Raw genomic sequence first — 55,721 nt, forward strand, 5'->3', positions numbered from 1 at the left:
CAGAACTCTTAGCAGGGATGCGGCTTGCAGCGCCTGCTCGGCGAGGTTGTCGCGGTTGTTGAGGTCCAGCCCCAGGCGCTGGCAGATCTGTTCGGCCAGTGGGTCGTCTTCAGGCGGCCTGTAGTCTGACAATATTGCCCGCCGCGGCAAGCGGACATGCTCCGACTCTATGCGGTGGTGATCGTCCTCGGTTGCCAGTGGGGCGGGCGCGACGATACTGGACTTTGGCTCGTTGGCGGGTAACAGCGCGTCGAGCAGGTCGTCGGTGTGGCAGTCGGCGTCGCTGCCGCCCAGTTCGAGAAAGGCGTCGTCCGGAATAAGGCCCTGCGGAGCCACGGGGACGGCCTGCAGTCTGGCTCTGACCTCAAGTTCACCCATGCGATAGATGTGGCCGTGCTCGATGTCTACCGGCGTACCGTGCGGCAGCTTTTGGCTGTCGTGCTTGCGGGTAATGCCGTTGCTGCTCAGATCGACCAACTGGTAGCGTTGCTGGTCAAAGCGGATCTCGGCATGCTGGCCGGACAGTATGCGAGACGGGTCGTCCAGCACCCAGTCACAGTGGCTGGCCCGGCCGATGATGCCGCCGGCTGCTCTGAAGGTACGGCAGCGCGCGGGCTCATCCTCGCGGCGTGGCGGATGAATCACATCCAGCGTCAATTCCATGCGCCACGCTCCATGGGTCGCGGCTCTATTGGCGTGTCGAGTGGGCGGTATTGCTCATCGTCAAAGCGCAGATTTCCGCTGCAGCCGCCGAGCAGGCAGAGCAGCAGCAGGGTAGCAAGATGGTACTGTGGTGGTGTTCTGGGCATGGCAAATCCGTTGCGGGTCCGGCGCGAATCGTCCTGAATCGCGCTTGGGGTCACTTCAGCAATCTCTGTTCCTGAATTATATAAATCAGTTAAATCAACAGCTTGGGTTCTGTTTGTGACTCACGATGGATGCCGTTGTGACGGGGTTGTCACCATGGTGCGCAAAGGCCTGCGCAGTAGCGGTAAAAACTGGCGCAGGACCGCCGGCAGGCTCAAGGTATCTGGCGGGCCAGGGCATAGGTGCCGGTGGCATGCGCCACCAGATTGTGTTCGTCGCCCGCGCTGTACAGATCAACTGCGCAGACCGCCTGGCGTTCGCCGCGCTTCATCCAGGTTGCTCTGGCGTAGAGGTCAAGTGGCGCGGGGCGTGCCAGAAAGTGGATGTTCAGGTTGCTGGTGAAAGCCATCTCCTGGCGACCCGGCCCGGCAAGAATCAGCGCATACATGGCGGCGTCTGCCAGTGCCATCATGGTTGGTCCGGATAGTGTGCCGCCGGGGCGGATCAGCCGGGTGTTGAACGGGACGCAGGCGACCGCCGTTGTGCTATCGCTGCTGATGACCTGCAAGTCGAGGTCGTCGGCATGTGGCACGCCTTCCCGGATCAGGGTTTGAATATCGCTGGATGACAGCATCAGGATTGGAGCCTCACCTGGGGGAGGCTCTATGGTCATCGACAGACCGGGATCGTACAAGCGGCGTCAGCGCCAACATGTATGCCGTTTTGCGAATGGTTTGCGGCGCAGGCACGAACCTGTTCTGCGGCCTCTGTGCAGCCCAGTTCTTCCATGCCGGTTGCCAGATTGTTCCAGCCTGCCTGGTAGTCGGGGAAACGCCGCACCAGTTCGCTGAAGTGCTCCAGCGCTTCGCTATGGCGCCCGCTGCTCCAGGCGATATTGCCGAGGCCGAGCAGTGGCGCCGGCTGATCGCTCCAGCGCTCGCTGGCCTGCCGATAGGCTGCCTCGGCACTGGTGGTCTGACCAACCTGTTCGAGGTCCGCTGCAGCTTTCAGGTAGGGCAAAGGCTCGGCTGTCGCCGGTATCCTTTCTGCCGGAACTGCGACGACGGCCCAACTGTTCGCGCGTTGCCAGGTGCGCAGGAATAGTGCAAAGGATTCGCGCTGGCGCGCGTTCAGGCCGGAGTGAAGGATTAGATCCCGGGTGTTGAGATCATAGCCAACCACCACTGCGTAGTGCCATTGCGGGTACCAGTCGAAGGCCAGATTCTGCATGACCAGCACTGCATTGCCGGCATCGATTTCGCGCAGAATGGCGCCCAGTTCAGGCGCGAGCGGATAGACCAGCAGACCCTGTTCTCGGGCGGCCGCAATCATTTCTACTTGCAGGCTGCCCTGGCGCTCGGGCAAGTAGACACGGTCGGTGAGCTGCTCCGGTGCAATGTCGATGTTACGCTGACCAAGCAGCATCGACAGCGCTGCAGGGCCGCACTGATACTCATCTTGGGCATGAAACGGCAGATTGGTCAGCAGCCGATTGGCCAGGAGGTTGTCCGGGAGGGTTTGCTGTGGGGTAGGGGTTAGCCCGGCACAGGCTGACAGCAGTGCTGTCAGCCCAAGTGCCAGGGCCAGGCGAATAGCCCTGGTCATGATGTCAGTTTACGCAGTTGACGAAGCTGTAGACGTTGGTTGCGCAGAGCATGTCGGTGATGATGAAGATGACCAGAAACAGCACGATGATGCCAACAACACCGGCACCTGCGGGTGCTTCATCCAGCTGGCTGTTGAACTGGGCAAGCTCGGCGGCGGTCAGGCTGTCGATGCGCTTTTCAACCTGGTCGGGTGTTACACCCATGCTGGCCAGCTTGTCCTGAACGGCCTGATCATCGAGCATGCTTTTGAGTTCGGCACGGTCCACGGTCAGTTGCTGCTGGGCAATGGCCTCACCAGTGCCGACCATCGCGGCCTGGGCCTGAATGCTGGCCAGTGACGTCAGCATGAACAGGGCGGTGAGCATGATGGACAGGTAACGCTTTGTTGTTCGCATGAAAGTCATCGGACATACCTCGATTTGTTGTGGCTTCCCTGCTTGGAAGCTGTTAACCACGATAGGTGGCTTCTGCTGGTGCGCAAGACGCGCTCCCTATAATCGACCCATGCAATGCCTGCGGGTTCCACTATGCCATTGCAGCTGTGACCTGGTTCACGACTTATCAGATGCCCAGCTTGTCGCGCATCTGGTAGTACCAGGCACCAATCGCGGTGAACGGAATGCGGAACAGTCTGCCGCCCGGGAAGGGGTAATGCGGCAGCGCGGCAAAGGCGTCGAAGCGCTCTGCCTGGCCGCGCAGGACCTCTGCGAGCACCCGCCCGGCAACGTGGGTAAAGGTAACTCCGTGGCCACTGCAGCCTTGCGAGTAGTAGATGTTGTTGCCAATGCGACCCATCTGCGGCAGGCGTGACAGGGTCAGCAGGAAGTTGCCGGTCCAGGCATAGTCGATCTTCACGTCCTTGAGCTGCGGGAAGGTCTTGATCAGGTTGGGACGAATCAGCGCCTCGATGTTGCTCGGGTCACGGGCACCGTAGACAACCCCGCCGCCAAAGATGAGGCGCTTGTCGCCGGAGAGACGGTAGTAGTCGAGCAGATAGGCACAATCCTCTACACAATAGTCCTGCGGCAGCAGCGATGCGGCCAGCTCGTCCGACAGCGGCTCTGTGGTAACCACCTGGGTACCGCAAGGCATGGACTTGGCCGCCAGTTGCGGCAGCAGGTCGCCCAGATAAGCGTTGCCGGCGACGATCACATAACGGGCTTTTACCTGCCCCTGCGCGGTATGCACGACGGGATGCTCGCCCTGGTCGATACGGGTCACCGGCGACAGCTCGTGAATGACGCCGCCCAGTGATTCGAAGGCGGCTGCCTCGCCCAGCACCAGGTTCAACGGGTGAATGTGGCCGCCGCTCATATCGAGCATGCCGCCGACATAGATATCGGTATTGACTACCTCGCGGATGCGCTTGCTGTCCAGCATCTCGAGCTGGGTGTGGCCGTAGCGCTCCCAAAGCTGCTTTTGAGCCTCAAGGTGCTTCATGTGCTTGCTGTTGAACGCGGCAAAGACGCCGCCGTCTTTCAGGTCACACTGGATGTTGTACTGGGCTACGCGCTCGCGAATGATGCGTCCGCCTTCAAAGGCCATATCGCCTAGCAATCGTGCCTGCTGAGCGCCCAGGGTGCGCTCGATAACGTCGATGTCGCGGCTGTAGCTGTTGACGATCTGGCCACCGTTACGACCGGATGCGCCAAAGCCGACCTTGACTGCTTCCAGTACGGTGACCTTGAAGCCCTGTTCCGCCAGGTGCAGGGCGGCAGAGATACCGGTGAAACCGGCACCGACGATGCAGACGTCGGTTTCATGGCTGCCTTGCAGGGCGGGGCGCTCGGGCGCGGGGTTGGCTGAGGCTGCGTAGTAGGAAGTGGTGTGTCGGGTCTCGGCCATGGGGGCACCTGTGCAAATGTTTGTTGAAAATATTTGACAATATGCGCCGATCCTAACGCTTGGGATGCTCTATTGCTATAGGGTGATCAAAAAAAACGACAGTCAGGGGTGTGCGGGTTCGGTCTCTGCCGCGCCACCTTGTGGTGGCGCTTTTGGCAATGGTTTGCACAGTAATACGAAGATCATCGAGCAGCCGAGCATCAGGGCAATCAGATGGAAGGCATCGTTGTAGGCCATGATGGCGGCCTGCTGATGCACCTGGTTGTTCAGCAGTTGCAGTGCGCTCTGCTCATTGCCCAGCTGGCCGGTGAGCAGGTGCATGCGTTCTTCGAATGCCGGATTGCCCGGGGTTATATGCTCACGCAGGAAGTCGAAATAGTATTTGGCGCGGCTGTCGAGAATGGTCGCCAGCGCGGCGATGCCGATAGCGCCGCCAAGGTTGCGCAGAATATTGTACAGACTGGAGGCAGAGCCGGCCTGCGAAGGCGCAATCATGGCGGTAGCGATGATCGACATGGGCACCAGGACCATGGGCTGTCCGAAGGCGCGGAAGATCTGGATGGCGATAAACTGATCGCCGGCAAAATCCAGGCTCAGGCTGCCGCTGTAGAAGCTGGCAAAGGCGAACAGAAAGAACCCGGTCGCGCAGATCAGCCGCGCATCGATAAAGCGCATGAGGATCGGTACCAGCGGAATGATCAGCAACTGGGGGATACCCATCCACATGATGACCTGACCGATCTGCAGCGCGTTGTACTGCTGAATCTGGGCCAGGTAGACCGGCAATACGAATACGGTGCCGTACAGGCCGACCCCCAGACCGATATTGGCCAGGCTGCCGAACAGAAAGTTGCGATCCTTTAGCAGGCGCAGATTGACCAGAGGGTTTTCTCTGGTGAGCTGAATGATGACGAAGCTGATCAGACTGACAAAGCTGATGACCGCCAGTGCCAGCATCAGATTGGACTCCAGCCAGTCCTTGCGATGGCCTTCTTCCAGAAACACCTGCAGGCAACCCAGGCCGACCGCCATGGTAACAATGCCCATGTAATCGCCCTGGCGCAGCAGATCCCAGCGTGGTTGCGACTTGTCCAGCCCGTACATCAGCCCGGCGGCCATCAGAATGCCGGGGACGATGTTGATGTAGAAAATGTATTCCCAGCCAAAATGTTCGGTCAGCCAGCCACCGATGGTGGGGCCGATTGATGGAGCAAAGGTGGCGGTAATGGCAAACAGTGCCATGCCCTTGGGGCGCGAGGAGGGCGGCAGCTTGATCAGAATCAGGGTAAAGGCAAACGGGATCAGCGCGCCGCCGGCAAGGCCTTGCAGCGCACGAAACACGATCATGCTTTCCAGGCTCCAGGCCATCGAACACAGCAGCGACGCGATGACGAAGATGGCCGAGATGGTTACCGCAAAGCGGCGTGGTGAAAAAATGGTAGTCAACCAGGCCGCGAGAGGGATGATGATGATCTCTGCCACCAGGTAGGAGGTAGAAATCCAGGAGCCTTCTTCGATGGTGGCCGACAGCGCGCCCTGAATATCCTTCAGCGACGAGTTGATGATCTGAATGTCCAGAATCGCCATGAAGGCGCCGAGAATGGCGCTGAGCAGGGCGATCCAGTCGCGCCTGCCCGGTGGTGGTATGTCGTGGGCGGAGCCGGCGTTAGTCACGCAGATCGACCTTCACGTGCACCGACATGCCGGGTCGGATCAGGCCAGCCAGCGGATTGTCTTCATCGACCACCAGCTTGACCGGGATGCGCTGAACCACCTTGGTGAAGTTGCCGGTAGCGTTGTCCGGCGGGAGCAGACTGAATTGGGCGCCCGAGGCGGGGAAAAGGCTCTGTAAGGTGCCGGTCACTGGCTGATCGGGAAAGGTGTCGAATACCAGTTCGGCCCTCAGCCCTTCGTGCATACGGCTGATCTGGGTTTCCTTGAAATTGGCCTTGATCCACAGTTCGGTATCCGGAACCACTGCAAGCAAATTGCTGCCGGGAGAGACGTTCTGGCCGATGCGCACATTACGCTGACCGATTCGGCCGGCGACCGGGGCGTGAATTTCGGTACGTTCAAGGTCCAGGCGGGCCTGCCCGACTGCCGCCTCGGCTGCCTGAATCTGGGCGTCCAGGCGGGCGATGTCGGCGGCAAGGGTATCCTTGGCCAGTGTTTGTGTCTGCAGCTCTGCCCGTGCCTTGCTGACCTGCGCTCGAGCCACTTCCAGCTGCGCCCGGTAGTTGCTGAGCTGTTCTTCGGAGGCATAGCCCGACTGGCGCAGTGGTGTGATGCGCTTGATATCGAGCTCAACGCGCCGCTGCTCGGCTTGAGAGGCTTCAACGTTGGCCTCGGCTGCCGCTATCAAGCTGTCCTGCTGTCGTAGCCGTGATTGCGCCTGTTGCTTCTCGGCGCTGCGGGTCGCCAGGTTGGCGGTCGCTTGCGCCAGGGCAATTTCGAAGTCGCGGGGATCAAGCCGGACCAGCAGGTCGCCCGGTACAACGGCCTGGTTGTCATCCACCAGTACCTCTGTCACCTGTGCAGAGAGGCGACTGGATACCAGGGTGATATCGCCCTGAACGTAGGCGTTGTCGGTTTCTTCGTAGAAACGGCCTACCAGCCACCAGTGTCCGACGGCGACCAGACCGGCGATTGCGCAGAGGAGAAGGAAAACGAACAGGCGTGCTCTAACTCGGGCTGACATACAATTTCTCGATTATTTTTCTGCCTGCACTCTAACACTGTTCCGCAGGGTGCCGGAGGCGCTAGAATCTGGAAACTTTGTTGCAGCGAGGGAACAGTAAGCATGGGTTTGGATGATGCGTTGATCTTCACGCGGGTTGTGGAGTGCCACAGTTTTACCAGCGCTGCGACGACCTTGGGTATGCAGAAATCAACGGTCAGCCGCCGTATTGCCCAGCTTGAAGAGCGCCTGGGCGTGCGCCTGCTCAACCGTACGACGCGCAAGTTGCGGCTCACCGAAGTAGGGCAGGCCTACTACGAACGTTGTCGCCAGATCATGCAGGAGTTCTCCGAAGCCGAGCAGGCCATCATGCAACTGCAGCGCGAGCCCACGGGCCTGTTGCGCGTCAGCTCGCCCATCGAATTCGGGCAGCTGTTTCTCGGAGGTGTCGTCGGTGAGTTCATGCGCTGCTATCCGGCCATTCAGGTTGAGGTCGAGCTGACCACGCGTGCTGTCGACCCGGTCGAGGAGGGCGTTGATGTGGTGATCCACCTCGGGCGGCCACAGGACTCCAGCCTGGTCGCCCGGCGACTGATGACCAGCCCCCGGCAGTTGTACGCCAGCCCGGACTACATCAAGCGTTGCGGCATGCCGGCCGAGGCGTCCGAACTGACTCATCATCGCTGCATTCACGCGTTGGCCGATGGTGCGCGCAAGTGGCGGTTCGATCAGCCGGCGATTAGCGTGCCCATCTCGCCGGTACTGGTAGTCAACAACATTACTTTCGCGCGCGAGGCGGCGCTGGCCGGGGTCGGTATCATCAACGTGCCGGCGTTTATTGCCGAGTCCTGTGTCGAGGAAGGTACCCTGGTGCGTGTGCTGGAGCAGGCCGAACTGCCCTCCGGGGAATTGTACGCGCTCTATCCATCGCGTCGCTTCCAGGCCATGAAGGTGAAGGCGTTTATCGACTTTGTGGTTGAGCGACTGCAATTGCGATCGTCTAGTTATATAGAGGTTGAGGGCTGAGCCCTGATAAAATTCGCCCCATTGTGTAGTTCGTCCCGGATTGTCCGGGTCACCTGATCGAGAGAGTTCATGACTGTTCGTACCCGCATCGCACCTTCCCCTACCGGTGATCCTCACGTTGGCACCGCTTACATTGCCCTGTTCAACCAGTGTTTTGCCCGCCAGCACGGTGGTCAGTTCATCCTGCGTATCGAGGATACCGACCAGGTCCGATCCAGCGCCGCCTCCGAGAAGCAGATTCTCGATTCGCTGCGCTGGCTGGGACTTGAGTGGGATGAGGGGCCTGATGTTGGCGGCCCGCACGGCCCCTATCGTCAGAGCGAGCGCAGCGCGATCTATCACGAGCATAGTGAAGCGCTGATCGAGAAGGGCCATGCCTTCCGCTGCTTCTGCTCCAGCGAGCGTCTCGATGCGCTACGGGCCGAGCAGATGGCGAACAAGCAGACGCCCGGCTATGACGGCCACTGCCTCAGCCTGAGCACCGAAGAAGTCAGTGCGCGGGTTGCTGCCGGTGAGTCGCACGTTGTGCGCATGAAGGTCCCGGCCGATGGCATCTGCAAGGTGCAGGACATGTTGCGCGGCGAGATCGATATCCCGTGGGAACAGGTGGACATGCAGGTGCTGATGAAGGCCGATGGGCTGCCGACCTACCACCTGGCCAACGTGGTAGACGATCACCTGATGGGTATTACCCACGTCCTGCGCGGCGAGGAGTGGATCAACTCGGCGCCAAAGCACATCCTGTTGTACCAGTATTTTGGCTGGGAGATGCCACAGTTGTGCCACATGCCGCTGCTGCGCAACCCGGACAAGAGCAAGTTGTCCAAACGCAAGAACCCGACCAGTATCACCTTCTACGAGCGCATGGGTTATCTGCCCGAGGCGCTGCTGAACTACCTCGGCCGCATGGGCTGGTCGATGCCGGATGAGCGGGAGAAATTCACCCTCGCTGAAATGGTCGAGCACTTCAACATTCAGCGTGTCTCGCTGGGTGGGCCGATTTTTGATATCGACAAGCTGTCGTGGTTGAACGGGCAGTGGATTCGTGAGTTGTCGCAAGACCAGTTTGCCGCAGCAGTGCAGCAGTGGGCGCTGAATCCGGCGTACCTCAAGCCGATGATCTCGCTGGCGCAGACCCGGGTGGAAACCTTCAGTGATCTGCCGAACCTGCTGGGCTTCTTTATGGCCGGCAAGGTTGATCCCTCACCTGAGCTGTTTGTGCACAAAAAGCTGGACGCCGACGGCGTGCGCAAGGCGCTGCAGTTGTTGCTCTGGAAGCTTGAAGCGCTGCGCGACTGGGACAAGGACAACATCACCGGTGTCATTCAGGCTGTCGCAGCCTATATGGCACTGAAGCTGCGCGATCTGATGCCGCTGCTGTTCCCGGCGATCACCGGCCAGGCCAGCTCGGTCTCGGTACTGGACGCCATGGCACATCTGGGCCCGGACCTTACCCGTTACCGTCTGCGTCAAACCGTCGAACTGCTGGGCGGCACCTCGAAGAAAGAGAACAAGGCGTGGCAGAAGGAGCTGGAGGCTATCTAGCCTCCAGCTGCAAGCTGCAAGCTGCAAGCTGCAAGCTGCAAGCTAGAAGCTGAAAGCAAAAGCAAAAGCAAAAGCAAAAGCAAAAGCGGCGCGGGGTTCGAGCCTCGCGCCGCGATTCGCCGCCACCCCAATCAGCTTGCGGCTTACAGCTTCCAGCTTGAGGCTTTGTTTTAGATAAGTTGCTGTTTTGCGTAAATTTCTGTTGACACCCTTGGGCTTCGCTCTTAATATTCGCCCCGTCCTTGAGACGGGGCTATAGCTCAGCTGGGAGAGCGCCTGCATGGCATGCAGGAGGTCAGCGGTTCGATCCCGCTTAGCTCCACCAAGTTTTTTTGGTCAACGTTCGCGTTGACCTGTTTTATACACTGCTGAACAGATTCCAGCCTGTTCAGAGAAGGGATTGCGTCCCCTTCGTCTAGTGGCCTAGGACACCGCCCTTTCACGGCGGTAACAGGGGTTCGAGTCCCCTAGGGGACGCCATTTTTACCGGCACACGTGAGTGTGTCAGGGTCGCAAGACCTGGGGCTATAGCTCAGCTGGGAGAGCGCCTGCATGGCATGCAGGAGGTCAGCGGTTCGATCCCGCTTAGCTCCACCATTTAGAAGGGCCGGCGAATTCGCCGGCCTTTTTTTTATCTGTTATTCCTCGACCAGGCAATCTACCCGCCAGTAGCGTTCGCCTTCTATCAGGTCCTGACGCAGGCCGTGAATGTCGTTGCCAAAGCCGGGGAAGCGGGTTTCCAGGTCGATTGCAGCGGCCAGGTAGGCGGCGATGGTGTTATCCGTCGGAAAGCGTTCTCCCGGCATGATGACGGGGATTCCGGGCGGGTAAGGCACCAGCATCACGGCGCTGAGCCGGCCACTGAGGGCGCTTACCGGGACGGCTTCAGCCTTGCCTCTGACCATTTGCTGATAGGCATCTGCCGGGCGCAGTGTCATCTCGGGCAGTTCGGTGTACATCGCGCGCTGCAGGTGCACCAGAGCATGCTGTTTGTAGCATTGATGCAACTGCTGACACAGGTCGCGCAGGCCAAGCCCTGCGTATTGTGGCTGCCGGGCGATCTCGGGCAGTGTGCTTTCCAGCGGTGCGTTCTGATCGTACAGGCGCTTGAATTCGCGCAGTTCCGACAGCAGCGTGCTCCATTTGCCCTTGGTTATCCCCAGCGAAAACAGAATGAGAAAGGAATATAGACCGGTCTTCTCCACGACCAGGCCGCGACCGGCAAGGAAGCGGGTGACAATCGCTGCCGGGATGCCGCTTTTGCCAAGCCGTCCCTTCTCTTCGATGCCTGGAGTGAGCAGGGTGACCTTGATTGGGTCGAGCAGCGCATAGTCCTCGGCCATGGCGCCAAAGCCATGCCAGTCGGAATTGTTGCCGAGTGTCCAGTTCTCCGCTTGCAGCTGTTCTGCGCCCAGTGCCTCCTCTGGTTCCCAGACATCGAACCACCATTCCTCATCGGTCAGCTGTTCGGCGGTCTGCTGCATGGCGCGACGGAAGGAGAGTGCCTCGTCCAGGGTTTCCTGAACCAGCGACTCGCCGGCCGGGCCGGCCATCATGCCGGTGGCAACGTCGATCGACGCAATCATGCCGTAATGGGGTGAGGTCGAGGTGTGCATCATGTAGGCCTCATTGAAGCGCTCGTGGTCGAGCTGCTGATCTGCGCTGTCGCGTGCCAGGATGATGGACGCCTGGGACAGTGCGGCCAGTACCTTGTGTGGCGACTGGGTGGCGAACACAAGGGGGTGGCCGGTTCGGCTCGGCTGGCTATGGCTCATGCCGTGCCGGCCCTGATAGAAGGGGTGGAAGGCTGCGTAGCCGTACCACGCCTCATCGAAGTGCAGCACGTCAACGCGCTCGCGCAGTTGCTCGGCGACCATGTCGGTGTTGTAGCACAGGCCGTCGTAGGTCGAGTTGGTCAGGACTGCAAGGCGAATGCGGGCGCTGTCTGTGCGGTTCTGCAGCAGGGGATGGTTGCTGATCAGGTGAGACAGGTGCTCGCTGCTGAAACTCTGGCGGGCTATCGGGCCGATGATGCCGTAGTCGTTACGCGAGCCGGTCAGATAGATGGGGATGGCGCCAGTCATGATGATCGCGTGCAGAATCGACTTGTGGCAGTTGCGGTCAACCAGTACCAGGTCGTCACGGGTAACGTAGGCGTGCCAGATGATCTTGTTCGATGTGGAGGTGCCGTTGACCACATAGAAGGCATGATCTGCGCCGAAGACGCGGGCGGTGTTGTGTTCGGCGTCGGCAACCGGGCCGGTATGGTCAAGCAGTGAACCGAGCCCCGGTACCGAGACCGAGAGATCCGAACGCAGAGTGTTTTCGCCGAAGAAGTCATGGAAGGCACGGCCGACCGGGCTCTTGCGAAAGGCGACGCCACCGCCGTGGCCGGGTGAGTGCCAGGAGTAGCTGGCACGGCTGCTGTACTCGAGCAGGGCCTTGAAAAAGGGTGGAAGAAGCTGAGCCAGATAGCTGCGGGCGGTGCGCGCAATTTGCCCGGCAATAAAGGGCAGAGTGTCTTCAAACAGATAAATGATTCCGCGTATCTGGTGCAGTTCGCGCAGGGCGCCGAGTTGCTCGGGGTCGATGGTCTGGCGGGTGGTAATTGCCATGATCGGCAGCTCGGGAGAGCGGCTGTGCGCAGCATCAAACAGCGCCTCAACGTCGTTTATTTTGCTGAGTGCCTCGGGCGTGAAGAGGATGCAGGCGAGCCCGCGATGTGCCTCGGCAATCAGTCGGCCTTCTTCCAGCTGCTCTGCACCCAGTACCTCAAAGCCTTCATTGCCCAGAGCCTCGAGCAGCGCGGCCAGTTGGCGGCCTGCAACGTTGTTCTGTCCGATGGCGGGATGGATGACGAGGATCGGGAAGTTGAGCTGTTTGAACATGGTGCGTCCCTGATGTTGGCAGTGCCTCCAGACTAATCCAGGTTGGCGTGCTTTGCATGCAGGTGTGCGGCTTGGCTGGTGTCTTTGTAGTACCATCGCTCATTCAGCCAGCAACCACGTCGCAAGGAGATGCATGTCAGTGAATTGGGATCTGCCAACCCCTTTTGTTCAGCCTATCAAGGTCGTGTCCGAGGATATCGACGAGCTTGGGCACGCCAATAATGCAGTGTATGTGCGCTGGCTTGAGCGCTGTGCCTGGGAGCATTCCAAGTCGTTGGGGCTGGGGCTGGCGGAGTATCGTGAGCTGGATCGGGCGATGGCGGTACTGCGCCACGAGATCGATTACCTGGCGTCGGCATACGAGGGTGACGAGCTGGAGATGGCGACCTGGATCTTTACCTGGGATCGCAAGCTGCGAATGACGCGGCACTTTCAGTTGGTGCGCAAAAGTGACGGGGTCACCTTGCTCCGTGCGCGTACCACATTTGTCTGTATCGAGTTGTCTTCCGGTCGCCCAAAGCGTATGCCCGAGGCCTTTATCGAGGGTTATCGCAAAGGTATGACGCAGGCCCCGGAAGGGTTCTGAGAAGGCCCGGCGCAGGGCGCCGGGCAGGCGCTCAGCGGTACTCGCACAGGTAGGCGGTATCGCGCTCGACCTTCAGGTTGAAGCGACTGTTGGTCGGCACAGTGAACTGATCGCCAGCGTTGTAGGTGGTCCATTCGTCGCTGCCGGGCAGCTTGACGGTCAGCGCGCCGTTGATGACGTGCATGATTTCCAGTTGGCTGGTGCCGAACTCGTACTCGCCTGGAGCCATTACGCCGACAGTGGCTGCGCCTTCGGGTTGCTTGAAGGCGATAGAGGCAACCTGACCATCGAAATACTGATTTACCTGGAACACGCGCAATACTCCTGCAGATGAAAGGGCGCTCATTATGCCGAGGGCTGATCTGGCGGGCAATTGGGGTTATGCAGGTTCGACTGTAGGGCTGGGCGGTCGTTGGCGTCTGACAACAAAGAGGTGTGCTATGGCAAATGTTGCATTTATCGGTCTGGGTGTCATGGGCTACCCCATGGCGGGGCATCTGCAGCGCGCGGGGCATCAGGTTACGGTTTATAACCGTACTGCCGAGAAGGCGGCGCGCTGGGTGCAGGAGTATGGTGGCCGTTTTGCCGACACGCCTGCCTCTGCCGCGCGAGGGCAGGATTTTGTGCTGCTGTGCGTTGGCAACGATGATGATCTGCGAGCTGTTGTGTGTGGCGAGCTGGGTGTATTTGCCGGCTCGCACAAGGGGCAGGTGGTAGTGGATCACACCACGGCATCGGCCGGCGTGGCCCGCGAGCTGGCGCAGGCCGCTGCGCAACTCGGTGTAGGCTTTCTGGATGCGCCTGTTTCCGGTGGCCAGGCGGGGGCGGAGAAGGGGCAGCTGACGATCATGGCTGGTGGTGATGAATCGGTATTCGACCTGGCGAGACCGATTCTGCATTGTTATTCGAAGATGCTCCGGCATATGGGTGAGGCGGGCAGTGGTCAGTTGACCAAGATGGTGAACCAGATATGCATCGGTGGCTTGCTCCAGGGGTTGGCCGAAGCAATGCATTTCGCTCAGCGTGCCGGGCTGGATGGCGATGCCGTGGTGTCGGTGATCAGCAAGGGCGCTGCGCAGTCCTGGCAGATGGAGAATCGCTACCGAACCATGCTTGATGGCGAATTTGATTTCGGATTTGCGGTTGACTGGATGCGCAAGGACTTCGCCATCGTGTTGGATGAGGCCCGGCGCAACGGTGCGCAGCTGCCGGTTACGGCGCTGGTTGACCAGTTCTATGCTGATGTCCAGGCGATGGGCGGCGGGCGCTGGGATACATCCAGTCTGATCGCCCGTCTGCAGAAGGGTGATTGATGGACTGTCGTGCAGAGTGCGGCGCCTGTTGTACGGCGCCGTCCATTACCTCGCCGATTCCCGGCATGCCTGGCGGCAAGCCCGCTGGCGTGCCCTGTGTGCAACTGCTGTCTGATATGCGCTGTGCGATCTTCGGCTCGCCTGAGCGCCCTGCGGTCTGTGCGGGATTCTTGCCGGAAGAAAGTGTTTGCGGCAGCACGCGGGCTGACGCTCTGCGGATTATTGGTTGGCTGGAGTCCGAGACAGGCGCAGCCTAGCCTTGCTGCAGCGGCCTGCCGCGACGACGTAGAGCGCCACCGAATACGTTCACTGCGAGTCCCAGCATGATCAGTAGCGCGCCCAGAATCTGCATCTCATTGAGCTTTTCGCCGAGAATCAGGCTTGATGAGCTGAGGCCTACCACCGGAACGAGCATCGAGAAGGGCGCAACCCGGCCCGCCGGGTAACGGGACAGCAGTCGGCTCCAGAGGCCGTAGCCAATCAGCGTGGCTCCGAATGCCAGATAAAACAGGGCAAAAATGGCGGTCCCGCTGACCTCTGACAACGCCTGGTGAATCTGTCGCGGACCTTCGAGCCAGAATGACATTGCCATGAACGGTATTGGCGGGATAAGGCTGCCCCATACCACCAGACTGGTCAGGTTAACCTGTCCAACCTGCTTGGTAATGATGTTGCCGCAGGCCCACATCAGGGCTGCACACAGCGTCAGGATCAGGCCCAGCGTTGTCATGCTCGAGCCGCTTTGCAGGCCGATCAGCAGCAGTCCGGTCGCGGCGACCAGAAGGCCGGCCAGGTTGTGGATACGGGCCTTTTCGCCTAGTAGCGCTGCTGCCAGCATCAGGGTGAAAAATGCTTGCGACTGCAGCACCAGAGAGGCCATGCCTGCCGGCATGCCGCTGGTCATGGCGCTGAACAGGAATGCGAACTGCCCGAAGGAAATGGTCATCCCGTAGGCTATTAGCCAGCGCAGGGGGATGCGTGGTCGGGGTATGAAAAATACGGCCGGAATGGCTGCAAGCGTGAAGCGCATGGCGCCAAGTAGCATCGGCGGCAGGCTGTCGAGCCCTAGCTTGATAACAACGAAGTTAAGGCCCCACAACAGGATCACGGCGAGCGCGCGGAGCAGGTCACTCAGGGGCATTGGCAGGTATCTCGTGTGTTTGGGTAGCGGTCTATCCAATCACGAAAGCCCGCCGGGCAAGCCATACAGTCAGGTGCCATGTGAGCTGAACAGTTTGATGCGTGCAAAAAAATCCCCGCACATGGCGGGGATTTTTTCACTCTCGGCGCAATTACTTGGAAGGGTAGTCGCGCTGGGTTGAGCCGGTGTACAGCTGGCGCGGCCGGCCAATCTTGTACGGACCGCTGATCATCTCGTTCCAGTGCGCAATCCAGCCCGGCGTGCGGCCGGTGGCAAAGATAACGGTGAACATTTCGGTCGGAATGCCGATCGCTTTCAGGATGATGCCTGAGTAGAAATCGACGTTCGGGTACAGGTTGCGCTCCTTGAAGTACGGATCGTTGCGCGCAATCTCTTCCAGCTTCATCGCCAGTTCCAGCTGCGGATCGTTGATGCCCAGTTCGGCCAGAACTTCGTCGCAGGTCTGCTTCATGACCTTGGCGCGCGGGTCGAAGTTCTTGTAGACGCGGTGACCGAAGCCCATCAGCTTGAAAGGGTCGTCCTTGTCTTTGGCCTTGGCGACGAATTTTTCGATGTTCGATACATCACCGATCTCGTCCAGCATGCGCAGTACCGCTTCGTTTGCGCCACCGTGTGCAGGCCCCCAGAGGGCAGCGATACCGGCTGCAATGCAGGCGAACGGGTTGGCTCCGGACGAGCCGGCCAGGCGTACGGTTGAGGTGGAGGCGTTCTGCTCGTGGTCGGCGTGCAGGACGAATATACGGTCCATTGCCTTGGCCAGTACCGGGCTGATCTTCTTCTCTTCACATGGGGTATTGAACATCATGTGCAGGAAGTTTTCGGAGTAGCTCAGGTCATTGCGCGGGTACATCATGGGCTGCCCCATGGAGTACTTGTAGACCATGGCGGCCAGGGTCGGCATCTTGGCGATCAGACGAATCGCGGAAATTTCGCGATGATGCGGATCGTTGATATCCAGTGAGTCGTGGTAGAAGGCAGAGAGGGCGCCGACAACGCCGCACATGATGGCCATCGGGTGCGCATCGCGGCGGAAGCCGTTGAAGAAATTCTTCAATTGCTCGTGAACCATGGTGTGGTTCTTGATGGTGTTGTCGAACTTGGCCTTCTCTTCTGCGCTGGGCAGTTCGCCCTTGAGCAGCAGGAAGCAGGTCTCCAGGAAGTCGGATTTCTCGGCCAACTGATCGATCGGGTAGCCGCGGTGCAGGAGTACACCCTTGTCGCCGTCGATGTAGGTGATCTTGGATTCACAGGACGAAGTGGCCATAAAGCCAGGGTCGAAGGTGAATACGCCTTGGGCGGTCAAGCCGCGTACGTCCACAACGTCGGGGCCCATGGTCCCGGAATAGACTGGCAGCTCGATGGGGGCCGCGCCCTCGATGATCAACTGCGCCTTTTTGTCAGCCATTGATGGCCTCCTGTTTTGCTGTATCGAAAAGGTGACCCCCCACGCAGGGCCCGCATCACTATAAGGTGATAAATCGGTTTGTCAATTGTGCGGATAGTGAAAGGAAATGAGGTCAATTAAAAGGTTTAATTGCAAGCTTTTCTTGTTGCCTGGCTAGACTTGGCACCGCGGAAACAGAGCGTTTCCCGCCGGTCGTTCCGTTGTAATCAACGGTCTAAGTCACTATACTCCTTGACCGGCAAAGTGACCCGCAGGGCTTCGCCAGAGGCTGCTGGGGCGGGTCATTAAAGGTGTCACAGTGCATCTTCCTATAATCCAGCCCTGTCCACAGGGCCCTGAGTGTGAATATAGCCGTGAATAGCAAACGACCCGTCAACCTCGACCTCAGGACTATCAAGCTTCCTGTAACCGCATACACGTCAATTCTGCATCGCATTTCTGGCGTGATCCTGTTTGTCGCCATCGCTGGGCTTCTCTGGATGCTCGACACCTCTCTCACCTCCGAGAGCGGCTTTGAGCAGATCAAGAGCTGCCTGCAGAACCCACTGGCCAAGCTGGTCATCTGGGGCATTCTGTCCGCGCTTCTCTACCACCTCATTGCCGGTGTGCGTCATCTGGTAATGGATGCGGGGATTGGTGAAGGGCTGGAAAGCGGCAAGCTTGGTTCGCAGGTAGTAATCGTGGTTTCTGCCATCGTGATTGTTCTTCTGGGGGTGTGGATATGGTAACGAATGTCACCAACCTGTCTCGCAGCGGTCTCTATGACTGGATGGCGCAGCGCGTCTCCGCTGTAGTGCTGGCTGCTTATGTGCTGTTTTTGCTTGGCTACCTGATTTGCAATCCGGGGCTGACCTTTGCTGATTGGCATGGTCTGTTTTCCCAGAGCTGGATGCGCATCTTCAGCCTGCTGACACTGGTTTCGCTGAGTGTGCATGCGTGGGTTGGGATGTGGACCATCTCGACCGACTACCTGACTCCCATGGCCCTTGGCAAATCTGCCACCGTTGTCCGCTTCCTGTTCCAGGCGGTCTGCGGTCTGGTCATGTTCGTGATTTTCGTCTGGGGCGTGCAGATTCTCTGGGGTAACTAAATGTCTAACATTCGCACACTGACTTTTGATGCCATCATCGTGGGTGGTGGTGGTGCCGGCATGCGCGCTGCACTGCAGCTGGCTCAGGGTGGTCACAAGACCGCTGTTGTAACCAAGGTATTCCCGACTCGCTCGCACACCGTTTCGGCCCAGGGTGGCATCACCTGCGCCATCGCCTCTGCCGATCCGAATGACGATTGGCGCTGGCACATGTACGACACCGTCAAGGGCTCCGACTACATCGGTGACCAGGACGCAATCGAGTACATGTGTTCCGTTGGCCCGGAAGCGGTCTTCGAGCTTGAGCACATGGGTCTGCCGTTCTCCCGTACCGAAACCGGGCGCATCTATCAGCGTCCGTTCGGTGGTCAGTCCAAGGGTCCCGATAACCCGACTCAGGCTGCCCGTACCTGTGCTGCAGCCGACCGTACCGGTCACGCACTGCTGCACACCCTGTATCAGAACAACGTCAAGCACAACACCTCGTTCCTGAACGAGTGGTATGCCGTGGATCTGGTCAAGAACCAGGACGGTGCTGTCGTTGGTGTTATCGCCATCTGCATTGAAACCGGCGAAACCGTCTATATCCGTGCCAAGGCTACCGTGCTGGCGACTGGCGGTGCAGGTCGCATCTATGCCTCTACCACCAACGCCCTGATCAATACTGGCGACGGCGTTGGCATGGCTCTGCGTGCTGGCGTGCCGGTGCAGGACATCGAAATGTGGCAGTTCCACCCGACCGGTATCGCCGGTGCCGGTACCCTGGTTACCGAGGGTTGCCGTGGTGAAGGTGGTTACCTGATCAATAAGCACGGTGAGCGTTTCATGGAGCGTTATGCGCCGAACGCGAAAGACCTGGCTGGTCGCGACGTTGTTGCCCGTTCCATGGTCAAGGAAATTCTGGCCGGTAATGGCTGTGGTCCGGATGGCGATCACGTTATGCTCAAGCTGGATCACCTGGGCGAAGAAGTTCTGCACAGCCGTCTGCCCGGTATCTGCGAACTGTCCAAGACCTTCGCTCACGTTGACCCTGTTACCGCGCCGATTCCGGTTGTTCCGACCTGTCACTACATGATGGGTGGTATTGCTACCAATATTCACGGTCAGGCGATTACCCAGGATGCCAACGGCAACGACAAGATTGTTGAAGGTCTGTTCGCAGTAGGTGAAGTGGCCTGCGTATCGGTACACGGCGCCAACCGCCTGGGCGGTAACTCGCTGCTGGACCTGGTGGTCTTCGGTCGTGCTGCCGGTCTGCACCTGGAGTCTGCGCTGAAGGAAGGTATCGAGCACCGTGGTGCCTCTGAGTCCGACATCGATGCGTCGCTGGCGCGCCTGTCCGGTCTGAACGAGCGTAATACCGGCGAAGATGTTGCTCCGCTGCGTAAGGAACTGCAGAACTGCATGCAGAACTACTTCGGTGTATTCCGTACTGGCGAATACATGCAGAAGGGTATTGCCCAGCTGGCCGATCTGCGTGAGCGCATCGCCAACGTCAAGATCGAAGACAAGAGCCAGGCATTCAACACCGCACGTATTGAAGCGCTGGAACTGCAGAACCTGCTGGAAGTGGCCGAAGCCACTGCGATCGCAGCTGAAGCCCGCAAGGAAAGCCGCGGTGCCCATGCGCGTGAAGACTTCGAGGAGCGCGATGACGTGAACTGGCTGTGCCACAGCCTGTACATGCCTGAAACCAAGCAGCTGAACAAGCGTGCGGTTAACTTCGCGCCCAAGACTGTTCCGGCATTTGAGCCTAAAGTGCGTACTTACTAAGGGTGATCGATATGTTGCAAGTTAGTGTTTATCGTTACAACCCCGAGAGCGACAACGCTCCTCACATGCAGGATTTTCAGGTTGATACCGGCGGCAAGGACATCATGGTTCTTGACGTGCTGGCCCTGATCAAGGAACAGGATGTAGGTTTTTCCTACCGCCGTTCCTGTCGTGAAGGTGTGTGCGGCTCTGATGGCATGAATATCAACGGCAAAAACGGCCTGGCGTGTATCACTCCGCTGTCTTCCGTGGTCAAGAACAACAAGCTTGTTCTGCGTCCGTTGCCTGGTTTGCCGGTAATTCGTGACTTGGTTGTAGATATGAGCATCTTCTACAAGCAGTACGAAAAAGTGCAGCCGTATCTGCAAAACGACACGCCGGCGCCCGCTATCGAGCGCCTGCAGTCACCCGAAGAGCGGGAAAAACTGGATGGCCTGTACGAGTGTATTCTCTGTGCTTGCTGTTCGACTTCCTGTCCTTCCTTCTGGTGGAACCCGGACAAGTTTATCGGCCCGGCTGGTCTGCTGCAGGCTTACCGCTTCCTGGCGGATAGTCGCGATGAAAAGACCGACGAGCGTCTGGCTTCCCTGGATGATCCGTTCAGTGTATTCCGCTGCCGCGGCATCATGAACTGCGTGAATGTGTGCCCGAAGGGTCTCAACCCGACCCGTGCCATTGGTCACATCCGCAACATGCTGCTGCAAAGCGGTACCTGATCGGCTTAAATTGCATTAAGTTGGCCTGTACCGGCTCCTGCCATAGGGAGCCGGTCAGTTTTTTAACGAACCGCAGCCCAAAAAGCAGCGGTTTGTATGTACCTAAACCAGCAGGGGCACTCGGGTAACACCCGAACTATCTGTCGGGGCCGGCAATTTTCCGTTAAACGGGATAGGTGGCGGCAGGATTGGAGGCAGCGACACTGCCACTAGTCAACGCCAGCAGTTTCGCGCGGATGGCTGAGTCATTGAATGACTCGCCAATTAATGGTCTTAGCGCCAGGTGGTGTCCCCTTATAGAGGGTGACCAAGCATGCCAGACAGCGTAATGCAGCAGCTGTGGAGCACCTCTCACCTTGACGGTGGGAATGCGTCCTATGTTGAAGAGCTTTATGAGCTCTACCTGCAAGATCCGAACAGTGTTTCCGAAGAGTGGCGAAGCTATTTCCAAAAGCTGCCCCAGGTAAACGGTCACGCCGGTTCGGACGTTCCCCACTCCGCAATTCGCGACCACTTCCTTCAGCTCGCCAAGAGCAATCGTCGTCCGCAGGCTGTCAGCGGCGGCGCAGTCAGTAGCGAGCACGAGAAAAAGCAGATCGATGTTCTGCGTCTGATCCAGGCTTTCCGGATGCGTGGCCATCAGGCTTCCACTCTTGATCCCCTGGGCCTTTGGAAGCGCGAAGAAATCGCCGACCTGACTCTGGCCGATTACGGCCTGACCAATGCTGATCTGGACACGGTGTTCCGCACCGGTGAGCTGCAGATCGGCAAGGATGAGGCGACCCTGCGTGAAATTCTGGATGCGCTGAAATCGACCTATTGCTCGACCTTCGGGGCCGAGTACATGCACATCGTGGATTCCACCCAGCGCCGCTGGTTCCAGCAGCGTATCGAAAGCGTGCGCGGCAAGCCCCAGCTGGGCGCTGATACCAAGCGTCACCTGCTCGAGCGTCTGACTGCTGCTGAAGGTCTGGAGAAGTATCTGGGTACCAAGTATCCGGGTACCAAGCGTTTTGGTGTGGAAGGGGGTGAGAGCCTCATTCCCATGCTGGATGAAATCATTCAGCGTGCAGGCTCCTACGGCACCCAGGAAGTTGTGCTCGGCATGGCACACCGCGGCCGATTGAACGTGCTGGTCAACACCCTCGGCAAGAACCCCCGCGACCTGTTCGACGAGTTCGAAGGCAAGAAGAAGGTCGACATGGGCTCCGGTGACGTCAAGTACCACCAGGGCTTCTCGTCCAACGTCATGACCTCCGGTGGCGAAGTCCATTTGGCGCTGGCCTTCAACCCGTCTCACCTGGAGATTGTTTCTCCGGTGGTCGAGGGGTCCGTACGCGCCCGTCAGGACCGTCGCCTCGACGTGACTGGCGACAAGGTGCTGCCGATCAGCATTCACGGTGATGCAGCCTTTGCCGGTCAGGGTGTGGTCATGGAGACATTCCAGATGTCCCAGACCCGAGCCTACAAGACTGGTGGCACCATCCACATCGTCATCAACAACCAGGTTGGCTTCACCACCAGTCGTCAGGACGATGCGCGTTCCACCGAGTACTGCACCGACGTTGCCAAGATGATTCAGGCGCCGATCTTCCACGTCAATGGCGATGATCCGGAAGCGGTTCTGTTTGTAACCCAGCTGGCCGTTGACTACCGCATGCAGTTCAAGCGTGACGTCGTCATCGATATGGTCTGCTACCGCCGTCGCGGCCACAACGAAGCCGACGAGCCCTCCGGTACCCAGCCGCTGATGTATGAAGTCATCACCAAGCACCCGACAACCCGCGAAATCTACGCGGAGCGCCTGGTTGCCGAAGGCGTGCTGAGCAAGGAAGACGTTCAGGATTACTTCGAGGAGTACCGCAACGCGCTGGATAACGGTGACCACGTGGTCAAGAGCCTGGTCAAGGAGCCGGACAGCAGTTCGTTCGTTGACTGGACGCCGTACCTGAATCACAAGTGGACTGCGCGTCACGACACCAGTTTTGACCTGAAGACCCTGCAGGAGCTGGCCAACCGCTTGACGGATCTGCCGGACGGCTTGGTGCTGCAGCGTCAGGTTGGCAAGATCATCGAAGACCGTCGCAAGATGGCTGCTGGTGCTCTGGCGCTGAACTGGGGCTTCGCCGAAACCATGGCTTACGCCACGTTGCTGCACGAAGGGCATCCTGTGCGCATCACTGGCCAGGACGTGGGTCGCGGCACCTTCTCGCACCGTCACGCTGTGCTGCACAGTCAAAACGATGGCCGTGCCTATGTTCCGCTGCGCAAGCTGAGCGACAACCAGCCGCGTTTCGATATCTACGACTCCTTCCTGTCGGAGGAGGCCGTACTGGCGTTTGAATACGGTTACGCAACAACCACGCCCAATGCGCTGGTTATCTGGGAAGCCCAGTTCGGTGACTTCTTCAATGGTGCCCAGGTGGTCGTCGACCAGTTCATCACCAGCGGCGAGCACAAGTGGGGACGTCTGTGTGGTCTGACCATGCTGCTGCCGCACGGCTACGAAGGGCAGGGTCCGGAGCACTCGTCCGCCCGTCTCGAGCGCTTCCTGCAACTGTGTGCCGAGCACAACATTCAGGTGTGCGTGCCGTCTACTCCGGCTCAGGTCTACCACATGCTGCGCCGCCAGGTGATTCGTCCGCTGCGCAAGCCGCTCATTGCCCTGACTCCCAAGTCGCTGCTGCGCCACAAGCTGGCGACCTCGACTCTGGAAGAACTGGCCGAAGGCTCCTTCCAGACCGTGATTCCGGAGATCGATGCCATCGATCCGAAGAAGGTTGATCGCGTCGTTATGTGTAGCGGCAAGGTCTACTATGACCTGCTGGAAAAGCGTCGCAATGACGAGCTGGACAACGTTGCGGTTATTCGTATCGAACAGCTGTATCCGTTCCCTGAGGACGATCTGGCCGATGTGCTGGCACCCTACAAGAACCTGAAGAAGGTTGTCTGGTGTCAGGAAGAGCCGATGAACCAGGGCGCCTGGTACTGCAGCCAGCATCATATGCGTCGTGTACTGTCTCAGCACAAGACCAAGAATCTGTATCTGGACTACGCTGGACGTGAGGCTTCTGCCGCGCCGGCCTGCGGCCATCCTTCCATGCACGCTGAACAGCAGGAAAAGCTCCTGCAAGACGCCTTTACCGTCTGAGCTACGTCAGACAACAGAGATTAATAAGGATCGACAATGGCTATTGAAATCAAAGCCCCAACTTTTCCGGAATCGGTGGCTGACGGCACTGTTGCCACGTGGCACAAGCAACCGGGTGATGCGGTAAAACGCGATGAGCTGCTGGTAGATATCGAGACCGACAAGGTCGTTATGGAAGTGCTGGCGGAAGCTGACGGCGTCATGGGCGACATTGCCAAGGCCGAAGGCGACACCGTACTGAGTGGCGAAGTCCTGGGCGTGCTGAAAGACGGTGAGGCTGCTGCAGCGCCGGCTGCCAAGCCGGCTGAGGCCAAGGCCGAGGCGGCACCGGCTGCTGCCGAAACAACTGGTGAGGAGCCGATGCTGTCGCCGGCTGCCCGCAAGCTGGCTGAGGAAAACGGTCTGGTCGCGTCCGAGATCTCCGGTACCGGCAAGGGCGGTCGCGTCACCAAGGAAGACGTGCTGAACGCTGTTGAGGCGAAGAAGAACGCTCCGGCTGCCAAGCCTGCTGCACCGGCAGCGCCGGCTGCCGCTGTTGCGCTGCCTGAAGGCGATCGGACCGAGAAACGCGTGCCGATGACCCGCCTGCGTGCGCGTATCGCCGAGCGTCTGGTTGATGCCCAGTCCAACATGGCCATGCTGACTACCTTCAACGAGGTCAACATGAAGCCGGTCATGGACCTGCGCAGCAAGTACAAGGACCTGTTCGAGAAGAAGCACAACGGCGTGCGTCTGGGCTTCATGTCCTTCTTCGTCAAGGCGGCTACCGAAGCACTCAAGCGCTTCCCGGCGGTCAACGCCTCCATTGACGGCAACGACATTGTCTACCACGGCTATCAGGATATTGGCGTTGCCGTATCCAGTGACCGCGGTCTTGTTGTGCCGATTCTGCGCAACACCGAGCACATGGGCCTGGCAGACATCGAAGGCACCATCGCCGATTACGGCCGCAAGGCTCGCGACGGCAAGCTGACCATGGAAGAGATGACCGGCGGCACCTTCACTATCTCCAACGGTGGTGTATTCGGTTCGCTGGTATCCACGCCGATCGTCAACCCGCCGCAGGCAGCTATTCTGGGCATGCACAAGATCCAGGAGCGGCCGATGGCGGTCAACGGTCAGGTTGTCATCCTGCCGATGATGTATCTGGCACTGTCCTACGACCACCGCCTGATCGACGGCAAGGAAGCGGTGAGCTTCCTGGTTGCCATCAAGGACCTGCTGGAAGACCCGGCTCGTCTGCTGCTGGACGTTTGATCGGTACTACGGGTTTTTAGCAGCAGATTACTCGCCCGGCACCCAGTGCCGGGCTCCGTTTTGAGTTCTGCTGCCAACAGAGGATTTGCTCATGAGTCAGAAATACGATGTGGTAGTCATTGGCGCGGGCCCTGGCGGCTACGTTGCCGCCATCCGTGCCGCGCAGCTGGGTCTGAAGACCGCCTGTATTGAGAAATACGTCGGCAAGGATGGCAAGAACGCCCTTGGTGGCACATGCCTGAATGTTGGCTGTATCCCGTCCAAGGCACTGCTGGACAGCAGCTGGAAGTACTACGAAGCCAAAGAGGGCTACAAGGTCCACGGCATCGACGTCAAGGGCATCAGCATGGATGTTCCGGCGATGGTCGAGCGCAAGGACAAGATCGTCAAGCAGTTCAGCGGTGGCGTTGCGACCCTGTTCAAGGCCAATGGTGTTACCAGCATTGAAGGTCACGGCAAGCTGCTGGCCGGCAAGAAGGTTGAAGTCACCGCCCCCGATGGTACCGTGACTGTACTGGATGCTGAGAACGTGATTCTGGCCTCCGGCTCCGTGCCGATCAACATTCCGCCGGCACCGCTGACCGACGATATTATCGTCGATTCCACCGGTGCTCTGGACTTCACCTCTGTACCGAAGAAACTGGGCGTTATCGGCGCTGGTGTGATCGGTCTGGAACTGGGTTCGGTATGGCGCCGTCTTGGCGCTGAAGTGGTCGTATTCGAAGCGCTGGATTCCTTCCTGAGCCTGGCCGATGAGCAGGTTGCCAAGGAAGCCCTGAAGACCTTCACCAAGCAGGGTCTGCAGGTTCGCCTGGGCGCGCGCGTTACCGGTACCGAGATCAAGCGCAAGCAGGTCACCGTGTCGTTTACCGACAGCGAAGGCGAGCAGCAGCTGACCTTTGACAAGCTGATTGTGGCCGTTGGCCGCCGTCCTTACACCGAAAACCTGCTGGCCTCCGATTGTGGTGTCGATCTGGACGAGCGTGGCATGGTGTATGTTGATGACTACTGCGCCACCAGCGTGCCGGGCGTATACGCCGTCGGTGACATGGTTCGCGGCCCGATGCTGGCCCACAAGTCGTCGGAAGAGGGCGTAATGGTCGCCGAGCGCATCGCCGGGCACAAGGCCGCGATGAACTACGACCTGATCCCGTCTGTTATTTACACCCACCCGGAAATCGCATGGGTCGGCAAGAACGAGAAGCAGCTCAAGGCTGAAGGCGTCGAGTTCAACGTCGGCGTATTCCCGTTCGCTGCCAGTGGCCGTGCGGTTGCTGCCAACGACACCGGCGGCTTCGTCAAGATGATCGCCGATGCCAAGACCGACCGCGTATTGGGTGTTCACGTTATTGGCCCGAGCGCTGCCGAACTGGTTCAGCAGGGCGCCATCGCGATGGAATTCGGTACCAGCGCAGAAGATCTGGGCATGATGGTCTTCTCGCACCCGACGCTGTCCGAGGCGCTGCATGAAGCGGCACTGGCGGTAAATGGCCACGCAATTCATGTCGCCAACCGCAAGAAGCGTTAATATAGCGCGCTGACCCGGCGGTCGCAGTGCGACAGTCGGGTCAACAGCGCAGCTTAAAGGACAACTTTGGCCGAGCAATCGGCCAGGCCACGATAGGGTGGTCAGCCGTGTTGCCGGATGCCGGTTTGCCCGTCACGAGCCCGTCGAAAAGGGCGAGTGCAGGCAGCAGGGCATGTAAAGGATGAGACATGTGCGGGTCAGCAGGTCTCCGGCAGAACGGCATTGGTGGTTACGGTCCCCTAGGACAGTGGCTATAAAACGTAATTCCTACACGATCAAAACGGTAGAAAAGCATGAATCTTCACGAATATCAGGGGAAGCAGCTGTTCGCTGAATACGGCCTTCCAGTATCCAAGGGTTTTGCTGTCGACACTCCGGAAGAAGCGGCTGAAGCCTGTGACAAGATTGGCGGCGATATGTGGGTCGTCAAGGCTCAGGTTCACGCTGGTGGCCGCGGTAAAGCCGGCGGTGTAAAGCTGGTCAAGAGCAAGGAAGATGCAAAAGCCTTCGCCGAGAAGTGGCTGGGTCAGCGTCTGGTTACTTACCAGACTGATGCCAATGGTCAGCCGGTCAGCAAGATTCTGGTTGAGTCCTGCACCGACATCGCCAAGGAACTGTACCTGGGCGCGGTAGTTGATCGTTCCACTCGCCGTATCGTCTTCATGGCCTCCACCGAAGGTGGTGTCGAGATCGAGAAGGTTGCGGAAGAGACGCCTGAGAAGATCCTGAAAGCTACCATCGACCCGCTGGTTGGCCCGCAGCCCTATCAGGGCCGTGAGCTGGCATTCAAGCTGGGCCTCGAAGGCGACCAGATCAAGCAGTTCACCAACATTTTCGTAGGCCTTGGCAAGCTGTTCGCCGACTACGACCTGGCGCTGCTGGAAATCAATCCGCTGGTGATCAAGGAAGACGGCAACCTGCATTGCCTGGACGCCAAGATCAACATCGACGGCAACGCCATGTACCGTCAGCCCAAGCTGCGCGCCATGCACGATCCGTCCCAGGACGATCCGCGTGAAGCCCACGCTGCCAAGTTCGAACTGAACTACGTTGCTCTGGAAGGCAACATCGGCTGCATGGTCAACGGCGCCGGTCTGGCCATGGGTACCATGGACATCGTCAACCTGCACGGCGGCAAGCCTGCCAACTTCCTGGACGTGGGCGGCGGCGCGACCAAAGAGCGCGTTACCGAAGCGTTCAAGATCATCCTGTCCGACTCCAACGTACAAGCGGTTCTGGTTAACATCTTCGGCGGTATCGTACGCTGCGACATGATTGCTGAAGGCATCATCGGCGCCGTTAAAGAAGTAGGCGTCAAGGTACCGGTTGTTGTTCGTCTGGAAGGCAACAACGCCGATCTCGGCGCCAAGGTATTGGCCGAGAGTGGCCTGAACATCATCGCTGCAACCAGTCTGACCGACGCTGCCCAGCAAGTCGTCAAGGCCGCGGAGGGTAAATAATGAGCATCCTGATCAACAAAGACACCAAGGTCATCTGCCAGGGCTTCACCGGCTCGCAGGGTACTTTCCACTCCGAGCAGGCGATTGCCTACGGCACCAAGATGGTTGGTGGCGTTACTCCGGGCAAAGGTGGCACTACTCACCTGGGCCTGCCGGTGTTCAACACCGTTGCTGAAGCTGTTGAGGCAACTGGCGCCGAAGCCAGCGTGATCTACGTTCCGGCTCCGTTCTGCAAGGACTCCATCCTTGAAGCGGCCAACAGCGGCATCAAGCTGATTGTCTGCATCACCGAAGGCATCCCGACTCTCGACATGCTGGACGCCAAGGTCAAGTGTGACGAGCTGGGCGTGCGCCTGATCGGCCCGAACTGCCCGGGTGTCATCACCCCCGGCGAGTGCAAGATCGGTATCATGCCGGGTCACATCCACCTGCCGGGCAAAGTCGGTATCGTTTCCCGTTCCGGTACCCTGACCTATGAAGCGGTCAAGCAGACTACTGACGCCGGCTTCGGTCAGTCCACTTGCGTCGGTATCGGTGGCGACCCGATCCCGGGCTCCAACTTCATCGACATCCTGAAGATGTTCCAGGAAGATCCGAAGACCGAAGCGATCGTCATGATCGGTGAGATCGGCGGTAGCGCTGAAGAAGAAGCGGCTGCGTTCATCAAGGCCAACGTCACCAAGCCGGTTGTATCCTACATCGCTGGTGTTACTGCTCCGGCAGGCAAGCGTATGGGTCACGCTGGTGCGATCATCTCCGGCGGCAAGGGTACTGCAGACGAGAAGTTTGCTGCTCTGGAAGACGCTGGCGTGAAAACTGTTCGCTCGCTGGCCGACATCGGCGCAGCGCTGGCTGAACTGACTGGCTGGACCATGAAGTAATTTTCATTGGTCAACGGTAGTGACAGAACCCCGCTTCGGCGGGGTTTTGTTTTATCTGCCATGCTTTCCCACATCGCTGTGTGCCGGGGCACATGGGTCGCAGGATATGAGTCACATGAAGGTATTTGACCGGATTAGCGTTCTGCATCTTATGGCAGGGGCGCTGCAGGCCATGCTCGCATACGGGTTATACCAGTCGGCCGAGTTGCATGTCTGGCCGGCAACCCATGCTGCCGCCTATATCCCGCTGTTCATGGTAATGGTCTTTCTGCCGCTGAGTTTTTACTGCGCCAGTGAGGCGATTGCGGTGCGGCGCTGGCTGCTGAGTATTGGCGTAGCGCTGGCTGCCGCACTGGTTGGTCTGCATCAGGGCCTTACGACCGGCAGCTTGCGTCGACATGCCGAGACTGCTGCCGGTTGGTCGCCGTCGCAGGTAGGGGACTACCTTGGGCCTGCCTTGATCTTTTTTGTGGCGGCGTTCCTGCTGGTTCCCGCACTGGCACTCATATCGCGTGATCGCTGGCGAGTAGATTACGCTCGTTGGGTTGACGCCTTACTGCGTAACGCGCTGATTCTTGCGCAGGCTGCGCTGGTTCTTGCGCTGTTCTGGGGCGTCCTGGCGTCTGCTGCAGGATTGTTCAAGCTGGTGGCGTTGACCTTTCTCGCGGATCTGATTGAGCAAGCGTGGTTTTCAATACCTCTGAGTACGCTGGTGTTCGCCCACGCAGTGTCGGTAGTTGTTCGCATAAATCGGGTAGCCGACTTTATTTATCTGCGTGCGAGGCAGCTTTGCGGTTGGTTGTATCCCTTGGCTGCGCTGCTGGGGATCGGGTTCGTCGGCAGCTGGGGCGTACAGGGCATCGAGCGACTGCTCTCCACCGGTCGTGCTGCCAGTCTGTTGCTGTGGTTTGTGGTGCTCAGCCTGCTACTGCTCAACCTGGCGTCGCGAGGCGGCGCCGAGCCGGTTGCTGGAGGGCGCGCGATGCGCGCGTTAACGGCGCTGGGCAAGCTGGTGTTGCTGCCGATGGTGGCAGTGGCCGGTTATTCGCTCAGTTTGCGTATCAGTCAGTACGGTCTGACGCCGGAGCGTGTCTGGGCAATGGTGGTTACGTTGATTGTCGGGTTGCTTGTGGGCGGTTACGTACTGGATGCACTTGTCGCGCTGCGCGGCCGTTATCCAGGCTCGCTGATGCCCGCGACCAATGTTGTTGCTGCGGTAGTCACGGTGCTCGCGATACTGTTGCTACTCGGAGGCCCGCTTGATCCAAGACGTTTGAGCGTAAACAGTCAGATGGCGCGACTGGATGTGTCGGGCGGAGACGATCAGGCGTTGGTCAACTTTCTGGCCTGGCAAGGTGGCAACTACGGTGTGGCGGCGCTGACGTCGCTTGCCCGCGAGGCGAGTGAGAGCGATAGCGGGGCGGCGCGCCGCTCGGCCATGGCTCTGCAGATGCTTGGGCGCATGCGCGAAAATCGCAGCCGGTTGCATGAGCAGGTTGCTTCGCTACCGGTGTTCCCCCGTACGAGCACTGTACCTTCTGCGCTGCTGGAAAGGTTGGGTGATGAACCGCTGCTGGCCGGCTGCAGTGCTCAGGTAGCTGATAATAACGCGTGTCTGATTTGGGCCTTGCAACTGGAGGTCACCGGCCAGTCCGCTTTTGTTGTACTGGGACGCGAGTTCACAGAGCAGCCACCCTTTGGCCGAATCTGGTTTGAAGACGAGCAGGGCGGCTGGCAGATCGGCGGTACGCTCGGCCCGGCTCAGACGCTGGATGGTTGCGAGGCCAGCGATTACCGCCCGGCAGGTTTGTTCGATGCAGTAGTGCAGAACAGGGTAGAATTCGCCGCCAAAAACATACGGGACCTGGTTTTTGACCGGTTTCGGATTCCCACGACTATCTGGTCTGCCGACGGTTGTCGGTAGCGTCCTGGGCTTAAATTCAGATTCGAGGGTACAGGGATCAGTCACTCGTACAACGAACAGTCAAACTCAAATCTATGACCAAACAACTTACACCCGTTGATGTACTCGCCCTCGGCTTCATGACCTTTGCACTGTTTCTCGGTGCGGGCAACGTAATCTTTCCGCCCGGTGCGGGCCTCGCTGCCGGCGAAAATATCTGGCCAACGGCCTTTGGTTTTCTGATTACCGCTGTTGGCCTGCCGCTGTTGACGCTGATTGCACTGGCTCGGGTTGGAGGTGGTCTGGCTCAGCTCACCGGCCCCCTTGGGCGCGTGGCCGGTGTGCTGCTGAGCGTTCTCGTGTATCTCGCGATCGGGCCGTTGTTTGCTACGCCGCGGACTGCTGTCGTCTCCTATCAGATCGGTGTGGTGCCTTTTGTCCAGGATGGTTGGCAGGCCTTGCTCGGCTATTCGATCGTGTACTTCTCGGTCGTCATCTTTCTGGCTCTGAAGCCGGGTCAACTGGTTGATCGCATCGGTAAGTACATCACTCCGGTACTGCTGCTGGGGTTGCTGATGCTGGGGGTTGCCGCGCTCCTTTTTCCCGCTGGTCAAATGCACGCACCCTCCGAGCAGTATCGCTCTGCGCCACTGATTCAGGGGTTTTTGCAGGGCTATCTGACCATGGACACGCTCGGTGCTCTGGTGTTCGGTATCGTAATTACCACGGCGATTCGTGACCGCCAGGTCAGCGAGACGCGTCTGATTACCCGTTATACCGTGCTGGCTGCCGTTATTGCCGCTGCCGGCTTGTCGATGGTGTATCTGGCTCTGTTTTATCTGGGCGCGACCAGTGGCGCACTGGTCGGTGAGGGCGTCAATGGCGGGCAGATTCTGGCGTCCTATGTTCAGCACCGTTTTGGTGTTGCAGGCAGTGCGCTGTTGGCCCTGGTAATTATTCTGGCGTGCCTGACAACGGCCGTTGGCTTGCTGACAGCCTGCGGCGAGTATTTCAGTCGCTTGCTGCCGCTCAGTTATCGGGCCGTTGTCTGGGTGTTTGGCCTGTTCAGCATGGCGGTTGCCAATCAGGGGCTGGACAGCCTGATCAGTGTGTCCATCCCTGTGCTGGTTGGTCTGTACCCGCTGGCGATCGCGCTGGTTTGCATGAGTCTGCTGTGTGCAGGGATGGCGCGTCCGCAGAATCTGATGCGCCCGGTCATGCTGGTCACCTTGGTGTTTGGTGTGATTGACGGTTTGAAGGCGGCCGGTCTGATCAGCAGTGCGGGCGCCTGGATCGATGCATTGCCGCTGTCGGATCAGAGTCTTGGCTGGTTGTTGCCGGTCGCTGTAACCCTGTTGGCCTCTATACTCGTCGAGTATCTGCGCCACGGCAGTCTGCATCAGCAACAGGCGGGGCGGTGATGCCGCTCTATTGCAGGTATTAGCGGTGGTATCTGAGGAGAGGTAATGCTGTCGATTCCGGATGCGGGAAGTCTTTGGATCAATCTGCTGGCGATCAGCTGGTTTTTGCTCTGCTGGGTTGGCTACACCTACTATGCGTTGCGCAAGGGCCGCGACACCGCGTGTCTGGCTACTGTGCTGCACCTGTATCGTCGAGACTGGATGAACCGTCTGCTGATGCGTGAGCAACGCATGGCTGATGCCAGCGTGATTGGCAATCTGGAGCGAAACACGTCATTTTTCGCGTCCAGTACCCTGCTGATACTCGCGGGTCTGATTACTGTTATCGGGGCGTCAGACAAGGCTGTTGTGCTGTTGCACGAACTGCCCTTTGTTGCCCAGGTTGGGCGCGAGATATTCGAGCTCAAGCTTCTGGTACTGACGGCGATCTTTGTCTATGCGTTTTTTACCTTCTCCTGGGGTATGCGCCAGTACAACTTTGCCTCGGTGCTGCTGGGCTCAGCGCCACTGCTGGGCGAGAAGAATGTCACCGAGGCAGAGCGCAATGCCTACGCCGAGCGCATGGCCCGGGTGCTGTCCATGGCAGGCAATGAATTCAACCTTGGTCTTCGTTCCTACTACTTTGCTCTGGGAACGCTTACCTGGTTCATCAATCCGCTGCTCTTCATTTTGACCGTTGCCGGTGTGGTGGTGGTACTGTATCGCCGTGAGTTTCATTCGGACGTGCTGCATATCATGATGTTCAGCCCGGCGCCGATACCCCCGTCCGCACAAATGGAGAAAACGGAATGAGTGTGCCTCTGTGGTGTTTGTTTGTCGCAGCGTTACTGCTGGTGTTTACCAAAGTCCCGGTTGCCATTGCGCAGGGGCGTTCGGGCAAGGGGTATGACAACGCGCATCCGCGTGCTCAGCAGGCGGCATTGACCGGCTGGGGTGCACGTGCGCTGGCGTCTCATCAGAATATGATTGAGGCGTTTCCGCTGTTTGCGGCAGGGGTGCTGGTAGTACAGGTAACGGGAACCGCTGGCAGCCTTGCCAATCTGCTGTGCCTGCTTTTTATTGCCTGCAGGATTGTCTACAGTGCACTGTATCTCATGAATCAGGCGACGTTGCGCAGTCTGGTCTGGATCGTAGGCTTTGTCTGCTGTCTGGGCCTTCTGCTGGTGCCCGCGCTGGCCTGAGGGCGGGGTAGACAGGCATGCCGGGAGGCATGCCTGCACCACAGAGTTGTTACTCCTCCATGGCTTTCTCCATCTCGTTTTTGGAGTCGGTAGCCGCATCCTGAACTGCGTCTGCCTTTTCCTCAATGTAGTCGGCGGATGCATCGTACGCCTGCTCAACATTGTCCTTGGTCGCGTCGTACGCCTGCTCGACGTTTTCCCTGGTCGCGTCGTAGGCTTGCTCAACCTGATCACCGGCTGCTTCAACCTTCTGTTCCAGCACCTCGCCGGCGGTCGGCTCGTTACCGGTCATTTCCTGCGCTTTCTGCTCGGTGGCGTCGGCTACATCACCTGCGGCCTCCTGCATGCTGTCTACGGCATCAGACATGGACTCGCGTGCGTCCTCCATCTTGTCTTCCGGGCTCTCCTGGCAACCGGCCATCAGGCCTACGCTCGCCATCAACATCACTGCGGCAGCTACTTTCTTCATTGCTTCTCTCCTTGATAGTCAGGGCAGTACCCTTGCCCCTTCTTATTGTGCTTCTTGGGCTTTCTGCTCTATGGCCTCGCCTGTGCTTTCGACAGCGTCACCCACGCTGTCTACCGCGTCAGACATTTCCTGCTTCGCATCCTCAAGCTTGTCCTCGGGCTCCTGCTGGCAACCCGTCAGCCAAAGACTGGCAGTCAACGCCAGTGCCGCGGCAACATACCCTTTGCTATTCATCTGAACTCTCCTGCAGATCAGTGGATTCAACGGGTTAGTGCTGTCGGTGTGCGCCAAAGTTCAATCCGAGACCAACTTATGGAGTCTAGTTCACGTTCTGGGTACTATGCTCGGCTTTATCGAGTATTCATCCCGGGGTCGTATTGTCGATGAGTGAAATAGAACTGCGCGCGCGCAATTTTCTGTCCGTACTGCGCCACTGCCAGCATTTGCAGATGACGGTGGAGCGGGCTGATGAGGATGGCCTGGTGCTGCGTCTTCCCTACAGTGATCAGATAGTAGGAAACCCGGTAACCGGTGTTATTCACGGCGGTGCCATTACAACGCTCATGGATACCTGTTGCGGTATTTCTACCGTCTGTTATCTGCCCGAATTTGAAATCTGTCCGACCCTGGATCTGCGGATTGACTACATGCATCCGGCGGAACCGGGCAAGCCGATTTTCGGTTTTGCCGAATGCTATCGGGTGACTCCGACAGTTATTTTTACCCGGGGTATTGCCTATCAGGATGACCGCGAACAGCCGATTGCCCATGTTGTTGGTACCTTCATGCGGATGGGCAAGGCCGTCGATCCGGCAGATCTTGGCAAGCGGATCGATCAGGGGGACGCATGAGTTTGAGTGAGCAGCAGGTGCAGCAGATAATTACTCGTTCCCACGAGACCGGTGACTACAGTGCGCTGGTCGAGCTGATTCCCTACGCCCGCATGATCGGCATGCAGGTAACGCGTTTGGGCAACGAAGCGTTCTTCACGCTTCCCCGTCAGGACATTAACATCGGCAACCCGGTTCTTCCCGCGCTTCATGGGGGCGTGATTGCCGGCTTTATGGAGCAGTCTGCAATGCTCCATCTGATGATGTTCATGAACAGTGAAGTGTTTCCTAAAATCATCGATTTTTCGGTGGATTACCTGCGTGCCGGCTTGTACCGTGATACTTATGCTACCTGCCAGGTCTGGCGGCAGGGCAGGCGGGTCGGCAACGTCGCGATTACTGCCTGGCAAACGCACTCCAGTGAACCCATCGCCACTGCGCGGGCGCACTTCAAGCTGGACTAGACACATAATCGGGAGCGATTCGGGCGACATGGAAGCCTTATTGATTCTGGGTGGAGTGGTAGTGCTGGCCGTTTCCTGGGCCTGGCTGGTGTTTGCCTGCCTGGGCCTTGGCCCGGGGCCGCTAATGCTGGCAACCCTGGTGCCGGTGGTGACGCCGCTGGTGCGCGGGCGCGGTTACCCGGTGCTGCCAAGGGTGTTGATGGTGTTGGCCCTTGTGTCGTTCACGGCGGGGGTGGCGCTGCTCTATCGCGATGAGCCCGAGCGCTTCGAGCGATTGTTCAGTGGCAACTGGTCTGCTTCTCCGACCGACATGGCCCTCAGCGGAACGCTGATGGGGCAACCGTTCCTGCCCGATCAGGTCTACTGGCGGGGTGATCAACTGGTGTTCGCCGAAACGGCCACCGGCAATCGAACGCTGCGCTCGCTGGTTGTGCGTTTTGATCAGGCATCCTCGCTTCTGCAGGGAACTGCCATCGACCTGTTGCCCGGTGACGATGGTCCGTGGCCCGAGCTGGTGATTCAATGGTATACCGGCGCGCTCTCTGCGCCGGGCCTTCAGCGGATTTCGTCCGGCTACAGCCTGAGTATCTCGCTTGCGCCGGCCGGGGCAAAACAGGCTGATATGACCGTCCACCTGCACCTTCCTGCGGCCTATGCTACTCGCCTTGGCGGCCATAGTCTGCTTGATGAGCGCCCGGAATGGCTGGGCAAGACCTCCGGCCAGCCAGAGCCGGTCAAGGTCGAGCCTGCTCCGATGCCGATGCAGCCAGTCGGTTGGCAGGAGCTGAGTCTGCAAACACTGCTTGAGAATCCGGCTGGTTTCGCCGGCAGGCCTGCCCGGGTGCTGACGACCGGTGGACGGGAGTTCGAGGGGGTACTAAAGGCGGTTACCGATGACCGGCGAATCGTTTTGGCGCTCCCTCAGGGTGCCAATCAGGTCGACTTTCAGTTCCATCCCGAGGATGTCGCACGAATCGAGTCGCGCCCCACGCGCTGACAGGCCCGCTAAACTTTCCGCAGGGCCTTGAAAATAATCGGATTGTCCCCATCTCTTGATGCATCGCCGGACTGGCCGGCTCGCCATGAACAGCATCAATGGAGACACTTCGTTATGACCGTGGACGCTCATAAGGAAACACTCGGCTTCCAGACTGAGGTCAAGCAGCTACTGCACCTCATGATTCATTCGATGTACTCGAACAAGGAAATCTTCCTGCGAGAGCTGATTTCCAACGCATCGGATGCCGCAGACAAGTTGCGATTCGAGGCTATTGCCGCTCCCGCGCTGCTCGAAGATCAGCCCGACCTGCGTATTCGTATCAGCGCTGATTCGGCAGCCAATACCCTGACTATTGAAGACAACGGCATCGGTATGTCGCGTCAGGAGGTCATCGATCACCTGGGGACTATCGCCAAGTCGGGTACTGCGGCCTTTATGCAGCAGTTGACCGGTGATCAGAAGAAGGACTCTCAACTGATTGGCCAGTTTGGTGTCGGTTTCTACAGTGCCTTTATCGTCGCTGACAAGGTCGAGGTGTTTACCCGCCGTGCGGGGCTGGCGGCAGAGGAGGGGGTGCACTGGGAGTCGGCCGGTGAAGGTGAGTTCAGCATCGCCAATATCGAAAAGCCCGAGCGCGGCACCCGCATCGTTCTGCACCTGAAGGCAGCCGAGAAGGAATTCGCCGACGGCTTCCGTCTGCGCAATGTGATTACCAAGTATTCCGATCATATTTCCCTGCCGATTGAGCTGCCCAAGCAGCATTTTGGCGACGAAAAGGATGCGCCTGCCGAACTCGAGTGGGAAAGCGTCAACCGCGCCAGCGCGCTCTGGACCCGTCCGCGCACCGAGGTGTCGGATGATGAGTACAAGGCGTTCTACAAGCACGTTGCCCACGACTTCGAAGATCCGCTGAGCTGGAGTCACAACAAGGTCGAGGGCAAGCTGGAGTACACCAGTCTGCTGTATGTGCCGGGTCGTGCGCCGTTCGATCTGTATCAGCGTGAGGCTCCGCGTGGGCTGAAGCTGTACGTGCAGCGGGTGTTTATCATGGATGACGCAGAGCAGTTCCTGCCGCTGTATCTGCGCTTCATCAAGGGTGTGGTCGACTCCAATGACCTGTCGCTGAACGTATCACGCGAAATTCTGCAAAAAGATCCGGCCATCGACAGCATGAAGTCAGCGCTGACCAAGCGCGTGCTCGATATGCTGGAGAAGATGGCGAAGAAGGAGCCTGAGCAGTACGCAACTTTCTGGAAGGCCTTTGGCAGCGTGATGAAGGAAGGCCCGGCTGAGGATTTCGCCAACCGTGAGAAAATCGCTGGTTTGCTGCGCTTTGCCTCAACCACCCAGAGCGATGACAGCGAAGTGGTCAGCCTGGATACCTATATCGAGCGCATGGTAGAGGGGCAGGACAAGATCTACTATCTGACTGGCGAGCGCTATGCACAGGTCAAGAACAGCCCGCACCTGGAGATCTTCCGCAAGAAAGGCATCGAGGTGCTGCTGCTGACTGATCGCATTGACGAGTGGCTGATGAGCCACTTGAACGAGTACAAGGGCAAGCAGTTTGTCGATGTCGCGCGTGGCGACCTAGATCTTGGCAAGCTCGAGGCTGAAGAAGATAAGCAGGAGCAGGAGAAGGCTGCGCAAGAGAAGGCCGATCTGGTCAAGCGTATCCAGGAGGTGCTCAAGGATGACCTGCAAGAGGTGCGCGTCTCCCATCGCCTGACCGACTCGCCGGCAGTGCTGGTGATCAATGAGGACGACATGGGCCTGCAAATGCGGCGCATTCTGGAAGCCACCGGGCAGAAGGCGCCGGACAGCAAGCCGATCCTGGAGATCAACCCTTCGCACCCGCTGCTTGACCGTCTGGACGCCGAGCAGGACGAGGAGCGCTTCGCTGATCTGAGTCGAATTCTGTTTGATCAGGCCGCTCTGGCTGCCGGCGAGTCGCTCAATGATCCGGCGGCCTATGTCCGTCGTCTCAACGCGCTGCTGGTTGAGTTGAGTCGCTAGACTCTGTCACAGCGGGGTGTTTGCGCCCCGCTGTGATGCAGGAAATAAAAAACCCCTCTGCCCTGGTGGGCGGAGGGGTTTTTGTTTTCGGCCCGGGAATATCAGGCCTGGTGGTAACCGAAGATCGATTTCACTTCAAGGAAGTCCTCGAAACCGTAATGGCCCCATTCACGGCCGTTACCCGACTCCTTGTAGCCACCGAACGGGGCACGCGGGTCAAGCTGGGCACCATTGAGGTGGACCATGCCGGTACGGATGCGGCGGGCAACCTTGCGAGCCCGGTCCAGATCGCCGGAAGACACATAGCCGGACAGACCGTAGCGGGTGTCGTTGGCAATGCGTACTGCATCGTCTTCGTCTTCGTAGCCGATGATCGACAGCACCGGACCGAAGATCTCTTCGCGGGCGATGGTCATTTCGTTGTTTACATGGCTGAAGATGGTCGGCTTGACGTAGTAACCCTTATCCAGACCTTCCGGACGGCCCGGGCCGCCAGCGATGACCTTGGCACCTTCTTCTATGCCGGCAGTGATCAGGTCCTGAATCTTGGTCCACTGGGCCTTGGATACAACCGGGCCGATGACGGTGTCTTCAGCGTTCGGGTCGCCGGCCTTGACCTTGGCGACAACGGCCTGGGCAATGGCTGCGACCTCATCCATGCGGCTATTGGGTACCAGCATGCGCGTGGGTGCGTTGCAGGACTGGCCACTGTTGTTCATGCAGGACATGACACCGTGGGCGACCATCTTCTCGAAATTGATGTCGTCGAGCAGGATGTTGGCCGACTTGCCGCCCAGCTCCAGCGCGACTCGCTTGATGGTTTGTGCGCCGTTGGTCATGACCTGGCGGCCTGCCGCAGTGGAGCCGGTGAATGACATCATGTCGATATCCGGGTGAGCCGACATGGCCGCGCCGACGGTCGGGCCGTCACCGTTGACCAGGTTGAATACGCCCGCCGGTACGCCGGCTTCGTCCAGGATCTCGGCAAGGACCAGTGCCGACAGCGGCGCAATCTCGGAAGGCTTGAGCACCATGGTGCAGCCGGTAGCCAGCGCCGGTGCGACCTTGCAGGTCAGTTGGTTCATCGGCCAGTTCCAGGGGGTGATCAGGCCGCAGACACCGATCGGCTCCTTGGTTACCAGGGTAGTGCCAATGGTTTCTTCGAATTCGAATTCCTTGAGTGCGGCAAGCGCGGTAACAAAGTGGCCCAGCCCTGAGGGAGCCTGCGCAACCTTGGCCAGCTTGGCCGGCGCGCCCATTTCCTGGGAGATGGCAGTGGCAACATCACCCATGCGCTTCTTGAAAACCTCGATGACGCGCTCGAGCAGGGCAATGCGCTCTTCGCGAGTAGTCTGGGAGTAGCTTTCAAATGCGGCCTTGGCGGCAGCAACGGCGAGATCCACGTCTTCCTTATTGCCGAGGGCGATAGTGGCAACGGCTTCTTCGGTGGCGGGGTTGATGACGTCCAGGGTTTGAGTGCCTTTGGGCGCAACCCAGTTGCCGTTGATGTAGAACTGCTGGTAATGGCTCATTCTGCATGGCTCCTTGTTATTGGTGTAGTGCATAAACATCGCACCATAGCATTGTCGCTGGCGGCGCTTCAGCAGATTTCTTGTGAAGCAGTGTAAGTGACGCCGTGTTGTCGTCTTTCGATACAGAACGCATCCCTTTATAATGCGGCGGCTTATACCTGTCGAATACTTGACTGAATTGCTTGGATATTGCATAGTGGCGCGGTGAATTCATCCGCTCGAGAGCGTCTATGCGATTGACCACCAAAGGTCGTTACGCCGTCACAGCCATGCTGGATCTGGCGTTACACGAGGACCAGGGGCCCATCACGCTGGCAGACATTTCCATGCGTCAGGGCGTCTCCATCTCCTACCTTGAACAGCTGTTTGCCAAGTTGCGTCGTGGCAAGCTGGTCGAGAGTGTTCGTGGCCCCGGCGGCGGTTACCGACTGGCGGGTGGGGCTGCAGCCATCAGTGTTGCGCAGATTGTCGAGGCCGTGAACGACTCGATGGATGCCACCCGTTGCCTTGGAAAGGGCGACTGTCAGGATGGCGCAGTGTGTCTGACGCATCATCTCTGGTCCGATCTGAGTGCAAGGCTGCGACAGTTTCTGGACGAGATCAGTCTGGCAGATCTGGTGTCACGCGAAGACATCCAGCGCGTCAGTTCGCGCCAGGATCATTGTGTATCCAAAGTACGCAGCACAGTCAGCGCGCTTGAGCGCATTATCTAAAGAGTCACAGAACTCTCCATGCACGCAGCGCCCGCGGGCGGATGCGTGCCTGAATCAAGAAGTAGCGGCCTCGCTTCTGGCGCAGGTTGCAAGATTGAGGTGATACCGTGACTGAAGAAGTCGAAAGCCTGATCAGGAAGGACTACGCGGCGGGGTTCCATTCGTCCATCGAGTCCGAAACCCTGCCTCCTGGACTGAATGAAGACGTTATCCGGTTCATTTCTGCCAAGAAAGGCGAGCCTGAGTGGCTGCTCGAATGGCGGCTCAAGGCGTTCCGCTCCTGGCAGGAGATGGAAGAGCCAACCTGGGCCCATGTGCATTACCCGGAAATCGACTTCCAGGCGGTCTCCTACTATTCCGCGCCCAAGAGCATGGACAGCAAGCCCAAGAGTCTCGATGAAGTAGACCCGGAGCTGCTGGCCACCTACGAAAAGCTGGGTATTCCACTGCACGAGCAGGAGATGCTGGCGGGTGTTGCCGTTGACGCAGTCTTTGACTCGGTTTCGGTCGTTACCACCTTCCGGGAGAAGCTACTGGAAGCGGGCGTTATTTTCTGCCCGATCAGCGAGGCAGTGCACAAGTACCCGGAGCTGATCAAGCAGTATCTGGGCAGCGTCGTGCCGCAGAAGGACAACTTCTACGCTGCGCTGAACTCAGCCGTATTCTCCGACGGTTCCTTCGTCTATATCCCCAAGGGCGTTCGCTGCCCGATGGAGCTGTCGACCTATTTCCGCATCAATGAGATGAACACCGGGCAGTTCGAGCGCACCCTTATCGTTGCGGATGAGGGCTCCTACGTCAGCTACCTGGAAGGCTGTACCGCGCCGATGCGTGACGAGAACCAGCTGCACGCGGCGGTTGTCGAGCTGGTTGCGCTGGATAACGCGCAGATCAAGTACTCCACCGTTCAGAACTGGTATCCGGGTAACGCAGAAGGCAAGGGCGGGATCTACAACTTCGTGACCAAGCGGGGCGTGGCCCACACCAACGCGAAGATTTCCTGGACTCAGGTTGAAACCGGCTCTGCCGTCACCTGGAAGTACCCCAGCTGCATCCTCAAGGGCGACAACAGCGTTGGCGAATTCTACTCGGTAGCCCTGACCAACAATTTCCAGCAGGCCGATACCGGTACCAAGATGATCCATCTTGGCAAGAACACCCGCTCGACGATTGTTGCCAAAGGTATTTCTGCCGGCCGCAGCGACAGTGCCTATCGCGGCCTGGTGCGTATTAACCCGGGTGCTGATGGTGCGCGAAATTATACCCAGTGTGACTCGCTGCTGATTGGTGATCGCTGCGGCGCGCATACCTTCCCGTATATCGAAAGCAAGAACCCAAGCGCCGTTGTGGAGCACGAGGCAACAACCTCAAAGGTCAGCGATGACCAGTTGTTCCTGTGCCAGCAGCGTGGCCTCGATGCCGAAAAGGCGGTCTCGATGATCGTCAACGGCTTCTGCCGCGAGGTGTTCAAGGAGCTGCCCATGGAGTTTGCGGTGGAAGCCGGCAAGCTGCTTGAAGTCAGTCTCGAAGGTTCTGTGGGTTGATCGCCGGCTGGCGCAGCTCGAAACGGTTAAAGTAATTTATCAGGCATAAATGATGCTAAATATCAAAGACTTGCACGCGAAAGTTGAAGAGAAGGATATCCTTAAAGGGCTGTCCATCGAGGTCAAACCGGGCGAAGTTCACGCCATCATGGGGCCCAACGGTTCGGGCAAGAGCACTATGGGCAACGTGCTTTCCGGCCGGCCCGGTTACGAAGCCACAGCCGGCAGCGTGACCTTCAAGGGGCACGACCTGCTGGAAATGGAAACCGAAGAGCGTGCACGCGAAGGCCTGTTCCTGGCGTTCCAGTATCCGGTGGAGATCCCCGGCGTCAGCAACATGGAATTTCTCAAGGCGGCTGTTGATGCCAAGCGCAAGCATCAGGGGCGGGACGAAATCTCCTCGGTCGACTTCCTCAAGCTGGCTCGCGAGACATGCAAGCGCGTCAACCTCGACGCCAGCTTCCTCAAGCGCGGTGTGAACGAAGGGTTCTCCGGCGGTGAGAAGAAGCGCAACGAGATAATGCAGATGATGCTGCTGGAGCCGGATCTGTGCATTCTCGACGAGACCGACTCCGGTCTGGATATCGATGCTCTGCAGGTGGTTGCCGACGGTGTCAACGCGATGCGTGACGGCAAGCGCAGCTTCCTGGTGGTAACCCATTATCAGCGTCTGCTCGACTACATCGTGCCGGATTACGTGCACGTCCTGGCCGGCGGTCGTATCGTTAAATCCGGCGACAAGAGTCTGGCTCTGGAACTGGAAGCCAAGGGTTACGGTTGGCTCGAAAACGAGGTGGTCTGACCCATGACTGATTTTCAACAGACAGCCTTGGAGCTTGCCGCCGAGCAGCAGACGCCGGCATGGCTCGCAGCGCTGCGCCAGCAGGGTGCCAGCACCTGGGCAGCTGCAGCCTGGCCTGGCCGCAAGACCGAACACTGGAAGTACATTTCTCTGGCTCCGCTGCAGCAATGCGAACAGCTTGGTTGGAGCAGTGAGTCTGATGATGTCGCGCTGGACGCCGTAGAGCAGATCGAGCTGGACGCTATCCGTCTGGTGTTTGTCAACGGTCGCTTCAACGCCGCGCGCTCCAGTGCCTTGCCAGCCGGCGTCGTGCGTTTCGCCGATGCCAATACCGAACAGCAGGCATTGATTCAGCAGCATCTGGGCAAGGTCGTCGACAGCGAGCGTCATCTGTTTGCCGCCCTGAGTAATGCCTGGGCTGCAGATGGCGTGCTGCTGCACGTTGCTCGGGGTCACAAGCTGGAAAAGCCGGTCTATATCGTCAACGTCTCCACTGCGCAGGCGAATCCGGTCGCGGCCAGCCAGCGCGTGCTGGTGGTGCTGGAAGACAATGCCGAGGCCGAGCTGATCGAACATTACGCTTCCGATAGCGTCAGCCAGAACGGCTTCGTCAACAGTCTCACTGAGGTCGTGGTCGGCAATAATGCGCAGGTGCAGCATTACCGCATCAACCTGGAGCAGGAAGATCTGCTGCACGTTGGCGGTGTTCACGTGAACCTGCGGCGCGATGCCCGCTTCCACGGCTTCGCCCTGGCCCAGGGCAGCCGCCTCAAGCGCATTGACTATCAGGTCAACATGCTGGGCGAGGGAGCACATCTGGAGCTGAACGGCGTCTACTTGCCGCGCAACCGCCAGGTGATCGACTATCACACCAATGTTGAGCATTGCGTGCCGCATTGCACCAGCAATGAGGTATTCCGCGGGATTATTGGTGACTCGGCCAAGGCGGTATTCAATGGCCGGATTCATATTCATCCGCAGGCGCAGAAAACGCTGGCCGAACTGAGTAACAAGAACCTGCTCACGTCCCGCACGGCCGAGATCAATACCAAGCCCGAGCTGGAAATCTACGCCGACGACGTACGTTGCGCCCACGGCGCGACCATCAGTCAGCTGGACGAAACCTCGCTTTATTACCTGCAGAGCCGCGGCGTAACCAAGGCGGATGCCATCACCATGCTGAGCTTTGGCTTTATCAATGAGCTGCTAAACCAGGTGCCGGAGCAGGCGGTGCAGGATTATCTGCGTCCGCGTCTGGTGTCGCTGTTCGGCCAGCCAAGCGAGATGGTAGGGCAGATCGGTTATGAATGACCTGGCCAAACCGTTGCCGTTCGACGCCGAGCGCGTGCGTGCCGACTTTCCGATCCTGAATCAGGAGGTCAACGGCCACCCGCTGGTGTATCTCGATAACGCCGCGACCACGCAGAAGCCGCGCGCGGTGATTCAGGCGCTGGTCGACTACTACGAGCAGGACAACAGCAACGTTCATCGCGGTGCTCACGCGCTGGCAGATCGGGCGACACAGAAGTTCGAGGCCGCACGGGCCAAGGTTGCCGCGTTTATCAACGCACCCGAGGCGCGCCAGGTAATCTGGACCCGAGGCACCACCGAGAGCATCAATCTGGTGGCGTCCAGTTGGGGGCGGGGCAATTTGCAGGCCGGTGACCGCGTGCTGGTGTCGGCGATGGAGCACCACTCCAATATCGTGCCCTGGCAGCTTATAGCGGCGGAGAAGGGTGCCAGCGTTGAGCCGATTCCGGTGGATGCTGACGGCACGCTGGATATGGCAGCGCTGGAGTCGATGCTGGATGAGCGTGTCAGGCTGGTTGCCTGTGGCCATGTGTCCAACGCCCTCGGCACTGTTAACCCGGTTGCCGATATAGTGCGTCTGGCCCATGCTGCCGGCGCGCTGGTGCTGATTGACGGGGCGCAAGCCGTCAGTCACTGGCCAGTCGATGTGCAGGCGCTGGATTGTGATTTTTATGTTTTCTCCGCGCACAAACTGTTCGGCCCGACCGGTCTGGGTGTGCTGTACGGCAAGCGTGCGTTGCTCGAAGCCATGCCGCCTTACCAGGGCGGCGGTGAAATGATCGAAACCGTCAGCTTTGCCGGCACTACCTTCAACCAGCTTCCCTACAAGTTTGAAGCGGGTACCCCGGATATTGCCGGCGTGATCGCTTTTGGCGCGGCGATCGACTACCTCAATGAGCTTGATCGTGTCGGCGCCGCCGCCCACGAGCAGGCGCTGCTGACCTATGCCGAAGAGCGTGCACGGGCAACGCCCGGTATTCGCCTGGTTGGCACCTCCGCGCACAAGACCAGCGTCATGAGCTTTCTGCTGGAGGGCGCGCACCCCAATGACGTGGGTATGTTGCTGGATCAGCAGGGCGTTGCGGTGCGAACCGGCAATCATTGCGCGCAGCCGATCATGGAGCAGTTTGGTATTCCGGGTACTGTGCGGGCCAGCTTGGCGTTCTACAACACCAGAGCCGATGTGGACCGGTTGTTCGAGGCGCTGGAAAAAGTACGGCAGTTTCTGATTTAGGAGTGCTGCAGATGAGCGTTGAATCCTTTGATCCCAAACAACAGGCGGTGACCGTTACCCCGGCTGCGCTGGCGCATTTTCGTAGGCAACTGAACGGGCAGCAGGGCAAGGCGGTGCGTCTGAGCGTGAAGAAGAGCGGCTGCACCGGCTTTATGTATGCCATTGATCTGGTGGAGCAGGGGCGCGATAGCGATTTGCACTACCAGCTTGATGATCAGGTCGAGTTGCTGGTCGACAGTGACAGTATCCAGGTGCTGTCGGGCACCGAGATTGATCTGGTGCGCGAGGGCATCAACCAACAGATCAAGTTCATCAATCCGAACGTCAAGGACGAGTGTGGCTGTGGCGAAAGCTTCAGCGTTAACTGATCTCGCTCCTGTCTACCGCGCGCCCGGTTGGGCGCGTTTATTTTTGAGGAAACCCGATGGAACGTCGCATGGTGGTAGCCCGGGCCGATTGCCCGGCACGCCGAGTTCCCGATGGAACACCCCTGACCATCCCGAAAGACACCTTCGTAACCATTACCCAGGCGCTGGGCGGCAATTACACAGTGACCTACAACGGTCAGATGGTCCGGGTCGATGGTACTGATGCCGAGGCGTTGGGTCTTGAACCCGAGCTGCTGTCGTTCCCCGAGCCGACCGACGACCAGATCCGCGAAGAGCAGGTCTGGGAGGCCCTTAAAACCGTTTATGATCCGGAGATTCCGGTTGATCTGGTCAATCTCGGCCTGATCTACAACGTTGCTATTGACCAGTCCGAGCACAAGGTGACCATTCAGATGACCCTGACTGCCCCCGGCTGCGGTATGGGGCCGGTGCTGGTTGGCGATGTTGAATACAGGGTAAAGCGGGTGCCCAATGTCGAGCACGTCAAGGTTGACCTGGTGTTCGATCCGCCTTGGCAACGGCACATGATGAGCGAAGAGGCACAGCTCGAAACCGGCATGTTTTTCTGAGGACGGCAACACATGAGTCGATTTGGTACGGAAATCACCAGTGAAGATATCGTTGATACTCTGTCGTTCTTCGATAGCTGGGAAGACCGCTACAAGTACATCATTGATCTGGGCAAGGAATTGCCGGAGCTTGATGCAAGCCAGCGAACCGATGAAAACCTGGTGCGCGGCTGCCAGAGTCAGGTCTGGCTGGTCGGCCACCGCGATGGTGACAGGCTGTATTTCGATGCCGATAGTGATGCCTTTATCGTCAAGGGGCTGCTTGCTGTTGTTCTGGCGGCCTACAATGGCAAGCGGGCAGAAGAGATCAGAGCATTCGATATCGAGGATTACTTCTCACGGCTCAACCTGCTCAAGCACCTGAGCGTCACTCGTGGTAACGGCCTGCGGGCCATGGTACAGCGTATTCAGGCTGCGGCGGCCTAACGGCTGCCGCATCTGATTTCGCAGCAGTTGTACTGAACAGTGGTAGCAGTTATGGTCACATTCTGACTTTCTGAGCGCGCTGCCTGGTGCGCCAGCAAACAACAATAACAACGCAAGAGCATTCTGAATGAGCGCCTTCTGGTCCAGACTGAAGGATGACTTTCAGCTGTCGATCATTACGCTGGTCGGGAGTCTCGCCGTATTGGGCGTGACACCGTACGCGGTGTATCGGCTTGGCCAGCGCAACTGGCTGGTCGGCTTTACCGACAGTTTCCTCGTGGTGGGCACTGTGCTCGCCGTATCCTATGCCTGGCGTACCGGCAATACCGTTCGTCCCGGGCAGTTTCTCGCCGCAATCTACTCCATCGGAGCCTTTCTGGTCAGCATCAAGCTGGGTACCAACGGCCTGTTCTGGATGTATGTGCTAATCCTGTTCAATTTCTTTGTGGTGCCGCCGCGTCAGAGTGTAATGGTGACGCAGGTAACCCTGCTTGCGGTTTGTCTGTATGGCTGGCTGAATCCGCAAGAGGTATTTGCCAGCCATTACCAGATGGGTTCGTTTATTGTCACCTATGAACTATCCAGCATATTTGCGTTTGTGTTCGCGTCTCGTGGTCGCGCTCAGCGGCGTGAGCTTTCGCAGCTTGCGACTGAGGATCCGTTGACTGGCATCGGCAACCGGCGAACCATGAACAAGGAGCTGGATATCGCTGTTGCCGACAGCAGGCGATACGACATACGTTTTGGTCTGCTGGTGCTCGATCTTGATCATTTCAAGCAGATAAACGACCAGTTTGGACATGCTGTCGGCGATGATGTGCTGGTGCGTTTCGTGCAACTGGTCGACGCGGCCTGCCGCCCATCTGATCGCCTGTTCCGGCTGGGTGGTGAGGAGTTTGTCTTGCTGGTTCCCAATGTTACCCGTGAAGGCCTTAATGGCGTTGCAACCAAGATTCAGCAGTGCGTCCGCGAGGTTTTGAGGCGGCCGGACGGGCAGGCTGTGACTGTTTCCATTGGCGGTTGCATGCTCAATGGTCACCCGGAGCGCGAGTCCTGGCTGCATGAGGCTGATGCGTGTCTTTACGCCGCAAAGGACGCAGGGCGTGATCAGATCGTGATCGCAGCGCCTTGAGTGTCGCCCGGTTGCAGTGCTCCTCCTGTCTCTCTACTATCGACTGACATGCTCTGTCTGGAGGTATCTCCATGAGAACAACGTATTCTGATGGCGCCTTTTGGCGCAAGCTCGCATCCCATGCCCGGTTGGCCGGGCGTGAGGTAGTCGAAAAGGCGCTGTGCCTCTACTACGCGGCGCGCCGTCCTGAAACGCCAGCCTGGGCCAAGGCGGTCATTGTCAGTTGTCTGGCGTACTTTATCGCGCCTCTGGACGCGATTCCTGATTTCACCCCGTTGCTGGGCTTTACCGACGATCTGGGTATGTTTGCCAGTGCGTTGGCAATGGTTGCAATGTATATAGACGGTGACGTCAGAACAGCAGCGCGTCGAAGGGCCGACAGCTGGTTCGGCCCTTTTATCGAAGAGGTCGACGAGGCGCGCTAGCTGCCTAGTGCTGGCTATATACCCGTTGGCTGCCGTCAGCCTCGACGGCAATGACCTGGTAGGCCTGGTGGTGCTCGCCCATTTCCATTCCGGGCGAGCCGATCGGCATGCCCGGTACGGCAAGGCCCTTTATGGTGCTGTCATCTTCAAGAGCCAGAATGTCGCTGGCCGGGACATGCCCTTCAATGAAGACGCCCTTGTAAATCGCCGTATGGCACGAGCGCAGGGCCGGGTCGACTCCCAGGCTCTGTTTCATCGCAACGACCTCAGAGGTGACGTGGTCGTTGACCTCAAGGCCATTTTCCTCAAGATGTTCGATCCAGGCGTGGCAGCAGCCGCATGAGGGATCGCGGTATACATCGATATCGGCAGCCTGAGACAGGCTGCTCACCAGCAGCAGACCGCCAGCGATCAGGTTTTTCATTCTCTTGCTCTCCTCGGATATCCGACTTCCGGCGCTGCATCAGGCCGGGCGCTCTGATACCATGCGCGCCGTCAGGTTCAGACCGCTGAGACTAGCGGGTTAGTCGGCGAGTGTCATCCGCAAGCCTTGGTCAAGCAGGTATATGGTCGTTGCATGATGTTTCCTCTTTTTCCTGGTGTCTTTCGTTGTCAGCATTCTCCAAGGCGAAGTCGTCTGGGGGCGCTGTACCTGCTGCTTGTCTGTCTGTTCGCAACTCCCGCTTCGGCAATGCAGGTGGTGTTTATCAGTCCGGGCAAATCCAATGAGCCATTCTGGATGGATGCGATCGAAGGTCTGCAGCACGCGGCAACGAGTCTGGGGGTTGAGCTGGAGGTTCTGCACGCCGAACGCGACCACCTGGCCCAGCTCAGTTTGGCCAGGGATGTGTCCCGGCGGCCGTCAGGCCAGCGCCCGGACTACCTGCTGGTGTCGGCGGAAAAGCAGGTCCTGCCGGGGCAGTTGCAGATCGCCGAGCAAGCGGGCATCCGGGTATTTGCTGCGTATAACGGTGTGCTGGAGAGCGAACGTGAAATGCTTGGCTATCCCCGCGATCGGCTGAAGCACTGGCTAGGCAGCCTGGTGCCTGATGCAGAGGAAGCCGGCTACCTCAGTGCCAGATCCTTGATCCTGCAGGGGTTGCAGCAGTTTCCGGCGAGCAGGTCGCAGCGGTTGGAGATGATTGCCATATCGGGTGACAAGTCGACTGACAGCTCTCGCCGGCGGACTCGTGGAATGCAGAGAGCGGTCGCCGAGTTTGCCGAGGTTCGCTTGCGTCAGAATGTCTACGGTGAATGGCGACGGGACAATGCCCGTTATCAGACCCCCATTTTGCTTGAGCGCTATCCGCAAACGCGACTGGTATGGACCGGTAATGATCTTATGGCCTACGGCGCTATTGAAGGTGCACGCAGTCTCGGTCGTACGGTCGGGCGTGATCTTGTGGTGTCGACTGTCAACATGACTGAGCAGGCAACCCGAGCATTGCTTGATGGCGAGGTGCAGGTCGTGGTCGGCGGCCATCATCTTGCCGCAGCCTGGGCGCTGGTAGTGTTGTACGACTACGAAAATGGTGTGGATTTTGCCGACAGCGAAGGCCTGGAGATGGAAAAGAGCATGTTTGCTCTGTTCGATCGGTCAATGGCTGAGGATTACCTGGGCTATCTTGCGGCCGGTCGGCCTGCGGTGAATTATCGCCGGTTCAGCAAGGTGCTCAATCCGGCAGTCAAGAGCTATGACTTCTCGATTCGCGGCTGGCTGGCAGCCGCGAACGAGGCCGTGCTTGATGCTGGCGGACGCTAATCAGCGTTTGGCGATAATCCAGACTGCGTGAACGATGCCGGGAATGTAACCGAGCAGGGTGAGCAGGATGTTAAGCCAAAAGGCGCCACCGAAACCCACCTGCAAAAACACGCCCAGCGGTGGCAGCAAAATGGCGATCAGTACGCGAATCAGATCCATGTGTTGGTTCCTTGTGTCCGGAAGTTTCATGCATTGTGACCCGCAGTACCATTGATCGTTCAGTTGCTGCTGATATCCAAACGCTTCCCGGTAATGTCTGTCGCAGCTGGCTACCGCCAGAATGCCCTGGAATGAGGGGGGCGCCGTCTCTGGCTGGCGATCCGGCTGGGCAGCTGGCAGAGCCTGGCTCTTGCGTTCGGTAGCAACAGAAAAGGCCATCCGGTGCCCGCGATAGCCTTCTTTTAATCTAATTAGATCAACAGGTTGGAAGCCTTACTTAAGACGGCGCTCAATGCCCATCTGCATCAGGATCTTCGCTGAAATCTCTTCTACCGAGTAGTGCGTTGAGTTAAGGAAGGGAATGTTCTCCTTGCGGAACAGGTTCTCCACTTCCCGTACTTCAAATTCGCACTGCGGGTAGCTGGAATAGCGGCTGTTGGGGCGGCGTTCGTTGCGGATGCTGGCCAGACGGTCTGGGTCGATGGTCAGGCCGAACAGCTTGCTCTTGTTCTGCTTGAGCGCCTTGGGCAGCTGCAGGCGCTCCATGTCGTCCTCAGTCAGGGGGTAGTTGGCGGCGCGAATACCGTATTGCAACGCCATGTACAGACAGCTTGGCGTCTTGCCGCAGCGGGAGACACCAACCAGGATGATATCGGCCTGGGCGTAGTGGTGTGTGCGCGCACCATCGTCGTTGTCCATGGCGAAGTGCACCGCGTCAATACGGTCTTTGTAATGGCTGTTGTGCTGGATCGAGTGGGTCTTGCCTACCGAGTAGGACGAGCCGTCACCCAGTTCCTGTTCCAGCGGCGCCAGGAAGGTCGAGAAAATATCGATCATGTAGCCATTGGATTTGGCCAGCTCCTGACGAATCTCGCTGTTGACCACGGTATCGAAAATGATCGGCCGCGCTGCATCTTTCTCGGCAGCAGCATTGATTTGTTGTACCATGTCACGCGCTTTTTCCACGGTATCGACGTACGGGCGCAGCAGCTTGGTGAACTGGATGTTCTCGAACTGTGCCAGCAGGCTTTGACCAAGCGTCTCGGCGGTGATGCCGGTACCATCAGAAATGAAAAAAGCGGTGCGTTTCATTCACGAAGCCTTAAGATGTCGTGTCTCGGTTACCGGGTAGCCCGCATATATGTCGGAGCAGCCCCCAAAGATCGGCATTGTGGCGCATTTGCAGCGGGCAGACCAGTATGCTCCCGCCGCCGCACAGACTTATTAATAGATTGACGGAGAGATCACCTTGTTAGAGTACGTAGTGTCCTTCGAGCAGCTGGGTGTCAATGACGTCGAGCGCGTTGGCGGCAAGAACGCCTCCCTTGGCGAAATGATCAGCAATCTGGCCAACGCCGGCGTGACGGTTCCCGGTGGCTTTGCAACCACTGCAGATGCGTATCGGGAGTTTCTCGAGCAAAGTGGTCTCAATGATCGCATTCACGCTGCACTGGACAAGCTCGACGTCGATGACGTTAACGCTCTGGCCGAAACCGGTGCGCAGATTCGTCAGTGGGTTATGGACGCCGACTTCCCGCCGGCGCTGGATAAGGCAATTCGCGAAGCCTTTGCCAAACTGTCCGACGGTAACCCCAATCTGGCCGTTGCCGTGCGTTCCTCCGCTACGGCCGAAGATCTGCCCGATGCCTCTTTCGCCGGTCAGCAGGAAACCTTCCTGAACATTCGTGGTGTGGATAACGTCATTCACGCTGCCAAGGAAGTATTTGCCTCCCTGTTCAACGATCGCGCTATCGCCTACCGCGTACACCAGGGCTTCGACCACAAACTGGTTGCCCTGTCAGCGGGTGTGCAGCGCATGGTGCGCTCCGAAACCGGCACTGCCGGTGTGATGTTTACCCTGGATACCGAATCCGGTTTCCGTGACGTCGTGTTTATCACCGGCGCATACGGTCTGGGCGAAACCGTGGTTCAGGGTGCGGTTAACCCTGACGAGTTCTATGTTCACAAGCCCACTCTGGCTGCCGGTCGCCCGTCGATTCTGCGTCGCAATCTGGGCAGCAAAGCGATCAAGATGGTCTACGGCGACGAAGCCAAGGCCGGTCGTTCGGTCAAGACTGTCGACGTTGATCTGGCTGAGCGCAGCCGCTTCTGTCTGTCCGAGGAAGAAGTGGTGAATCTGGCCAAGCAGGCCGTCATTATCGAGCAGCACTACGGTCGTCCGATGGACATCGAGTGGGCCAAAGACGGCGACGACGGCAAGCTCTATATCGTTCAGGCCCGTCCGGAAACCGTTAAGAGCCGCAGCAGCGCCAACGTCATGGAGCGTTACCTGCTGAAAGAGAAGGGCACTGTGCTGGTTGAAGGTCGTGCCATCGGTCAGCGCATTGGTGCCGGCCGCGTGCGCATCGTCAACGACGTTGCCGAGATGGACAAAGTCCAGCCGGGTGACGTTCTGGTCTCCGATATGACCGACCCGGACTGGGAGCCGATCATGAAGCGCGCTAGCGCGATCGTCACCAACCGTGGTGGTCGTACCTGCCACGCGGCGATTATTGCTCGCGAACTGGGTATTCCGGCTGTTGTCGGTTGCGGCAATGCGACCACTGAGCTGAAGGACGGTCAGGAAGTGACTGTTTCCTGCGCCGAGGGCGATACCGGTCTTATCTACGCAGGCCAGCTGTCCTTCGACATCAAGACCAACAGCGTTGATGCGATGCCGCCGCTGCCGTTCAAGATCATGATGAACGTCGGCAACCCCGACCGCGCCTTCGACTTCGCCAACCTGCCCAACGAGGGCGTGGGACTGGCGCGTCTGGAATTCATCATCAACCGCATGATCGGCGTTCACCCCAAGGCACTGTTGAACTTCGACAGCCTGCCGGTTGACGTCAAGGACAGCGTGCAGAAGCGTGTTGCCGGTTACGGTTCGCCGGTCGATTTCTACGTCGACAAGTTGGTTGAAGGCATCAGCACGCTGGCTGCGGCGTTCTGGCCGAAGAAGGTCATCGTGCGCATGTCGGACTTCAAGTCTAACGAATATGCCAACCTGATCGGCGGCAAGCTGTACGAGCCGGAAGAAGAAAACCCGATGCTGGGCTTCCGTGGCGCCTCGCGTTACATCAGTGATTCCTTCCGTGACTGCTTCGAGCTGGAATGCCGTGCAATGAAGCGTGTACGCGACGAAATGGGGTTGACCAACGTCGAGATCATGATTCCGTTCGTGCGTACCGTTGGCGAAGCCAAGCAGGTTGTGGAACTGCTGGGTGAAAACGGCCTGAAACGCGGTGAAAACGGTCTGCGTCTGATCATGATGTGTGAGCTGCCTGCCAACGCGCTGCTGGCCGACGAGTTCCTGGAGCACTTCGACGGATTCTCCATTGGGTCCAACGATCTGACTCAGCTGACTTTGGGTCTGGACCGTGACTCCGGCATCATTGCGCATCTGTTCGATGAGCGTAATGCTGCAGTCAAAAAGCTGCTGAGCTACGCTATCTCGGCCTGCCGTGCTGCCAACAAGTACATCGGTATTTGTGGTCAGGGTCCGTCCGATCATCCGGATCTCGCGCGCTGGCTGATGGAGCAGGGTATCGAGAGCGTGTCTCTGAACCCGGATTCGGTGATGGACACCTGGTTCTTCCTTGCCGAGAATGACAAGTAAGCATCAGTACCTTCAAGTTCAAGGAGAATGCCATGCAGCACTATGTAACGCCGGATCTGTGTGATGCCTATCCCGATGTGGCCGTGGTCGAGCCGATGTTCAGCAACTTCGGTGGCCACGATTCCTTCGGTGGTCAGATCGTCACCGTGAAGTGTCACGAGGACAACTCGATCGTCAAGGAGCAGGTCGATCAGGACGGCACCGGCAAGGTGATGGTGGTTGATGGTGGCGGTTCCATGCGCCGCGCCCTGCTGGGTGACATGCTGGCCGAGAAAGCGGCCAAGAACGGCTGGGAAGGCATTATCGTGTACGGCTGTGTGCGTGACGTTGACGTACTGGCGCAAACGCCGCTTGGAATCCAGGCGCTGGCCAGTCACCCGATGAAGACCGACAAGCGTGGTATCGGCGATCTGAACGTCGTCGTCACCTTTGCTGGCGTGACCTTCCGCCCGGGTGAGTTCGTCTACGCCGATAACAACGGCATCATTGTCTCGCCTGTCGCGTTGACCATGCCCGAGTAACGTCGGCCCTGGTGGTATCGGGCAAGGGGGAGGGTGGCAACACCTCCCCCTTGTTGCATCTGGGGGCCGTATTTCCGTCACGGCTTCATCCCTGCAGGAGAATAGAGTCATGTCCAACGACGATTCGCTTGAAAGCCAGCTGCGCGCAATGATGCGCGACGAAAGCGCCGGCGATGCAGAACGCTCCGACGATCAGCGACTGGATCGGGTTCTGCACCGGGCGCACATTCACGGCGCGGTATTCGACCTGCTTGGACTGGTAGCCCGCTGGGGCTGGGTGCTGACCGAGGGAGGCGCGCGTGGTGTGCGTAACCTCAAGCCCAGTCGTCGCCAAGCTGACAACTCAACCCCTTCCGACCTGTAGTCAAGAGAGCTTAGCCATGGAATTCGATGTCTGGAGTCAAAGCTTCGTTGCGGCCATGACCACGCTGTGGAGCAAGGTTGCCTCGTTTATTCCCGATCTGATTGCGGCGCTGATTATCGTGCTGCTTGGCCTTGTCGTGGCCAAGGTTGTCGACGCGGTGTTGAGCAAAGGACTGGCCAAGGTCGGTCTGGATCGACTGATGAGCGGCACCGGTGTAAACAAGATGCTTGCCCGGGTTGGCATCAACAGTTCGGTGTCCGCGCTTACCGGCAAGATAGCCTATTGGTTCATTCTGCTGACCTTTGTCGTGTCGGCATCGGAGTCGCTCGGTCTTGCGCGGGTGTCTTCTACGTTGGACGCCATCACGCTTTATCTGCCCAAGGTTGTCGGCGCGGCGCTCATTCTGCTTGGTGGTCTGTTGCTCTCCCATCTGGTAAACGGCGTTGTGCGCGGCACGGCCGAAAGCATGGGCATGGAGTATGCGTCCGGGCTTGGTCGCTTTGTCCAAGGGCTGCTGGTCATCATCACGGTATCACTGGCGATCGGTCAGTTGCAGATCGAAACCGCGCTTCTGAATCTGGTGATCGCTATCGTGCTGGTCTGTTTCGGCGGTGCGGCCGCTCTGGCACTCGGGCTGGGCAGTCGTCAGGTGGTCGCTCAGATCATTGCGGGTATCTACGTGCGTGAACTCTATCAGCCGGGTGATCGGATCAAGGTCGCTGGCGTCGAGGGTGTGGTGGAGGAAATAGGCACCGTCAAGACGCAGATTCTCAGTGACGATGGCGAGCTTGTCTCTCTGGCCAATCGCTTGCTGATTGATGAGCCGGTGCGGCGCTGAGCGCCGCTTTAGTCATACGGAAGACATTACTACCTTGGTCAGTCTCAGCCGTCCACGCCGCCACTACAATCCGGCCGACCTCGATGATGAGGAGCTGGTGCTCAGGGCAAAGAGTGAGCTTATTCACACTACGACAGCCTATGAGGAGCTGATGCGGCGCTATCAGCGAACTTTGTTTAATGTTTGTGTTCGGTATTTAGGTAACGAGCGGGACGCGGATGACGTTTGTCAGGAAGTAATGCTGAAGGTTTTGCACGGACTGAAGCAGTTTGAAGGCAAGGCCAAGTTTAAAACATGGCTATATAGCATTACTTATAACGAGTGCATAACGCAGTATCGTAAAGAGAAACGCAAGCGCCGCCTGCTTGATGCACTCAGCC

The 55,721-nt window shown here is 58.7% G+C and carries 56 protein-coding genes and 3 tRNA genes (2 of these 59 cut by a window edge); 41 read left to right on the forward strand and 18 right to left on the reverse strand.

What is annotated here, in order from left to right; genetic code table 11:
- The 8 genes from O5O48_RS13305 to O5O48_RS13340 form a co-directional block, all read right to left on the reverse strand.
- Window positions 1–663, reverse strand: partial view of a type VI secretion system-associated FHA domain protein gene (locus O5O48_RS13305; RefSeq protein WP_269687267.1) — the 5' portion only. Its footprint begins 423 nt before the window's first position; 663 of the gene's 1,086 nt are visible here — the first part of the coding sequence; it begins with the start codon at window positions 661–663; its stop codon lies beyond the left edge, outside the window.
- Window positions 654–809, reverse strand: coding sequence for a type VI secretion protein (locus tag O5O48_RS13310; RefSeq protein ID WP_269687268.1), 156 nt, complete (start codon window positions 807–809; stop codon window positions 654–656). The genes O5O48_RS13305 and O5O48_RS13310 overlap by 10 nt, the downstream gene beginning before the upstream one ends.
- A gap of 212 nt (window positions 810–1,021) precedes the next feature.
- Complete coding sequence (locus O5O48_RS13315) at window positions 1,022–1,438, reverse strand: PaaI family thioesterase (RefSeq protein ID WP_269688704.1); 417 nt, start codon at window positions 1,436–1,438, stop codon at window positions 1,022–1,024.
- A gap of 38 nt (window positions 1,439–1,476) precedes the next feature.
- Window positions 1,477–2,412, reverse strand: coding sequence for a PA2778 family cysteine peptidase (locus O5O48_RS13320; protein WP_269687269.1), 936 nt, complete (start codon window positions 2,410–2,412; stop codon window positions 1,477–1,479).
- Between the two features lie 4 nt (window positions 2,413–2,416).
- On the reverse strand, window positions 2,417–2,809 hold the full coding sequence (locus O5O48_RS13325; protein WP_410172333.1) for a PA2779 family protein: 393 nt from the start codon (window positions 2,807–2,809) through the stop codon (window positions 2,417–2,419).
- A gap of 166 nt (window positions 2,810–2,975) precedes the next feature.
- Complete coding sequence (locus O5O48_RS13330) at window positions 2,976–4,259, reverse strand: NAD(P)/FAD-dependent oxidoreductase (RefSeq protein ID WP_228247180.1); 1,284 nt, start codon at window positions 4,257–4,259, stop codon at window positions 2,976–2,978.
- A gap of 102 nt (window positions 4,260–4,361) precedes the next feature.
- Entirely contained in the window at window positions 4,362–5,933 is a 1,572-nt protein-coding gene (locus tag O5O48_RS13335) for a DHA2 family efflux MFS transporter permease subunit (RefSeq protein ID WP_269687270.1), read from the reverse strand.
- Window positions 5,926–6,957, reverse strand: coding sequence for an HlyD family secretion protein (locus O5O48_RS13340; RefSeq protein WP_269687271.1), 1,032 nt, complete (start codon window positions 6,955–6,957; stop codon window positions 5,926–5,928). The genes O5O48_RS13335 and O5O48_RS13340 overlap by 8 nt, the downstream gene beginning before the upstream one ends.
- 102 nt (window positions 6,958–7,059) lie before the next feature.
- Here O5O48_RS13340 and O5O48_RS13345 point away from each other — a divergent pair, with 102 nt between their 5' ends.
- The 5 genes from O5O48_RS13345 (at window position 7,060) to O5O48_RS13365 (ending at window position 10,104) form a co-directional block, all read left to right on the forward strand.
- Window positions 7,060–7,962 carry a LysR family transcriptional regulator gene (locus O5O48_RS13345; protein WP_228247177.1) on the forward strand — a complete coding sequence of 301 codons (903 nt, stop codon included), beginning with the start codon at window positions 7,060–7,062 and terminating at the stop codon, window positions 7,960–7,962.
- Window positions 7,963–8,031: 69 nt separating this feature from the next.
- On the forward strand, window positions 8,032–9,507 hold the full coding sequence (gltX, locus tag O5O48_RS13350) for a glutamate--tRNA ligase (RefSeq protein ID WP_269687272.1): 1,476 nt from the start codon (window positions 8,032–8,034) through the stop codon (window positions 9,505–9,507).
- A 249-nt stretch (window positions 9,508–9,756) separates the two neighbouring features.
- Window positions 9,757–9,832: transfer RNA gene (locus O5O48_RS13355), tRNA-Ala, on the forward strand.
- A gap of 79 nt (window positions 9,833–9,911) precedes the next feature.
- Window positions 9,912–9,987, forward strand: a tRNA-Glu gene (locus O5O48_RS13360).
- A 41-nt stretch (window positions 9,988–10,028) separates the two neighbouring features.
- Window positions 10,029–10,104 (forward strand) — tRNA-Ala (locus O5O48_RS13365).
- 41 nt (window positions 10,105–10,145) lie between these two features.
- Here the strand turns inward: O5O48_RS13365 and O5O48_RS13370 are convergent.
- Window positions 10,146–12,395 carry an Orn/Lys/Arg decarboxylase N-terminal domain-containing protein gene (locus tag O5O48_RS13370; protein ID WP_269687273.1) on the reverse strand — a complete coding sequence of 750 codons (2,250 nt, stop codon included), beginning with the start codon at window positions 12,393–12,395 and terminating at the stop codon, window positions 10,146–10,148.
- A 139-nt stretch (window positions 12,396–12,534) separates the two neighbouring features.
- On the opposite strand from O5O48_RS13370, the gene O5O48_RS13375 reads away from it, so the two are divergent.
- Window positions 12,535–12,981, forward strand: coding sequence for an acyl-CoA thioesterase (locus O5O48_RS13375; RefSeq protein WP_233049873.1), 447 nt, complete (start codon window positions 12,535–12,537; stop codon window positions 12,979–12,981).
- Between the two features lie 31 nt (window positions 12,982–13,012).
- Here O5O48_RS13375 and ppnP read toward each other — a convergent pair whose 3' ends face one another.
- The gene (gene ppnP, locus O5O48_RS13380) at window positions 13,013–13,294 is read right to left on the reverse strand and encodes a pyrimidine/purine nucleoside phosphorylase (RefSeq protein ID WP_269687274.1); all 282 of its coding nucleotides are present in this window, start codon (window positions 13,292–13,294) and stop codon (window positions 13,013–13,015) included.
- A gap of 127 nt (window positions 13,295–13,421) precedes the next feature.
- On the opposite strand from ppnP, the gene O5O48_RS13385 reads away from it, so the two are divergent.
- Window positions 13,422–14,294: an NAD(P)-dependent oxidoreductase gene (locus tag O5O48_RS13385; protein WP_228247174.1), complete on the forward strand. Its 873-nt coding sequence runs from the start codon at window positions 13,422–13,424 to the stop codon at window positions 14,292–14,294.
- Window positions 14,294–14,551: a YkgJ family cysteine cluster protein gene (locus O5O48_RS13390; RefSeq protein ID WP_233049749.1), complete on the forward strand. Its 258-nt coding sequence runs from the start codon at window positions 14,294–14,296 to the stop codon at window positions 14,549–14,551. The genes O5O48_RS13385 and O5O48_RS13390 overlap by 1 nt, the downstream gene beginning before the upstream one ends.
- Here the strand turns inward: O5O48_RS13390 and O5O48_RS13395 are convergent.
- Window positions 14,548–15,435: an EamA family transporter gene (locus O5O48_RS13395; protein WP_269687275.1), complete on the reverse strand. Its 888-nt coding sequence runs from the start codon at window positions 15,433–15,435 to the stop codon at window positions 14,548–14,550. The genes O5O48_RS13390 and O5O48_RS13395 overlap by 4 nt on opposite strands.
- Window positions 15,436–15,586: 151 nt before the next feature.
- Complete coding sequence (gltA, locus tag O5O48_RS13400; protein WP_088274111.1) at window positions 15,587–16,861, reverse strand: citrate synthase; 1,275 nt, start codon at window positions 16,859–16,861, stop codon at window positions 15,587–15,589.
- Between the two features lie 341 nt (window positions 16,862–17,202).
- Between gltA and sdhC the strand changes: the two genes are divergently transcribed.
- The 13 genes from sdhC (at window position 17,203) to O5O48_RS13465 (ending at window position 33,222) form a co-directional block, all read left to right on the forward strand.
- A complete protein-coding gene (gene sdhC, locus O5O48_RS13405; protein WP_228247171.1) occupies window positions 17,203–17,589 on the forward strand; it encodes a succinate dehydrogenase, cytochrome b556 subunit in 387 nt (128 codons plus the stop codon).
- The gene (sdhD, locus tag O5O48_RS13410) at window positions 17,583–17,951 is read left to right on the forward strand and encodes a succinate dehydrogenase, hydrophobic membrane anchor protein (protein ID WP_088274113.1); all 369 of its coding nucleotides are present in this window, start codon (window positions 17,583–17,585) and stop codon (window positions 17,949–17,951) included. The genes sdhC and sdhD overlap by 7 nt, the downstream gene beginning before the upstream one ends.
- Window positions 17,952–19,724, forward strand: coding sequence for a succinate dehydrogenase flavoprotein subunit (sdhA, locus tag O5O48_RS13415; RefSeq protein WP_269687276.1), 1,773 nt, complete (start codon window positions 17,952–17,954; stop codon window positions 19,722–19,724). It begins immediately after the preceding gene.
- A gap of 11 nt (window positions 19,725–19,735) precedes the next feature.
- On the forward strand, window positions 19,736–20,440 hold the full coding sequence (locus O5O48_RS13420) for a succinate dehydrogenase iron-sulfur subunit (protein ID WP_088274115.1): 705 nt from the start codon (window positions 19,736–19,738) through the stop codon (window positions 20,438–20,440).
- 313 nt (window positions 20,441–20,753) lie between these two features.
- Complete coding sequence (locus O5O48_RS13425) at window positions 20,754–23,591, forward strand: 2-oxoglutarate dehydrogenase E1 component (protein ID WP_269687277.1); 2,838 nt, start codon at window positions 20,754–20,756, stop codon at window positions 23,589–23,591.
- A 36-nt stretch (window positions 23,592–23,627) separates the two neighbouring features.
- Window positions 23,628–24,848 carry a 2-oxoglutarate dehydrogenase complex dihydrolipoyllysine-residue succinyltransferase gene (gene odhB, locus O5O48_RS13430; RefSeq protein WP_269687278.1) on the forward strand — a complete coding sequence of 407 codons (1,221 nt, stop codon included), beginning with the start codon at window positions 23,628–23,630 and terminating at the stop codon, window positions 24,846–24,848.
- A 91-nt stretch (window positions 24,849–24,939) separates the two neighbouring features.
- Window positions 24,940–26,376 carry a dihydrolipoyl dehydrogenase gene (gene lpdA, locus O5O48_RS13435; RefSeq protein ID WP_088274118.1) on the forward strand — a complete coding sequence of 479 codons (1,437 nt, stop codon included), beginning with the start codon at window positions 24,940–24,942 and terminating at the stop codon, window positions 26,374–26,376.
- Between the two features lie 293 nt (window positions 26,377–26,669).
- Window positions 26,670–27,836, forward strand: coding sequence for an ADP-forming succinate--CoA ligase subunit beta (gene sucC / locus O5O48_RS13440; protein WP_088274119.1), 1,167 nt, complete (start codon window positions 26,670–26,672; stop codon window positions 27,834–27,836).
- Complete coding sequence (gene sucD / locus O5O48_RS13445) at window positions 27,836–28,717, forward strand: succinate--CoA ligase subunit alpha (protein WP_088274120.1); 882 nt, start codon at window positions 27,836–27,838, stop codon at window positions 28,715–28,717. Before sucC ends, sucD begins: the two co-directional genes overlap by 1 nt.
- Window positions 28,718–28,832: 115 nt before the next feature.
- Window positions 28,833–30,641 carry a DUF4153 domain-containing protein gene (locus O5O48_RS13450; protein ID WP_269687279.1) on the forward strand — a complete coding sequence of 603 codons (1,809 nt, stop codon included), beginning with the start codon at window positions 28,833–28,835 and terminating at the stop codon, window positions 30,639–30,641.
- Window positions 30,642–30,715: 74 nt separating this feature from the next.
- Window positions 30,716–32,041 carry a branched-chain amino acid transport system II carrier protein gene (gene brnQ / locus O5O48_RS13455; RefSeq protein ID WP_269687280.1) on the forward strand — a complete coding sequence of 442 codons (1,326 nt, stop codon included), beginning with the start codon at window positions 30,716–30,718 and terminating at the stop codon, window positions 32,039–32,041.
- Window positions 32,042–32,086: 45 nt separating this feature from the next.
- Complete coding sequence (locus tag O5O48_RS13460; protein WP_228247165.1) at window positions 32,087–32,833, forward strand: DUF599 domain-containing protein; 747 nt, start codon at window positions 32,087–32,089, stop codon at window positions 32,831–32,833.
- The gene (locus O5O48_RS13465) at window positions 32,830–33,222 is read left to right on the forward strand and encodes an MAPEG family protein (protein ID WP_228247164.1); all 393 of its coding nucleotides are present in this window, start codon (window positions 32,830–32,832) and stop codon (window positions 33,220–33,222) included. The genes O5O48_RS13460 and O5O48_RS13465 overlap by 4 nt, the downstream gene beginning before the upstream one ends.
- A 49-nt stretch (window positions 33,223–33,271) precedes the next feature.
- On the opposite strand, the gene O5O48_RS13470 is transcribed toward O5O48_RS13465, so the two are convergent.
- Both O5O48_RS13470 and O5O48_RS13475 read right to left on the reverse strand, forming a co-directional pair.
- Entirely contained in the window at window positions 33,272–33,691 is a 420-nt protein-coding gene (locus O5O48_RS13470; RefSeq protein WP_228247163.1) for a hypothetical protein, read from the reverse strand.
- Between the two features lie 42 nt (window positions 33,692–33,733).
- Entirely contained in the window at window positions 33,734–33,925 is a 192-nt protein-coding gene (locus O5O48_RS13475) for a hypothetical protein (RefSeq protein WP_233049742.1), read from the reverse strand.
- 149 nt (window positions 33,926–34,074) lie between these two features.
- On the opposite strand from O5O48_RS13475, the gene O5O48_RS13480 reads away from it, so the two are divergent.
- From O5O48_RS13480 to htpG, 4 genes are all read left to right on the forward strand, one after another.
- Window positions 34,075–34,542 (forward strand): PaaI family thioesterase, encoded by a 468-nt coding sequence (locus O5O48_RS13480; protein ID WP_228247161.1) that lies wholly within the window; start codon window positions 34,075–34,077, stop codon window positions 34,540–34,542.
- Between the two features lie 2 nt (window positions 34,543–34,544).
- Complete coding sequence (locus tag O5O48_RS13485) at window positions 34,545–34,985, forward strand: PaaI family thioesterase (protein ID WP_172409643.1); 441 nt, start codon at window positions 34,545–34,547, stop codon at window positions 34,983–34,985.
- Between the two features lie 28 nt (window positions 34,986–35,013).
- On the forward strand, window positions 35,014–35,982 hold the full coding sequence (locus O5O48_RS13490; RefSeq protein WP_269687281.1) for a hypothetical protein: 969 nt from the start codon (window positions 35,014–35,016) through the stop codon (window positions 35,980–35,982).
- A gap of 114 nt (window positions 35,983–36,096) precedes the next feature.
- A complete protein-coding gene (gene htpG / locus O5O48_RS13495) occupies window positions 36,097–38,001 on the forward strand; it encodes a molecular chaperone HtpG (protein ID WP_269687282.1) in 1,905 nt (634 codons plus the stop codon).
- Window positions 38,002–38,102: 101 nt separating this feature from the next.
- Here htpG and O5O48_RS13500 read toward each other — a convergent pair whose 3' ends face one another.
- Window positions 38,103–39,533: an aldehyde dehydrogenase family protein gene (locus tag O5O48_RS13500; RefSeq protein ID WP_269687283.1), complete on the reverse strand. Its 1,431-nt coding sequence runs from the start codon at window positions 39,531–39,533 to the stop codon at window positions 38,103–38,105.
- A 230-nt stretch (window positions 39,534–39,763) separates the two neighbouring features.
- On the opposite strand from O5O48_RS13500, the gene iscR reads away from it, so the two are divergent.
- The 10 genes from iscR (at window position 39,764) to O5O48_RS13550 (ending at window position 48,078) form a co-directional block, all read left to right on the forward strand.
- On the forward strand, window positions 39,764–40,246 hold the full coding sequence (iscR, locus tag O5O48_RS13505) for a Fe-S cluster assembly transcriptional regulator IscR (RefSeq protein WP_228247157.1): 483 nt from the start codon (window positions 39,764–39,766) through the stop codon (window positions 40,244–40,246).
- Between the two features lie 107 nt (window positions 40,247–40,353).
- Window positions 40,354–41,790 carry a Fe-S cluster assembly protein SufB gene (gene sufB / locus O5O48_RS13510; protein ID WP_228247156.1) on the forward strand — a complete coding sequence of 479 codons (1,437 nt, stop codon included), beginning with the start codon at window positions 40,354–40,356 and terminating at the stop codon, window positions 41,788–41,790.
- A 52-nt stretch (window positions 41,791–41,842) separates the two neighbouring features.
- Window positions 41,843–42,592, forward strand: coding sequence for a Fe-S cluster assembly ATPase SufC (gene sufC / locus O5O48_RS13515; RefSeq protein ID WP_269687284.1), 750 nt, complete (start codon window positions 41,843–41,845; stop codon window positions 42,590–42,592).
- A 3-nt stretch (window positions 42,593–42,595) separates the two neighbouring features.
- Window positions 42,596–43,903, forward strand: a complete 1,308-nt coding sequence (gene sufD, locus O5O48_RS13520; protein WP_269687285.1) for a Fe-S cluster assembly protein SufD — start codon at window positions 42,596–42,598, stop codon at window positions 43,901–43,903.
- Entirely contained in the window at window positions 43,896–45,137 is a 1,242-nt protein-coding gene (locus tag O5O48_RS13525; RefSeq protein ID WP_269687286.1) for an aminotransferase class V-fold PLP-dependent enzyme, read from the forward strand. The genes sufD and O5O48_RS13525 overlap by 8 nt, the downstream gene beginning before the upstream one ends.
- An 11-nt stretch (window positions 45,138–45,148) precedes the next feature.
- Window positions 45,149–45,505 carry a HesB/IscA family protein gene (locus tag O5O48_RS13530; protein WP_088274333.1) on the forward strand — a complete coding sequence of 119 codons (357 nt, stop codon included), beginning with the start codon at window positions 45,149–45,151 and terminating at the stop codon, window positions 45,503–45,505.
- 56 nt (window positions 45,506–45,561) lie between these two features.
- A complete protein-coding gene (gene sufT, locus O5O48_RS13535) occupies window positions 45,562–46,095 on the forward strand; it encodes a putative Fe-S cluster assembly protein SufT (protein WP_200818408.1) in 534 nt (177 codons plus the stop codon).
- Window positions 46,096–46,107: 12 nt separating this feature from the next.
- A complete protein-coding gene (locus O5O48_RS13540; protein ID WP_228247153.1) occupies window positions 46,108–46,521 on the forward strand; it encodes a SufE family protein in 414 nt (137 codons plus the stop codon).
- Window positions 46,522–46,648: 127 nt separating this feature from the next.
- The gene (locus O5O48_RS13545; protein WP_233049737.1) at window positions 46,649–47,653 is read left to right on the forward strand and encodes a GGDEF domain-containing protein; all 1,005 of its coding nucleotides are present in this window, start codon (window positions 46,649–46,651) and stop codon (window positions 47,651–47,653) included.
- A 71-nt stretch (window positions 47,654–47,724) separates the two neighbouring features.
- Window positions 47,725–48,078 (forward strand): YkvA family protein, encoded by a 354-nt coding sequence (locus O5O48_RS13550; RefSeq protein WP_228247151.1) that lies wholly within the window; start codon window positions 47,725–47,727, stop codon window positions 48,076–48,078.
- Between the two features lie 4 nt (window positions 48,079–48,082).
- On the opposite strand, the gene O5O48_RS13555 is transcribed toward O5O48_RS13550, so the two are convergent.
- Window positions 48,083–48,502, reverse strand: coding sequence for a DUF411 domain-containing protein (locus O5O48_RS13555; RefSeq protein WP_269687287.1), 420 nt, complete (start codon window positions 48,500–48,502; stop codon window positions 48,083–48,085).
- Window positions 48,503–48,817: 315 nt separating this feature from the next.
- Between O5O48_RS13555 and O5O48_RS13560 the strand changes: the two genes are divergently transcribed.
- Window positions 48,818–49,840 (forward strand): ABC transporter substrate-binding protein, encoded by a 1,023-nt coding sequence (locus O5O48_RS13560; RefSeq protein ID WP_233049735.1) that lies wholly within the window; start codon window positions 48,818–48,820, stop codon window positions 49,838–49,840.
- Here O5O48_RS13560 and O5O48_RS13565 read toward each other — a convergent pair whose 3' ends face one another.
- On the reverse strand, window positions 49,841–49,999 hold the full coding sequence (locus O5O48_RS13565; RefSeq protein WP_088274141.1) for a YqaE/Pmp3 family membrane protein: 159 nt from the start codon (window positions 49,997–49,999) through the stop codon (window positions 49,841–49,843). It abuts the gene before it with no gap.
- A gap of 273 nt (window positions 50,000–50,272) precedes the next feature.
- Complete coding sequence (ppsR, locus tag O5O48_RS13570; protein ID WP_088274142.1) at window positions 50,273–51,091, reverse strand: posphoenolpyruvate synthetase regulatory kinase/phosphorylase PpsR; 819 nt, start codon at window positions 51,089–51,091, stop codon at window positions 50,273–50,275.
- Between the two features lie 157 nt (window positions 51,092–51,248).
- On the opposite strand from ppsR, the gene ppsA reads away from it, so the two are divergent.
- The 5 genes from ppsA to sigX all read left to right on the forward strand — a co-directional run.
- Window positions 51,249–53,618 (forward strand): phosphoenolpyruvate synthase, encoded by a 2,370-nt coding sequence (ppsA, locus tag O5O48_RS13575; protein WP_228247519.1) that lies wholly within the window; start codon window positions 51,249–51,251, stop codon window positions 53,616–53,618.
- A gap of 32 nt (window positions 53,619–53,650) precedes the next feature.
- Window positions 53,651–54,139, forward strand: coding sequence for a ribonuclease E activity regulator RraA (gene rraA / locus O5O48_RS13580; RefSeq protein WP_104738534.1), 489 nt, complete (start codon window positions 53,651–53,653; stop codon window positions 54,137–54,139).
- Between the two features lie 109 nt (window positions 54,140–54,248).
- Window positions 54,249–54,503, forward strand: coding sequence for a hypothetical protein (locus O5O48_RS13585; RefSeq protein WP_228247521.1), 255 nt, complete (start codon window positions 54,249–54,251; stop codon window positions 54,501–54,503).
- Between the two features lie 16 nt (window positions 54,504–54,519).
- Window positions 54,520–55,341, forward strand: coding sequence for a mechanosensitive ion channel family protein (locus O5O48_RS13590; protein WP_228247522.1), 822 nt, complete (start codon window positions 54,520–54,522; stop codon window positions 55,339–55,341).
- A gap of 34 nt (window positions 55,342–55,375) precedes the next feature.
- Window positions 55,376–55,721 carry the 5' portion of an RNA polymerase sigma factor SigX gene (sigX, locus tag O5O48_RS13595; RefSeq protein WP_228247523.1) on the forward strand. The gene runs 239 nt beyond the window's last position, so only the first 346 of its 585 coding nucleotides appear in the window; the start codon lies at window positions 55,376–55,378; its stop codon lies off the right edge, out of view.

Origin of the sequence: Halopseudomonas sp. MFKK-1 (assembly GCF_027474385.1) — a bacterium.
Lineage (GTDB): Bacteria > Pseudomonadota > Gammaproteobacteria > Pseudomonadales > Pseudomonadaceae > Halopseudomonas > Halopseudomonas aestusnigri.

What these genes read in the sequence shown, in the direction of transcription:
- O5O48_RS13310 (WP_269687268.1), bottom strand. Translation starts at nt 809, where the DNA reads ATGCCCAGAACACCACCACAGTACCATCTTGCTACCCTGCTGCTGCTC.
- O5O48_RS13320 (WP_269687269.1), bottom strand. Translation starts at nt 2,412, where the DNA reads ATGACCAGGGCTATTCGCCTGGCCCTGGCACTTGGGCTGACAGCACTG.
- O5O48_RS13325 (WP_410172333.1), bottom strand. Translation starts at nt 2,809, where the DNA reads ATGCGAACAACAAAGCGTTACCTGTCCATCATGCTCACCGCCCTGTTC.
- O5O48_RS13330 (WP_228247180.1), bottom strand. Translation starts at nt 4,259, where the DNA reads ATGGCCGAGACCCGACACACCACTTCCTACTACGCAGCCTCAGCCAAC.
- O5O48_RS13340 (WP_269687271.1), bottom strand. Translation starts at nt 6,957, where the DNA reads ATGTCAGCCCGAGTTAGAGCACGCCTGTTCGTTTTCCTTCTCCTCTGC.
- O5O48_RS13345 (WP_228247177.1), top strand. Translation starts at nt 7,060, where the DNA reads ATGGGTTTGGATGATGCGTTGATCTTCACGCGGGTTGTGGAGTGCCAC.
- gltX (WP_269687272.1), top strand. Translation starts at nt 8,032, where the DNA reads ATGACTGTTCGTACCCGCATCGCACCTTCCCCTACCGGTGATCCTCAC.
- O5O48_RS13370 (WP_269687273.1), bottom strand. Translation starts at nt 12,395, where the DNA reads ATGTTCAAACAGCTCAACTTCCCGATCCTCGTCATCCATCCCGCCATC.
- O5O48_RS13385 (WP_228247174.1), top strand. Translation starts at nt 13,422, where the DNA reads ATGGCAAATGTTGCATTTATCGGTCTGGGTGTCATGGGCTACCCCATG.
- O5O48_RS13390 (WP_233049749.1), top strand. Translation starts at nt 14,294, where the DNA reads ATGGACTGTCGTGCAGAGTGCGGCGCCTGTTGTACGGCGCCGTCCATT.
- O5O48_RS13395 (WP_269687275.1), bottom strand. Translation starts at nt 15,435, where the DNA reads ATGCCCCTGAGTGACCTGCTCCGCGCGCTCGCCGTGATCCTGTTGTGG.
- gltA (WP_088274111.1), bottom strand. Translation starts at nt 16,861, where the DNA reads ATGGCTGACAAAAAGGCGCAGTTGATCATCGAGGGCGCGGCCCCCATC.
- sdhD (WP_088274113.1), top strand. Translation starts at nt 17,583, where the DNA reads ATGGTAACGAATGTCACCAACCTGTCTCGCAGCGGTCTCTATGACTGG.
- sdhA (WP_269687276.1), top strand. Translation starts at nt 17,952, where the DNA reads ATGTCTAACATTCGCACACTGACTTTTGATGCCATCATCGTGGGTGGT.
- O5O48_RS13420 (WP_088274115.1), top strand. Translation starts at nt 19,736, where the DNA reads ATGTTGCAAGTTAGTGTTTATCGTTACAACCCCGAGAGCGACAACGCT.
- O5O48_RS13425 (WP_269687277.1), top strand. Translation starts at nt 20,754, where the DNA reads ATGCCAGACAGCGTAATGCAGCAGCTGTGGAGCACCTCTCACCTTGAC.
- odhB (WP_269687278.1), top strand. Translation starts at nt 23,628, where the DNA reads ATGGCTATTGAAATCAAAGCCCCAACTTTTCCGGAATCGGTGGCTGAC.
- lpdA (WP_088274118.1), top strand. Translation starts at nt 24,940, where the DNA reads ATGAGTCAGAAATACGATGTGGTAGTCATTGGCGCGGGCCCTGGCGGC.
- sucC (WP_088274119.1), top strand. Translation starts at nt 26,670, where the DNA reads ATGAATCTTCACGAATATCAGGGGAAGCAGCTGTTCGCTGAATACGGC.
- sucD (WP_088274120.1), top strand. Translation starts at nt 27,836, where the DNA reads ATGAGCATCCTGATCAACAAAGACACCAAGGTCATCTGCCAGGGCTTC.
- O5O48_RS13450 (WP_269687279.1), top strand. Translation starts at nt 28,833, where the DNA reads ATGAAGGTATTTGACCGGATTAGCGTTCTGCATCTTATGGCAGGGGCG.
- brnQ (WP_269687280.1), top strand. Translation starts at nt 30,716, where the DNA reads ATGACCAAACAACTTACACCCGTTGATGTACTCGCCCTCGGCTTCATG.
- O5O48_RS13460 (WP_228247165.1), top strand. Translation starts at nt 32,087, where the DNA reads ATGCTGTCGATTCCGGATGCGGGAAGTCTTTGGATCAATCTGCTGGCG.
- O5O48_RS13465 (WP_228247164.1), top strand. Translation starts at nt 32,830, where the DNA reads ATGAGTGTGCCTCTGTGGTGTTTGTTTGTCGCAGCGTTACTGCTGGTG.
- O5O48_RS13470 (WP_228247163.1), bottom strand. Translation starts at nt 33,691, where the DNA reads ATGAAGAAAGTAGCTGCCGCAGTGATGTTGATGGCGAGCGTAGGCCTG.
- O5O48_RS13475 (WP_233049742.1), bottom strand. Translation starts at nt 33,925, where the DNA reads ATGAATAGCAAAGGGTATGTTGCCGCGGCACTGGCGTTGACTGCCAGT.
- O5O48_RS13480 (WP_228247161.1), top strand. Translation starts at nt 34,075, where the DNA reads ATGAGTGAAATAGAACTGCGCGCGCGCAATTTTCTGTCCGTACTGCGC.
- O5O48_RS13490 (WP_269687281.1), top strand. Translation starts at nt 35,014, where the DNA reads ATGGAAGCCTTATTGATTCTGGGTGGAGTGGTAGTGCTGGCCGTTTCC.
- htpG (WP_269687282.1), top strand. Translation starts at nt 36,097, where the DNA reads ATGACCGTGGACGCTCATAAGGAAACACTCGGCTTCCAGACTGAGGTC.
- O5O48_RS13500 (WP_269687283.1), bottom strand. Translation starts at nt 39,533, where the DNA reads ATGAGCCATTACCAGCAGTTCTACATCAACGGCAACTGGGTTGCGCCC.
- iscR (WP_228247157.1), top strand. Translation starts at nt 39,764, where the DNA reads ATGCGATTGACCACCAAAGGTCGTTACGCCGTCACAGCCATGCTGGAT.
- sufC (WP_269687284.1), top strand. Translation starts at nt 41,843, where the DNA reads ATGCTAAATATCAAAGACTTGCACGCGAAAGTTGAAGAGAAGGATATC.
- sufD (WP_269687285.1), top strand. Translation starts at nt 42,596, where the DNA reads ATGACTGATTTTCAACAGACAGCCTTGGAGCTTGCCGCCGAGCAGCAG.
- O5O48_RS13525 (WP_269687286.1), top strand. Translation starts at nt 43,896, where the DNA reads ATGAATGACCTGGCCAAACCGTTGCCGTTCGACGCCGAGCGCGTGCGT.
- O5O48_RS13530 (WP_088274333.1), top strand. Translation starts at nt 45,149, where the DNA reads ATGAGCGTTGAATCCTTTGATCCCAAACAACAGGCGGTGACCGTTACC.
- sufT (WP_200818408.1), top strand. Translation starts at nt 45,562, where the DNA reads ATGGAACGTCGCATGGTGGTAGCCCGGGCCGATTGCCCGGCACGCCGA.
- O5O48_RS13540 (WP_228247153.1), top strand. Translation starts at nt 46,108, where the DNA reads ATGAGTCGATTTGGTACGGAAATCACCAGTGAAGATATCGTTGATACT.
- O5O48_RS13545 (WP_233049737.1), top strand. Translation starts at nt 46,649, where the DNA reads ATGAGCGCCTTCTGGTCCAGACTGAAGGATGACTTTCAGCTGTCGATC.
- O5O48_RS13550 (WP_228247151.1), top strand. Translation starts at nt 47,725, where the DNA reads ATGAGAACAACGTATTCTGATGGCGCCTTTTGGCGCAAGCTCGCATCC.
- O5O48_RS13555 (WP_269687287.1), bottom strand. Translation starts at nt 48,502, where the DNA reads ATGAAAAACCTGATCGCTGGCGGTCTGCTGCTGGTGAGCAGCCTGTCT.
- O5O48_RS13560 (WP_233049735.1), top strand. Translation starts at nt 48,818, where the DNA reads ATGGATGCGATCGAAGGTCTGCAGCACGCGGCAACGAGTCTGGGGGTT.
- O5O48_RS13565 (WP_088274141.1), bottom strand. Translation starts at nt 49,999, where the DNA reads ATGGATCTGATTCGCGTACTGATCGCCATTTTGCTGCCACCGCTGGGC.
- ppsR (WP_088274142.1), bottom strand. Translation starts at nt 51,091, where the DNA reads ATGAAACGCACCGCTTTTTTCATTTCTGATGGTACCGGCATCACCGCC.
- rraA (WP_104738534.1), top strand. Translation starts at nt 53,651, where the DNA reads ATGCAGCACTATGTAACGCCGGATCTGTGTGATGCCTATCCCGATGTG.
- O5O48_RS13585 (WP_228247521.1), top strand. Translation starts at nt 54,249, where the DNA reads ATGTCCAACGACGATTCGCTTGAAAGCCAGCTGCGCGCAATGATGCGC.
- O5O48_RS13590 (WP_228247522.1), top strand. Translation starts at nt 54,520, where the DNA reads ATGGAATTCGATGTCTGGAGTCAAAGCTTCGTTGCGGCCATGACCACG.